Source organism: Pseudomonas sp. NPDC090755 (assembly GCF_044769005.1).
GTDB lineage: Bacteria > Pseudomonadota > Gammaproteobacteria > Pseudomonadales > Pseudomonadaceae > Aquipseudomonas.
In genome coordinates, this window is record NZ_JBIVXC010000009.1 from 70,055 (window position 1) to 126,963 (window position 56,909).

General features: G+C 60.9%; 51 protein-coding genes (1 of these 51 cut by a window edge). 31 read left to right on the forward strand and 20 right to left on the reverse strand.

Annotated elements, in window-relative coordinates:
* Window positions 1-620: 620 nt before the first annotated feature.
* Window positions 621-1,322, reverse strand: coding sequence for a tRNA (adenine(22)-N(1))-methyltransferase (locus tag ACIQUS_RS15005; RefSeq protein WP_403048115.1), 702 nt, complete (start codon window positions 1,320-1,322; stop codon window positions 621-623).
* A 129-nt stretch (window positions 1,323-1,451) separates the two neighbouring features.
* A complete protein-coding gene (locus tag ACIQUS_RS15010; protein WP_403048116.1) occupies window positions 1,452-2,192 on the reverse strand; it encodes a Mut7-C RNAse domain-containing protein in 741 nt (246 codons plus the stop codon).
* A 149-nt stretch (window positions 2,193-2,341) separates the two neighbouring features.
* On the opposite strand from ACIQUS_RS15010, the gene ACIQUS_RS15015 reads away from it, so the two are divergent.
* Window positions 2,342-2,785, forward strand: a complete 444-nt coding sequence (locus ACIQUS_RS15015; protein ID WP_403048117.1) for a hypothetical protein — start codon at window positions 2,342-2,344, stop codon at window positions 2,783-2,785.
* Between the two features lie 9 nt (window positions 2,786-2,794).
* Here the strand turns inward: ACIQUS_RS15015 and ACIQUS_RS15020 are convergent, their stop codons facing one another.
* From ACIQUS_RS15020 to ACIQUS_RS15030, 3 genes are all read right to left on the reverse strand, one after another.
* Entirely contained in the window at window positions 2,795-3,973 is a 1,179-nt protein-coding gene (locus ACIQUS_RS15020; RefSeq protein WP_403048118.1) for a GGDEF domain-containing protein, read from the reverse strand.
* 79 nt (window positions 3,974-4,052) lie between these two features.
* Complete coding sequence (locus ACIQUS_RS15025; protein ID WP_403048119.1) at window positions 4,053-5,351, reverse strand: MFS transporter; 1,299 nt, start codon at window positions 5,349-5,351, stop codon at window positions 4,053-4,055.
* A 65-nt stretch (window positions 5,352-5,416) separates the two neighbouring features.
* Complete coding sequence (locus tag ACIQUS_RS15030; RefSeq protein WP_403048120.1) at window positions 5,417-6,730, reverse strand: L-fuconate dehydratase; 1,314 nt, start codon at window positions 6,728-6,730, stop codon at window positions 5,417-5,419.
* A 130-nt stretch (window positions 6,731-6,860) separates the two neighbouring features.
* On the opposite strand from ACIQUS_RS15030, the gene ACIQUS_RS15035 reads away from it, so the two are divergent.
* From ACIQUS_RS15035 to ACIQUS_RS15070, 8 genes are all read left to right on the forward strand, one after another.
* On the forward strand, window positions 6,861-7,778 hold the full coding sequence (locus ACIQUS_RS15035; protein ID WP_403048121.1) for a LysR family transcriptional regulator: 918 nt from the start codon (window positions 6,861-6,863) through the stop codon (window positions 7,776-7,778).
* Window positions 7,779-7,812: 34 nt separating this feature from the next.
* The gene (locus tag ACIQUS_RS15040) at window positions 7,813-8,778 is read left to right on the forward strand and encodes a LysR family transcriptional regulator (protein WP_403048122.1); all 966 of its coding nucleotides are present in this window, start codon (window positions 7,813-7,815) and stop codon (window positions 8,776-8,778) included.
* Window positions 8,779-8,941: 163 nt separating this feature from the next.
* Window positions 8,942-10,567, forward strand: a complete 1,626-nt coding sequence (locus tag ACIQUS_RS15045; protein ID WP_403048123.1) for a UxaA family hydrolase — start codon at window positions 8,942-8,944, stop codon at window positions 10,565-10,567.
* Between the two features lie 36 nt (window positions 10,568-10,603).
* Window positions 10,604-12,184, forward strand: a complete 1,581-nt coding sequence (locus ACIQUS_RS15050; protein ID WP_403048124.1) for an aldehyde dehydrogenase (NADP(+)) — start codon at window positions 10,604-10,606, stop codon at window positions 12,182-12,184.
* Between the two features lie 16 nt (window positions 12,185-12,200).
* The gene (locus ACIQUS_RS15055; RefSeq protein ID WP_403048125.1) at window positions 12,201-13,259 is read left to right on the forward strand and encodes an Ldh family oxidoreductase; all 1,059 of its coding nucleotides are present in this window, start codon (window positions 12,201-12,203) and stop codon (window positions 13,257-13,259) included.
* Between the two features lie 26 nt (window positions 13,260-13,285).
* Entirely contained in the window at window positions 13,286-14,503 is a 1,218-nt protein-coding gene (locus ACIQUS_RS15060; protein ID WP_403048126.1) for a fumarylacetoacetate hydrolase family protein, read from the forward strand.
* 90 nt (window positions 14,504-14,593) lie between these two features.
* Window positions 14,594-15,910, forward strand: coding sequence for an MFS transporter (locus ACIQUS_RS15065; RefSeq protein ID WP_403048127.1), 1,317 nt, complete (start codon window positions 14,594-14,596; stop codon window positions 15,908-15,910).
* 187 nt (window positions 15,911-16,097) lie between these two features.
* Complete coding sequence (locus tag ACIQUS_RS15070) at window positions 16,098-16,385, forward strand: DUF3303 domain-containing protein (RefSeq protein WP_403048128.1); 288 nt, start codon at window positions 16,098-16,100, stop codon at window positions 16,383-16,385.
* A gap of 222 nt (window positions 16,386-16,607) precedes the next feature.
* On the opposite strand, the gene ACIQUS_RS15075 is transcribed toward ACIQUS_RS15070, so the two are convergent.
* Window positions 16,608-17,528: an acetoacetate decarboxylase (ADC) gene (locus ACIQUS_RS15075; RefSeq protein ID WP_403048255.1), complete on the reverse strand. Its 921-nt coding sequence runs from the start codon at window positions 17,526-17,528 to the stop codon at window positions 16,608-16,610.
* A 241-nt stretch (window positions 17,529-17,769) separates the two neighbouring features.
* Here ACIQUS_RS15075 and ACIQUS_RS15080 point away from each other — a divergent pair, with 241 nt between their 5' ends.
* The 5 genes from ACIQUS_RS15080 (at window position 17,770) to ACIQUS_RS15100 (ending at window position 23,170) form a co-directional block, all read left to right on the forward strand.
* A complete protein-coding gene (locus ACIQUS_RS15080; protein WP_403048129.1) occupies window positions 17,770-18,633 on the forward strand; it encodes a diguanylate cyclase domain-containing protein in 864 nt (287 codons plus the stop codon).
* 386 nt (window positions 18,634-19,019) lie between these two features.
* The gene (locus tag ACIQUS_RS15085) at window positions 19,020-20,447 is read left to right on the forward strand and encodes an APC family permease (RefSeq protein ID WP_403048130.1); all 1,428 of its coding nucleotides are present in this window, start codon (window positions 19,020-19,022) and stop codon (window positions 20,445-20,447) included.
* A gap of 41 nt (window positions 20,448-20,488) precedes the next feature.
* Window positions 20,489-21,223 (forward strand): SDR family NAD(P)-dependent oxidoreductase, encoded by a 735-nt coding sequence (locus ACIQUS_RS15090; RefSeq protein ID WP_403048131.1) that lies wholly within the window; start codon window positions 20,489-20,491, stop codon window positions 21,221-21,223.
* Window positions 21,224-21,311: 88 nt separating this feature from the next.
* Complete coding sequence (locus ACIQUS_RS15095; protein ID WP_403048132.1) at window positions 21,312-22,220, forward strand: NAD-dependent epimerase/dehydratase family protein; 909 nt, start codon at window positions 21,312-21,314, stop codon at window positions 22,218-22,220.
* Between the two features lie 56 nt (window positions 22,221-22,276).
* Entirely contained in the window at window positions 22,277-23,170 is an 894-nt protein-coding gene (locus ACIQUS_RS15100; protein WP_403048133.1) for a polysaccharide deacetylase, read from the forward strand.
* On the opposite strand, the gene ACIQUS_RS15105 is transcribed toward ACIQUS_RS15100, so the two are convergent.
* The 3 genes from ACIQUS_RS15105 to osmE form a co-directional block, all read right to left on the reverse strand.
* Entirely contained in the window at window positions 23,171-24,355 is a 1,185-nt protein-coding gene (locus ACIQUS_RS15105) for a cystathionine gamma-synthase (RefSeq protein ID WP_403048134.1), read from the reverse strand.
* Window positions 24,352-25,728 carry a pyridoxal-phosphate dependent enzyme gene (locus ACIQUS_RS15110; protein WP_403048135.1) on the reverse strand — a complete coding sequence of 459 codons (1,377 nt, stop codon included), beginning with the start codon at window positions 25,726-25,728 and terminating at the stop codon, window positions 24,352-24,354. The genes ACIQUS_RS15105 and ACIQUS_RS15110 overlap by 4 nt, the downstream gene beginning before the upstream one ends.
* A 180-nt stretch (window positions 25,729-25,908) precedes the next feature.
* Window positions 25,909-26,262 carry an osmotically-inducible lipoprotein OsmE gene (gene osmE, locus ACIQUS_RS15115; protein WP_403048136.1) on the reverse strand — a complete coding sequence of 118 codons (354 nt, stop codon included), beginning with the start codon at window positions 26,260-26,262 and terminating at the stop codon, window positions 25,909-25,911.
* Between the two features lie 257 nt (window positions 26,263-26,519).
* On the opposite strand from osmE, the gene ACIQUS_RS15120 reads away from it, so the two are divergent.
* Together ACIQUS_RS15120 and ACIQUS_RS15125 are read left to right on the forward strand one after the other, a co-directional pair.
* Window positions 26,520-26,900, forward strand: coding sequence for a hypothetical protein (locus ACIQUS_RS15120; protein ID WP_403048137.1), 381 nt, complete (start codon window positions 26,520-26,522; stop codon window positions 26,898-26,900).
* Between the two features lie 11 nt (window positions 26,901-26,911).
* On the forward strand, window positions 26,912-27,139 hold the full coding sequence (locus ACIQUS_RS15125) for a YMGG-like glycine zipper-containing protein (protein WP_403048138.1): 228 nt from the start codon (window positions 26,912-26,914) through the stop codon (window positions 27,137-27,139).
* 31 nt (window positions 27,140-27,170) lie between these two features.
* Here ACIQUS_RS15125 and ACIQUS_RS15130 read toward each other — a convergent pair whose 3' ends face one another.
* Together ACIQUS_RS15130 and ACIQUS_RS15135 are read right to left on the reverse strand one after the other, a co-directional pair.
* Window positions 27,171-27,599, reverse strand: a complete 429-nt coding sequence (locus ACIQUS_RS15130) for an MAPEG family protein (protein ID WP_403048139.1) — start codon at window positions 27,597-27,599, stop codon at window positions 27,171-27,173.
* Complete coding sequence (locus ACIQUS_RS15135; protein ID WP_403048140.1) at window positions 27,596-27,910, reverse strand: DUF2834 domain-containing protein; 315 nt, start codon at window positions 27,908-27,910, stop codon at window positions 27,596-27,598. The genes ACIQUS_RS15130 and ACIQUS_RS15135 overlap by 4 nt, the downstream gene beginning before the upstream one ends.
* 107 nt (window positions 27,911-28,017) lie before the next feature.
* Here ACIQUS_RS15135 and ACIQUS_RS15140 point away from each other — a divergent pair, with 107 nt between their 5' ends.
* Window positions 28,018-28,842 carry a helix-turn-helix domain-containing protein gene (locus ACIQUS_RS15140; RefSeq protein ID WP_403048141.1) on the forward strand — a complete coding sequence of 275 codons (825 nt, stop codon included), beginning with the start codon at window positions 28,018-28,020 and terminating at the stop codon, window positions 28,840-28,842.
* 107 nt (window positions 28,843-28,949) lie between these two features.
* Here ACIQUS_RS15140 and ACIQUS_RS15145 read toward each other — a convergent pair whose 3' ends face one another.
* Entirely contained in the window at window positions 28,950-29,909 is a 960-nt protein-coding gene (locus tag ACIQUS_RS15145; protein ID WP_403048142.1) for a DMT family transporter, read from the reverse strand.
* Window positions 29,910-30,094: 185 nt separating this feature from the next.
* On the opposite strand from ACIQUS_RS15145, the gene ACIQUS_RS15150 reads away from it, so the two are divergent.
* The 6 genes from ACIQUS_RS15150 (at window position 30,095) to ACIQUS_RS15175 (ending at window position 37,936) form a co-directional block, all read left to right on the forward strand.
* The gene (locus ACIQUS_RS15150; RefSeq protein ID WP_403048143.1) at window positions 30,095-30,973 is read left to right on the forward strand and encodes a LysR family transcriptional regulator; all 879 of its coding nucleotides are present in this window, start codon (window positions 30,095-30,097) and stop codon (window positions 30,971-30,973) included.
* A 358-nt stretch (window positions 30,974-31,331) separates the two neighbouring features.
* The gene (locus tag ACIQUS_RS15155) at window positions 31,332-32,303 is read left to right on the forward strand and encodes a quinone oxidoreductase family protein (protein ID WP_403048144.1); all 972 of its coding nucleotides are present in this window, start codon (window positions 31,332-31,334) and stop codon (window positions 32,301-32,303) included.
* A 174-nt stretch (window positions 32,304-32,477) separates the two neighbouring features.
* A complete protein-coding gene (locus ACIQUS_RS15160) occupies window positions 32,478-33,326 on the forward strand; it encodes a TauD/TfdA dioxygenase family protein (RefSeq protein ID WP_403048145.1) in 849 nt (282 codons plus the stop codon).
* A 66-nt stretch (window positions 33,327-33,392) separates the two neighbouring features.
* Window positions 33,393-34,427: a 3-keto-5-aminohexanoate cleavage protein gene (locus ACIQUS_RS15165; protein WP_403048146.1), complete on the forward strand. Its 1,035-nt coding sequence runs from the start codon at window positions 33,393-33,395 to the stop codon at window positions 34,425-34,427.
* A gap of 124 nt (window positions 34,428-34,551) precedes the next feature.
* Window positions 34,552-35,871, forward strand: coding sequence for an MFS transporter (locus ACIQUS_RS15170; RefSeq protein WP_403048147.1), 1,320 nt, complete (start codon window positions 34,552-34,554; stop codon window positions 35,869-35,871).
* A 97-nt stretch (window positions 35,872-35,968) separates the two neighbouring features.
* Complete coding sequence (locus tag ACIQUS_RS15175; RefSeq protein ID WP_403048148.1) at window positions 35,969-37,936, forward strand: acetoacetate--CoA ligase; 1,968 nt, start codon at window positions 35,969-35,971, stop codon at window positions 37,934-37,936.
* Between the two features lie 43 nt (window positions 37,937-37,979).
* Here the strand turns inward: ACIQUS_RS15175 and ACIQUS_RS15180 are convergent, their stop codons facing one another.
* Window positions 37,980-39,128, reverse strand: a complete 1,149-nt coding sequence (locus tag ACIQUS_RS15180) for an AraC family transcriptional regulator (RefSeq protein WP_403048149.1) — start codon at window positions 39,126-39,128, stop codon at window positions 37,980-37,982.
* A gap of 239 nt (window positions 39,129-39,367) precedes the next feature.
* Here ACIQUS_RS15180 and ACIQUS_RS15185 point away from each other — a divergent pair, with 239 nt between their 5' ends.
* Window positions 39,368-41,011 (forward strand): fatty acid--CoA ligase, encoded by a 1,644-nt coding sequence (locus ACIQUS_RS15185; protein ID WP_403048150.1) that lies wholly within the window; start codon window positions 39,368-39,370, stop codon window positions 41,009-41,011.
* Between the two features lie 432 nt (window positions 41,012-41,443).
* A complete protein-coding gene (locus ACIQUS_RS15190; protein ID WP_403048151.1) occupies window positions 41,444-42,640 on the forward strand; it encodes a patatin-like phospholipase family protein in 1,197 nt (398 codons plus the stop codon).
* Between the two features lie 637 nt (window positions 42,641-43,277).
* Here ACIQUS_RS15190 and ACIQUS_RS15195 read toward each other — a convergent pair.
* From ACIQUS_RS15195 to ACIQUS_RS15210, 4 genes are all read right to left on the reverse strand, one after another.
* Complete coding sequence (locus tag ACIQUS_RS15195; protein WP_403048152.1) at window positions 43,278-43,544, reverse strand: hypothetical protein; 267 nt, start codon at window positions 43,542-43,544, stop codon at window positions 43,278-43,280.
* 1,883 nt (window positions 43,545-45,427) lie between these two features.
* Window positions 45,428-46,321 (reverse strand): polysaccharide deacetylase family protein, encoded by an 894-nt coding sequence (locus tag ACIQUS_RS15200; protein WP_403048153.1) that lies wholly within the window; start codon window positions 46,319-46,321, stop codon window positions 45,428-45,430.
* Window positions 46,321-47,166: a GNAT family N-acetyltransferase gene (locus ACIQUS_RS15205; protein ID WP_403048154.1), complete on the reverse strand. Its 846-nt coding sequence runs from the start codon at window positions 47,164-47,166 to the stop codon at window positions 46,321-46,323. The genes ACIQUS_RS15200 and ACIQUS_RS15205 overlap by 1 nt, the downstream gene beginning before the upstream one ends.
* A gap of 29 nt (window positions 47,167-47,195) precedes the next feature.
* Window positions 47,196-47,486 carry a hypothetical protein gene (locus ACIQUS_RS15210; protein WP_403048155.1) on the reverse strand — a complete coding sequence of 97 codons (291 nt, stop codon included), beginning with the start codon at window positions 47,484-47,486 and terminating at the stop codon, window positions 47,196-47,198.
* Window positions 47,487-47,804: 318 nt separating this feature from the next.
* Between ACIQUS_RS15210 and ACIQUS_RS15215 the strand changes: the two genes are divergently transcribed.
* Window positions 47,805-48,938: a PepSY-associated TM helix domain-containing protein gene (locus ACIQUS_RS15215; RefSeq protein WP_403048156.1), complete on the forward strand. Its 1,134-nt coding sequence runs from the start codon at window positions 47,805-47,807 to the stop codon at window positions 48,936-48,938.
* Window positions 48,935-49,150, forward strand: coding sequence for a hypothetical protein (locus ACIQUS_RS15220; RefSeq protein WP_403048157.1), 216 nt, complete (start codon window positions 48,935-48,937; stop codon window positions 49,148-49,150). The genes ACIQUS_RS15215 and ACIQUS_RS15220 overlap by 4 nt, the downstream gene beginning before the upstream one ends.
* 65 nt (window positions 49,151-49,215) lie before the next feature.
* On the opposite strand, the gene ACIQUS_RS15225 is transcribed toward ACIQUS_RS15220, so the two are convergent.
* Window positions 49,216-49,698, reverse strand: a complete 483-nt coding sequence (locus ACIQUS_RS15225; RefSeq protein WP_403048158.1) for an RNA polymerase factor sigma-70 — start codon at window positions 49,696-49,698, stop codon at window positions 49,216-49,218.
* 240 nt (window positions 49,699-49,938) lie between these two features.
* Between ACIQUS_RS15225 and ACIQUS_RS15230 the strand changes: the two genes are divergently transcribed.
* The 3 genes from ACIQUS_RS15230 to ACIQUS_RS15240 all read left to right on the forward strand — a co-directional run bounded on the left by ACIQUS_RS15230 (window position 49,939) and on the right by ACIQUS_RS15240 (window position 54,297).
* Window positions 49,939-50,937: a FecR family protein gene (locus ACIQUS_RS15230; protein WP_403048159.1), complete on the forward strand. Its 999-nt coding sequence runs from the start codon at window positions 49,939-49,941 to the stop codon at window positions 50,935-50,937.
* A 354-nt stretch (window positions 50,938-51,291) separates the two neighbouring features.
* A complete protein-coding gene (locus tag ACIQUS_RS15235) occupies window positions 51,292-53,670 on the forward strand; it encodes a TonB-dependent siderophore receptor (RefSeq protein ID WP_403048160.1) in 2,379 nt (792 codons plus the stop codon).
* Between the two features lie 246 nt (window positions 53,671-53,916).
* The gene (locus ACIQUS_RS15240; protein WP_403048161.1) at window positions 53,917-54,297 is read left to right on the forward strand and encodes a DUF6632 domain-containing protein; all 381 of its coding nucleotides are present in this window, start codon (window positions 53,917-53,919) and stop codon (window positions 54,295-54,297) included.
* Here the strand turns inward: ACIQUS_RS15240 and ACIQUS_RS15245 are convergent.
* Window positions 54,291-55,199: a LysR family transcriptional regulator gene (locus ACIQUS_RS15245; RefSeq protein ID WP_403048162.1), complete on the reverse strand. Its 909-nt coding sequence runs from the start codon at window positions 55,197-55,199 to the stop codon at window positions 54,291-54,293. The genes ACIQUS_RS15240 and ACIQUS_RS15245 overlap by 7 nt on opposite strands.
* A 166-nt stretch (window positions 55,200-55,365) precedes the next feature.
* Here ACIQUS_RS15245 and ACIQUS_RS15250 point away from each other — a divergent pair, with 166 nt between their 5' ends.
* On the forward strand, window positions 55,366-56,364 hold the full coding sequence (locus ACIQUS_RS15250; protein ID WP_403048163.1) for a zinc-dependent alcohol dehydrogenase family protein: 999 nt from the start codon (window positions 55,366-55,368) through the stop codon (window positions 56,362-56,364).
* A gap of 63 nt (window positions 56,365-56,427) precedes the next feature.
* Here the strand turns inward: ACIQUS_RS15250 and ACIQUS_RS15255 are convergent, their stop codons facing one another.
* Window positions 56,428-56,909, reverse strand: the 3' portion of a protein-coding gene (locus ACIQUS_RS15255) for an HIT family protein (protein WP_403048164.1). 16 nt of this gene lie beyond the right edge of the window; 482 of the gene's 498 nt are visible here — the last part of the coding sequence; the start codon falls outside the window, past its right edge — the gene reads right to left on this strand; it ends in the stop codon at window positions 56,428-56,430.

Consider the following 56,909-nt stretch of genomic DNA (forward strand, 5'->3'; position numbering starts at 1 on the left):
CAGCGGCTACACCATCGGGCCAGTAACTCGGTGATCCACCGTAGCTGCCGGGCCAGTTTTACGACCGCTTTGCGGTCGATCGCAGGCTTCGCCAGCGCCCACAAGAGCCGACGATGATCGCCGTCATTCTGTGTAGCCGCTGCCGAGGCACGAGGCTGCGATCGACTGCGCAGCAGTCGCAACCCGGTCACCTCGTTGTAACTGACAGACTGAAATCGCCAGGTCTTACGGTCGCTTCGCGACCGATCGCAGCCTGGCGGCAGCGGCTACACCATCGGGCCAGTAACTCGGTGATTAGCTGCCGGGCCAGTTTTACGACCGCTTTGCGGTCGATCGCAAGCTTCGCCAGCGCCCACAAGAGCCGGCGATGGTCGCCGTCATTCTGTGTAGCCGCTGCCGAGGAACGAGGCTGCGATCGACTGCGCAGCAGTCGCAACCCGGTCACCTCGTTGTAACTGACAGACTGAAATCGCCAGGTTTTACGGTCGCTTCGCGACCGATCGCAGCCTGGCGGCAGCGGCTACACCATCGGGCAATCAAGACAGTAGCTCCCACAACGACCGTGACATGCCGAGCCTCCTTGTGGGAGCCGGCAGCGCCGGCGATGGCTTGGGCAGCGGCTACGGGGCCGCCAGTAACTCGGTGATCCATCGTACCTGCCGGGCCAGATCCTGCACTTTCTCTTCGGGCACCGCCTGCCGTGCCCGGGTGAAGTGGGTCTGGGTCCGCTGTTTCAGGCGCAGCCTGCGTTGCCATTTGACCAGGAAGGCTGGGCTGCGTGCCTGTATCAGCAGCGGGCCGAAGTACAGCTCCTTGTCGCTGTACGGCACCGGCCCGCTGCGCTCGGCGACGATGATTTCGTAGTCGAAGCGGTTTTCCCGCAGCACTTCTTCGCAGAGGATGCGGTAACCGTTGTCCATCAGCCATTGGCGCAAGGGCTGCTCGCCGCCATTGGGTTGCAGGATCAGGCGCTCCTGGCCGCTCAAGTGCGCCTTGCCGCTGTCGAGGATGTCGCGGATCGTCTCGCCGCCCATGCCGCACAGGCTGATCGCGCTAATCCCGTCGCCCGGCTCGATCGCCGCCAGGCCATTGGCCAGGCGCACGGTGATCTGCCCCTCCAGGCCCAGCTCGCGCACGGTACGTTCGGCCGAGCGAAACGGCGTCAGGGCCACCTCGCCAGCCACCGCCGCGCTGATCGCGCCACGGCGCATCAGCGCCACCGGCAGGTAGCCGTGATCCGAGCCGATATCGGCCAGGCGCGCACCGGCCGGGACATGCGCCGCCACGCGCTCCAGGCGCATGGACAATGTCTGTTCGTTCAACGGCAACCCCTTTTCACCACCAAGGTCCGGCACCTGTGGCCGGATCGGGGCGCGATTCTGTCGGGCATTGCCGGGCATTTCAACTTTATGCGACCGCAGTCACAGGACGAAAGGTACCGGTTGCCCCGGCTATCGCTCCAGCAGCGGTGCCAACAGGGCACACATGCCGCGCCAGTGCGAACCTTCCCAGTAGATCCGTTTGCAGCCGTCGCAGCGCAGGAAGCGCGAATAGAGCGCGCCCACCCGTGGCGGTACTTGCGGGCGGGCCAGTTCCGGGCTGATTTCGTGCAGCGCCAGGTTGCAATGAAGGCACAGGCTGAAGGGCCGCACGCTACGCGCAAGGTCGAGGCGCTCGAACACTTCGCGTAGCTGCAGTGAGGGTTTGAGGGCATGCACGTAACAGCCGTGGCTGATGATCCGGCGCTTGAGCAGTTCGCGGTCGCGGGTCAGTACGATGCGTCCATCGCGCGCTGCGATCCCGGCGATCTCGCCATCCTCGAAGCCATTGTCGTAGAGCGTGTCGAAGCCACTCATGCGCAGCAGGCTGGCCAGCCCGCCGAGGTGCGCGTCGGCGATGAAGCGCAGCACCCGTAAAGGTCGCAAGCGCACCTTCAGCAGCGGGCTGATGTCCAGCGCCTCGAACTTGGGGTACACCGCCAGGCGATCGCCGTCGAAGATCAACTGCTCGAAGCCCACCGACTCGTCGTTGAGCAGCACCAGCTCGACCTCGGTGTGCGGTATCCCGAGGGCCTCGATCATGTGCTTGACCGTCGCCCCCTGCGCGCACTCGCAGGTAAAGGACTGGCGCCGCCGTTCGGCCGGCAGGAAATCGTTGAGCTCCTCGTAGAAGCGGAAAGTGGCATGGGTCATGCCCAACAGTATGGCAGGGCGGCGGAATCGGCGAGTTCATCGAAGACGGCGTGGGGCAGCCATTCATCGGCCAGATCCCGCACCCGGAGCTGGCCACTAGACTTCATGGGGGGGACGAAATCAACGCACCTCAACTCAGGAGATCTGTGATGAACAGAACACCTTGGCTGGCGTTGGTAGTGGCGGTTGGGACAATTTCCGGTTGCGCAAGCACAGGCGAGATTGTCGATGTCCCCCTCAAGGCTACCCAGCAGAACGCAGAGCACATCGCCCGGGCCACCCTCAGCCCGGCAGGCAACCAGACCGGCATCCTGCTCACCGTCGGTGGCGTCCCGCACGACCTGGCCGTCCCCAGCCGGCTGGTCACTACCATCTACTCAGGTTCCTGCGAGCACATGAGCGCCCAACCGGCCTACCAGGCCCACCAGGCCAATAGTGTCGATTACCCCTCGATGGCCCCGCGCACCCGGCTCTGGGCCCAGGCGCCGGTGACGTTGGGCGAACTGAGCAAGGGTGACTATGCCTTGCTCGTCAGCACCAGCCCGGCCGACGGTAGCCGTCCGCTGTTCTGCGGCAAGATCAGCGCAGGCTGACCCGGGCACTCACGCGCTACGCAGCGGCTCGTCACTGGCCAGGGTGCGGTCGACCAGGCGAATGCTGTCGCGTCCGCCGCGCTTGGAATCGTAGAGCGCTGCATCGCCTTGCTCGATCAGGGCCGCCAGGCTCGCTGGCGGCTGGTCGAACAGGGTGGCGCCGATGCTCAGGGTCACTGCTTCAGGCGTGGTGAAGGCTTGCGCGGCCGCCTGCTGGAACTGCTCGCGCAGGGTGCCGCCCAGTGCGGTGATGCACGCGCTGGAGGTATTGCTCAGGAGGATGACAAACTCGTCACCCCCCAGTCGTGCTGCCAGCGCGCCTTCGGGCAGGTGCGAGCGGATCATTTCGCTCAGGGTAATCAGCAATCGGTCGCCGGCCAGGTGGCCATGCAGGTCGTTGACGCCCTTGAACCTGTCGATATCGATCAACAGCAGGGCGCCGGGCCGGGTAGGGGAGACGTCTTCCAGCAAGCGCGGTGCGCGCACTTCCAGGGCGCGGCGGTTGTACAGGGCCGTCAGCGGGTCGCGGGCGGCCAGGCGGGCGATGCGTTCCTCGCGGCGGTGACGCTCGGAGCCGGTCATCGACAGGGCGATCAGCATGATCGCCATGGTGCCCTCGACCAGGGAAATCTGGATGATCTGGCCCTGGAAGGCCGCCAGGTCAATCAGCGTGCCCGGCACCACGGCCACCAACGACTTGGCCAGGTAGAACAGCCCGTGGGCCAGCAGTACATAGCGCAGTTGCACCGCGCCGATGCTCAGCGACTTGCCATGGGGACGCAGCAGCAGGCTGGCCCTGAGGGTGAGCACAGCGACCAGCAGCGAGTTGGCCAGCAGCATGACCTTGGACCACCATTGGCCGTCGGGCAACAGCAGCAGGGCGAACCAGCTGGCGAACACCAGGTACCAGGCGCGGGACAGTCGCGTCTGGGTGAAGCGCGCAACGCCCATCAGGAACAGCCAGTGGGCCAGCACCAGCAGGCCGTTGGCGAACCAGATGCCGATCAGCAGCAGGCCGCTCATGCGCAGCAGGGCGAGTGTCGAGCCGACGCTGATGGTGGCAAAGCCTGCGCTCCAGTACAGCAGTGAAGATTCACGGATGCTGCGCCACTCGATCGCCAGGTACAGCCCGGCGGCGGCTGCCAGGGCGATCGAGAGGGTCAGCATCGTAGGAGGGTCGAGCGCCATGGCCAGTCTGTTTTGTGGAAAAGGGACTCGATTGTAAGCGTTCGCGGCGTGTTTTTCCGAGTCCCTCAGGCGCCTGCGGTCACTCCTGGCCCTGGCGCAAGCGGGTACTGATCAGTGCCGCCAGCACAAGCAGCGAGGCAATCACCCACAGGCCGTTGCGGGTGCTGCCGGTGGTCTGCTCGATCAGGCCCATCACCGACGGCCCGACGAAGCCGCCGAGCAGGCCGCAGGTGGTGACGAAGGCCAGTCCCGCCGCCAGGGCGTTGCCGCTCAGGCGGCTGGAGGGGAAGACGAAGATGACCGACTGCACCACGAACAGCATCAACGCGGTCATCGAGAAACCGATCAGGCCGACGAACGAGTTGGACATCGAAGCCACCAGCAGCCCGGCGGCCATGGTCAGCAGGCCGAAGAACAGCAGGGTGCGGCACCGGCCCGGCGTGGTGGCCAGGCGCGGCAGGGTCGCGGCGCCGAGTGCCGCGGCGATCCACGGCACCGAGGTCAGCAGGCCGATCTGCAAAGGCGACAACGCGCCATAGGTGCCGATGATGCCGGGCAGGAAGAAGATCACGGTGTAGATGGTGATCTGATGGACGAAGTACACCGCGATCGCCAGCCAGATCTGCCGGTCGCGGAACATCTGCCCCAGACGGCTTTGCTGCGGCGCGGCAGCGCGTTCGACGTTCAGGCGACGCTCGATGTCCTGGACCTGGGCAGGCGACAGCCAGGGCGCAGAGGCGGGTCCGTCCGGCAGCTTTTTCCACACCACGTAGGCCAGGGCCACGGCCGGCAGGCCTTCGATGACGAACAGCCACTGCCAGCCATGCCAGCCCAGTACGCCATCCATTTCCAGCAGGGCCCCGCCCAGCGGGCCGCTGAGGATGTTGGCCAGGCACACGCCGAGCAGGAAGTAGCCGGTGGCGCGGGCACGCTGTTCGCGGTCGAACCAGTAGGTCAGGTAGAGCATCACGCCAGGGAACAGGCCGGCCTCGGCCACCCCGAGCAGCAGGCGCATGATGTAGAACGAGGTCTCGCCCTGGACGAAGGCCATGCCCGCCGAGAGTAGACCCCAGGTGATCATGATGCGGGTGATCCAGAAGCGCGCGCCGACCCGGTGCATGATCAGGTTGCTCGGCACTTCGGCCAGCGCGTAGGTGAGGAAGAACAGCCCTGCGCCCAGGCCGTAGGCGGCCGCCGACAGGCCCAGGTCGATGCCCATGCTGGCCTTGGCCAGGGCGATGTTGGTGCGGTCCAGGAAGCTCATCACATAGACCACGATGAGCAACGGCATCAGCTTGCGCAGCAGCAGGCCGTTGAGGCGTTGTTCGCTGGCGACGGCAGGCGCGGCAGCCGCTGTCGCGGTGTTGAGGATTGTCATTGTTGTTTCCCCGTTCAATGGTTCTGGCAGGTGCCGCGCACAGGGCGGCACCCACGGGCAGGTCGTCAGCCGCGGCGGATATCCAGCCACACCGCGCCGTCGGGGTACTGGTAGCGCTCCAGGGTATCGGCGCGCATTTCGATGCTGTAGCCCGGGCGCTGTGGCGGCATGTAGCGACCGCGACGGATCACCACCGGGTCGAGGAAGTGTTCATGCAGGTGGTCGACGTACTCCAGCACGCGGTTGTGCAGCGACGCCGAGACGGCGATGTAGTCGAACAGGGCGATGTTCTGCACATACTCGCACAGGCCCACGCCGCCGCCATGGGGGCAGACCGGCACGTCGTACTTGGCGGCCATCAGCAGCACGATCAGCACCTCGTTCAGCCCGCCCAGGCGGGCGGCGTCAAGCTGGCAGAAATCCAGGGCGCCGGCCTGGAACATCTGCTTGAACATCACCCGGTTGTGGCAGTGCTCGCCGGTGGCCACGCCGATCGGCGCGATGCGCTGGCGGATGGCGGCGTGGCCGAGGATGTCGTCGGGACTGGTCGGCTCTTCGATCCACAGCGGCTCGAAGGCGGCCAGGCGGCGCATGTTTTCTACCGCTTGATCGACGCTCCAGACCTGGTTGGCGTCCATCATCAGGGTGTGTTCCCAGCCCATTTCCTCGCGCAGGATGCGCGCGCGGCGAATGTCGTCTTCCAGGTTGGCGCCGATCTTCTGCTTGATGTGGGTCCAGCCGTCGGCGATCGCTTCACGGGCCAACTGGCGCATTTTCTCTTCGCTGTAGCCCAGCCAGCCGGGTGCGGTGGTGTAGCCAGGGTAGCCTTCGCGCAGCATCTGCGCCTCGCGCTGGGCCTTGCCCGGGGCCTGGCGGCGCAGCAGGGCGATGGCTTCTTCGGGGGTGAGCACGTCGGTGATGTAGCTGAAGTCCAGGCAGCGCACCAGTTGCTCGGGCGTCATGTCGGCCAGCAGTTTCCACACCGGCTTGCCTTCGTGCTTGGCCCATAGGTCCCACACGGCATTGACGATGGCGGCGGTGGCCAGGTGGATCACGCCTTTTTCCGGGCCGAGCCAGCGCAGCTGGCTGTCACCGACGGTGAAGGTGTGCCAGAAGGCGCCCATGTCGGCGACGATCTCTTCCAGGGTCAGGCCGACGATCATCGGCGCCAGCGATTGCACCGCGGCCACGCAGATCTCGTTGCCGCGGCCGATGGTGAAGGTCAGGCCATGGCCTTCCAGGCCGGCAGCATCGGTGTGCAGCACCACGTAGGAGGCCGAATAGTCCGGGGCGCTGTTCATGGCGTCGGAGCCGTCCAGCGACAGCGAAGTGGGGAAGCGGATGTCGCGAACACTCAGGTGGGTAATGCGTATGCTCATGGCGGGCTCTTGTTGGGGTGACCTCTGGGAGCCCTGACTGTAGGTTGTCGAGCGATACAGGCATAATCGCCAAATCCTAAGCAGGTATATCGGAATTGATATGTCGTTGAGTCCGCACGATCCGCCGCAGGTGCCCCGCAATTTGGGCGCGCTGAAGATCTCCAGCCGCCAGATCACCCTGCTCAATGCCCTGGGCGAGTTCGGCAACCTGCGCCGCGCCGCAGCGGCCATGCACACCACGCAGCCGGCGGCGAGCCTGTTGCTGCAGCAACTGGAGGACCGTCTCGGTGTGCGCCTGTTCGAGCGCTTGCCCCGGGGCATGCAACCGACGCTCTATGGCGAGGTGATGATCCGCTACGCCCAGGGCGCGCTGCACGAGTTCGAGCACGCCCAGGCGCAGATCGCCGAACTTGCCCGGGGTGCCTCGGGGCTGGTGCGGGTCGGCAGCGTCATGGGGCCGGTGCCGGGCCTGCTGACCCGCGCCGTGCTGGCCTACAAGCGCGACCATCCCAAGGTGCGCATCTCCCTGGAGGTCGGCACCAGCGACACCTTGCTGCCTTCGCTGCTGCGCGGGGATTTCGACGTGGTGGTGGGGCGCCTGCCGGACCAGGGTGACAGCCAGGACCTGAACATCGAACTGCTCGACAGCAACGAGCCGATGCGCGTGGTGGCCCGTGCCGATCACCCGCTGGCGGCAGCCCCGGCGCTGGCGCTGGCCGACCTGGTCGAGCTGACCTGGATCTTGCACCCCATCGGCAGCCCCATGCGCCGCCGGGTCGAGAGCGCCCTTCAGGCAGGCGGCATGGTGCAGTCGCTGGACATCGTCGAGACCGCCTCGATCCTTGCCACCACGGCCATGCTCGAAGCCTCGGACATGATTGCGGTGGTACCCAACGATGTGGCCGAGCATTATGCGCGCTACGCCATGGTTGCCATCCTGCCGGTGGAGCTGCCGATCTCGATGGTCAACCTGGGCCTGCTGACCTTGCGTTCGCGGCCCCGCTCGGTGGCCCTGGACACCTTGCTTGATTACCTGCGGGCGCAATAGCCATGGACTTTCATCTTCAAGAGGCCGCCTGCTGATGCCGTCGGACATTACCCATTCCAGTTTCTGCAACTGGATCCGCTTCAAGCACCTGGTGCTGATCGACACCCTGGCGCGCACCCGCAACATGCACGCCACCGCCACGCGGATGAACCTCAGCCAACCGGCCCTGAGCAAGATGCTGCGTGACCTGGAGGAGCAGTTCGGCTTCGCCCTGTTCGAGCGACTGCCACGCAGCATGCCGCCCACCGAGCTGGGTGAGTACGTGGTGCGCTACGCCCAGGGGGCGCTGGCCGATTCGCAGCAGTTCGTCGACCAGGTCAACCGGCTGCGCAAGGGCGGCCATGGTTCCATCCGCGTCGGCGGGATCTTCGCCGCCACCGCCGTGGTGCTGCCCCAGGCCATCGCTGCGATCAAGGCGCGCAGCCCGTTGCTGTCGATCGAAGTAGTGGAACACTCCAGCGACCACCTGCTGGCGATGATGGAGCAGAACAAGCTCGACCTGATGATCGGCCGCTTTACCGAGGAACGCTTCAGCCAGCAGTTCGACTTCCAGGCGCTGGAGCCTGAACCCTTCAGCCTGGTGGTCAACCGCGAGCATCCGTTGAACCAGCTCGAGTGCACGCCGCTTGAGGCCCTGGGCGACTGGCCGTGGGTGCTGTACCCGCTGGGCACGCCGATTCGCGAGCGCCTGGAGCAGGCCTTCCGGGTCGCCGGCATCGCCACGCCCGCCGACAGCATCGATACCATCTCCATGCCGATGTTCCTGCAACTGCTGCAGTCGGGGCCGATGATCGCCATGTTGCCGCGCTCGATGGTCGCCGCCCAGCTCGCCAGCGGCCAGTTCAGGGAGCTGCAGACCCCCTTGCACCTGGCGCCACTGGAGTACGGCATCATCACCCGCAAGGACGAGCCGCCCACCGGTTCTGCCCGGGATTTCGTGGAGATCCTGCTCGATTTCGCCCGCCAGCGCCGTGCCGGGGAGGGCGGGGCAAGCGATTGATAAACGCGGGTTGTTAAGCGGTAGCGATAACTTCAGGTTATCGCGTGATCGGATCATCTCATTGGGAATGTTGCGCCTGGCTCCTTAGAGTTATCGCAGATTCGCCCGGCAAGCACGGGCGTGGCCATAACAAGACGTCAGCCGCACCGCCCTGAGAGGTCCCATGCAACTGATTGCCAGCACCCTTACCTGCGACCCTGCCGTGATCCGCCTCAACCCCCTGGACAACGTCGTGATCGCACGGCAGGCGCTGCCCGAAGGCCTGCACCTGGAAGTCGAAGCCGTCACCGTTCGCCAGCCGGTTCCCTCGGGGCACAAGGTCGCCACCCAGCGCGTCGAGCAGGGCCAGCCGCTACGCCGCTACGGGCAGATCATCGGCTTCGCCTCCCAGGCCATCGAAGCGGGCGAGCACGTGCATGTGCACAACGTACAGATGGGCGACTTTGCCCGTGACTATGCCTTTGGCGTCGATGCTGTAGGAGCGGGCTTGCCCCGCGATGGCGGGGTGTCGGTCATATCACCCTCGCGGGGCAAGCCCGCTCCTACCGGGTCTGCGTCGGGGCAGGCCAGCGAAGCGCTGTTCCAGGGCATCGTGCGCGCCGATGGCCGGGTCGCCACCCGCAACTATGTCGGCATCCTCACCTCGGTGAACTGCTCGGCGACCGTGGCCCGGGCCGTGGCCGACCACTTTCGCCGGGACATCCACCCCGAGGCACTGGCCGCCTACCCGAACATCGACGGCGTGGTGGCGCTGACCCACGGTGCCGGTTGCGCCGTCGACCCCAGTGGCGAAGCCCTGGGCCTGTTGCGCCGCACCCTGGCCGGCTATGCCGTGCACCCCAACTTCGCCGCCGTGTTGATCATCGGCCTTGGCTGCGAAACCAACCAGATCGAAAGCCTGCTGCACAGCCAGGGTCTTCAGGCGGGGGATCAACTGCGCGCCTTCACCATCCAGGGCGTGGGCGGTACCTCCAGGACCATCGCCAGCGGCATCGAACAGGTCAAGGCGCTGCTGCCCGGGGCCAACCAGGTCAAGCGCGAGCCGGTCAGTGCCCGCCACCTGGTGGTCGGCCTGCAATGCGGCGGCTCCGATGGCTACTCGGGCATTACCGCCAACCCGGCACTGGGCAATGCCGTCGACCGCCTGGTGGCGGCCGGTGGCACCGCGATCCTCTCGGAAACCCCGGAGATCTATGGCGCCGAGCACTTGCTGACCCGTCGCGCCGTCAGCCGCGAGGTGGGCGAGAAACTCATCGCCCGAATCCACTGGTGGGAAGACTACTGCCAGCGCATGAACGCCGAACTGAACAACAACCCCTCGGCCGGCAACAAGGCCGGTGGCCTGACCACCATCCTGGAAAAATCCCTGGGCGCGGTGGCCAAGGCCGGCTCCAGCAATCTGGTGGATGTCTACCAGTACGCCGAAGCCGTGCGCGCTCAGGGCCTGGTGTTCATGGACACCCCCGGCTACGACCCGGTCTCGGCCACCGGGCAAGTCGCAGGCGGCGCCAACCTGATTGCCTTCACCACGGGCCGTGGCTCGGCCTACGGCTGCGCCCCGGCGCCGTCGATAAAGCTTGCGACCAACAACCGGGTGTTCGAGCACCAGGAAGAGGACATGGACGTCAACTGCGGCGGCATCGCCGACGGCTCCACCAGCATTGAGGAACGTGGCGCCTACATCTTCGAACAAATGCTGCGCATCGCCTCGGGCGAGCGCAGCAAGAGCGAACAGCACGGCTATGGGCAGAACGAGTTCGTGCCCTGGCAGATCGGTGCCGTGACCTGATTGACAGCCCTGCAACCTTCTTGAGGCGAAACGCATATGCACCCTAGCGGATACAACTTCATTGCCGGCCAGCGCAGCGCCCTGGGCGACACCCTGGTCTACAGCGTTGACGCCCACACCGGCGAGCGCCTGCCCGGCGCCTTCCACCAGGCCACCCTGGCCGAGGTCGATAACGCCGTGGCCGCTGCCAGCGCCGCATTCGCGCTGTATCGCAACCTGCCAGCGGCACGCCGTGCCGCGTTTCTCGACGCCATCGCCGACGAGCTTGATGCCTTGGGCGACGACTTCATCGCCTTGACCTGCCAGGAAACCGCACTGCCCAGCGCCCGTATCCAGGGCGAGCGCGGTCGCACCAGCGCTCAGATGCGCCTGTTCGCCCAGGTGCTGCGCCGGGGTGACTTCTACGGGGCACGTATTGACCGGCCACTGCCGACGCGCACGCCGCTGCCGCGCCCGGACCTGCGCCAGTACCGCATCGGTGTCGGCCCGGTGGCGGTGTTCGGCGCCAGCAACTTCCCCCTGGCGTTCTCCACGGCTGGCGGTGATACCGCCGCCGCCCTGGCCGCCGGTTGCCCGGTGGTGTTCAAGGCCCACAGCGGCCACATGGCCACCGCCGAGCGGGTGGCCGAGGCGCTGATCCGCGCCGCCGAGCGTACCGGTATGCCGGCCGGGGTGTTCAACATGATCTTCGGTGGCGGCGTCGGCGAGGCGTTGGTCAAGCACCCGGGCATCCAGGCGGTGGGCTTTACCGGTTCGCTCAAGGGCGGTCGCGCGCTGTGCGACATGGCTGCGGCCCGGCCGCAACCGATCCCGGTGTTCGCCGAGATGTCGAGCATCAACCCGGTGATCGTGCTGCCCCAGGCCCTGGCCAGTCGTGGTGTGCACATGGCCAGGGAGCTGACTGCCTCGGTGGTGCAGGGCTGCGGCCAGTTCTGCACCAATCCCGGCCTGGTCCTGGGCATCCGCTCGCCAGCCTTTAGCGCCTTCATCGAACACCTGACCGGTTACATGGCCGAGCAGGCGCCGCAGACCATGCTCAATGCCGGCACCTTGAACAGCTACAGCCATGGCGTACAGGCGCTGCTGGCGCATCCGCGCATCAAGCACCTGGGCGGCCTGGCGCAGCAGGGCAACCAGGCCCAGCCGCAACTGTTCGAAGCCGATGTCAGCCTGCTGCTGGAACAGGACGAGCTGCTCCAGGAAGAAGTCTTCGGCCCGTGCACGGTAGTGGTACAGGTGAAGGACGAGGCCGAACTGCTGCGCGCCGTTGCGGCCCTGCGCGGCCAGCTCACCGCCACGCTGCTGGCCGACGAGCAGGACCTGGCGGCATTCGGGCAACTGTTCGGCGTGCTGGAAGTGAAGGTCGGCCGGGTGCTGCTCAACGGCTACCCGACCGGTGTCGAGGTGTGCGATGCCATGGTCCACGGCGGCCCGTACCCGGCCACCTCCGATGCTCGTGGCACCTCGGTCGGCACCCTGGCCATCGACCGCTTCCTGCGCCCGGTGTGCTACCAGAACGTGCCTGATGCCTTGCTGCCCGAAGCCCTGCAGAACGCCAACCCGCTGGGTATCCAACGCCTGGTCGATGGCACATTCAGCAACGCGGCCTTGAGCTGATCACGGAGCCACTGGCATGACAGACGTCAAACGCTACGACGCCCTCCGGCTCGCCGCCCACGTCGAGCAGTTGTTCGAAGCCGCCGGGGCCGATGCCGAGGTCGCCCGGGTGGTGACCCGGGTGCTGCTCGAAGGCGAGCTGCTGGGGCATCGCACCCACGGCCTGAACCTGGTCAGCCGCTACATCGGCGGCATGCTGGCCGGGCAGGTCAAGGCCAGCGCCGGGCTGCTCGAACAGGTCTCGAACAACGGCATCTCGGCCCTGTTCGACGGCCACTACGTGCTCGGCCCGTATTGCGTCAGCCGCGCCCTGGACTGCGCGGCCAAAGGGGCGACGGAGCAGGGCATCGGCATCGCCGTGGTGCGCCGCGCCGCGCATATCGGTTGCCTGGCCGCCTACCTCAAGCCCTTCACCGACCGTGGCCTGCTGGCCATGGTCTATTCCTCCGACCCGTCGGTGGGGCTGGTGTGTGCCCACGGCGGCATCGACCCGGTCTACACACCCAACCCGATTGCCGCCGGCATTCCGACCTGCGGCGAGCCGATCCTGCTGGATGTGAGCATGTCCACGGTCACCCTGGGCCTGCTCGGCCAGTGCCGTGATGCCGGCAGCACCCTGGCGCATCCGGTGCTGGTGAGCAACGACGGGCGGCTGAGCAATGATCCCCGTGACTTCTTCACCACCCCGCCGGGCAGCATCCTGCCCCTGGGCGGCCAGGCCTTCGGTCACAAGGGCTTCGCCCTGGCGATCCTGGTCGAGGCCCTGACCTCGGGCCTGGCCGGCCATGGGCGCAAGGATGCCCCAGACCAGTGGGGCGCCTCGGCCACCACGGTGGTCATCGACCCACGCTTCTTCGGCGGGCTGGAGGCCTTCACGGCTGAAAGCAGCTTCCTCGGCCAGCTGATCCTGGCCAGCCGCCCGCTCGACCCCGAGCGCCCGGTGCGCCTGCCCGGCCAGGCCGGCCTGCGGCTGCGCGAGCGAGCCCTGCGTGAGGGCGTGAGCCTGGCGCATAGCGTGGTCGAGTCACTGGACCAGATCGCCGGGCAGTTGCAGCAGCCCACTCTTTCGCAATGACCGACCCTTACCATAGGCGTGCAGACATGACAAAACACTCGAACAACAACGCACCGTTGCAACTGGACCAGAACGCCGCCGTGCTCAACACCGGCAGTTGGGTCGGACGGGTCTGGCTGCCAGGGCAGGGGCCGGCAGTGGTGCTGGTCAAGGCCGGTGCCGTGCACGATATCAGCGCCCATGTGGCGACTGTCTCGGCCCTGCTGGAAGTGGCTGACCCGGTGGCGTACCTGCGCTCGCTGCCGCTGGGCGAGGCCCTGATCGAACTGCCTGCCTTGCTGGACAACAGCGACCCGAACCGACGCGATCAATCCTTGCCCTGGCTGCTGGCGCCGATCGACCTGCAGGCGGTCAAGGCGGCGGGTGTGACCTTCGCCGCCAGCCTGCTGGAGCGGGTGGTCGAGGAACAGGCCAAGGGCGACCCGGCCAAGGCCGAGGCGATCCGCGACACCCTGGCCCAGCGCATCGGCGCCGACCTCTCGCAGATCGTCCCGGGTTCGGCCCAGGCCCAAGCCCTGCGCAAGGTCCTGATAGAGCAGGGCCTGTGGTCGCAGTACCTGGAAGTGGGCATCGGCCCGGACGCCGAAGTCTTCACCAAGGCTCAGCCGTTGTCGGCGGTCGGTCATGGCGCCGACATCGGCATTCACCCCAAGTCGAGCTGGAACAACCCGGAGCCTGAAGTGGTGCTGGCGGTGTCGAGCAACGGCACCATCCATGGCGCCATGCTCGGTAACGACGTCAACCTGCGCGACTTCGAAGGCCGCAGTGCCTTGCTGCTGTCCAAGGCCAAGGACAACAACGCCTCGACCGCGCTCGGGCCGCTGCTGCGCCTGTTCGACGAGACCTTCAGCCTGGACGATGTGCGTAACGCCGAGGTGGACCTGCGCGTCGAAGGGCAGGACGGTTTCATCCTCCAGGGCCGCAGCTCCATGCGCCAGATCAGCCGCGACCCGGCTGACCTGGTCCGCCAGACCCTCAACGAAAACCATCAGTACCCCGACGGCCTGGTGCTGTTTCTCGGTACCCTGTTCGCCCCCAAGCAGGACCGCGACCAACCGGGCAGTGGCTTCACTCACAAAGCGGGCGACCTGGTGGCGATCAGCAACGCGCAACTGGGCACCTTGAGCAACCGCGTCACGACCAGCGACCAGGCGCCGCAGTGGGACTTCGGCCTGCGCGCACTGATCGAGAGCCTCGGCCGGCGTGGCCTGCTCGACGCCGCCGTGACCGCGCGCCAGCCCTGATTGTCTGCATTACCCAAGGAAGAGCCGGTAACCGGTGAAGGATCGCCCGGGCATTGCAACCGCTGCAAAAATAATAATAAGGGCCATCAGATGAACACACTGAAGAAGTATCAAAGCATCACGGTTGTCTTCCTGCTGTTGATTGGCATCATCAACTACCTGGACCGTAGCGCGCTGTCGATCGCCAACACCTCGATCCAGAAGGACATGGCGATCAGCCCGTCGCAGATGGGTATCCTGCTGTCGGCGTTCTCCATCGCCTACGCGTTCGCCCAGTTGCCCATGGGGATGATCATCGACCGCCTGGGCAGCAAGATCGCCCTGGGTGCGTCGCTGATGGCCTGGTCGGTGGCCCAGGCGACCTTCGGCATGGTCAACAGCTTTGCCGGCTTCATGGGCTTGCGGGTGCTGCTGGGGATCGGCGAGGCGCCCATGTTCCCCTCGGCGGCCAAGGCCCTGTCCGAGTGGTTCGATGCCAATGAACGCGGCACGCCCACGGGCATCGTCTGGTCCTCGACGTGCCTGGGCCCATGCCTGGCGCCGCCCTTGCTGACCTTGTTCATGGTCAACTTCGGCTGGCGCGGGATGTTCATCATCACCGGGGTGCTCGGCATCGTCCTGGCCCTGTGCTGGCTGACGTTCTACAAGAGCAAGGCGCGTTACCTGGCCGAGCTTGCGGCCGAGGGCAAACCCTTGCCGGGCGAACACAAGGCCCAGGTGCAGGCGGCCAACCCGCCGGCAGCGAAGGGCTCGTACTTCGCCGGCTGGCTCGACCTGTTCAAGCACCGCAGCACCTGGGGCGCGGTACTGGGCTTCATGGGTGTGATCTACATGCTCTGGCTGCACCTGACCTGGCTGCCTGGCTACTTCGAGCGCGAGCACGGGTTGAACCTGTACAAGACCGCCTGGGTCGTATCGCTGGCCTACGGTTTTGGCGCGGTGGGCACCATTGTCGCCGGGCGCTTCTGCGACCTGCTGGTGCGCCGGGGCATGAGTATCCTGGCCAGCCGCAAGTTCAGCGTGATCACCGGCCTGGTGCTGGCGGCGCTGTTCACCTTGCCGCTGTCGTTCGTCACCGGCCTGACCGGCTGCATCATCCTGCTGTGCCTGGCGCTGTTCAGCATCAACATGGCCAGCGCCACCGCCTGGATGATCGTCAACACCATCGTCGACAGCCGCCGGGTGGCCTCGTTCGGCTCGATTCAGAACTTTGGCGGCTACATTGCCGGTTCCGTCGCACCGATCGTCACCGGCTTCAGCATCCAGTACTCGGGGTCGTTCAATACTGCGTTCATGATCAGCGCGATTGTTGCCCTGTGCTCGGCCGTGGCCTACTTCCTGCTGCTCAAGGCACCGATCGGCAACAGCCAGCCTGCGCCTGAGGCGATGACGGCGGTGACCGAGTAACCCAGGGGGCGGGCATTCGACCTGCCCCTGGCGCCTGAATCTCTGCTATGCCTAATAGGTTGAAGCCTTGGTGTCAGGCGTGGTTGGCGAGGCATGAACACACCTGTATGGCTGCCGCCCGCCTGTGGCCTCGGCGCCCTGCAGGTGGGCGTGGCGAAGGGTGCCGAGCCTGACCGGGAGGTGCCCCATGCTGTACATCATTCACTGGACCATCGCCACGGAAAACCGCAACGCCGCCATGGTCCGCTTCAATCAGACCGGCGGTGCTCCACCTGCTGGTCTGAAGATCCTTGGTCGCTGGCATGCCGTCGGCAGTAGCCAGGGCTTTGGCGTGGTCGAGGCCGATAACGTGAACCTGGTGTTCCAAATGGTGCTGGAATGGAGCGATCTGATGAACGTGCAGGTCTTTCCAGCGGTCACTGACGAACACCTGGCGCCGTTGCTCAAGGCGGCTGTTAACCGGATGAGTGTTTGAGTTATTCCGCTCCGTTGCGCAGCAGTCGCAATCGGGTCGATGCGTGGGGGCCGGTGTTGCGGCCGCTACGCGCCCGATCGCAGCCTGGCGGCAGCGGCTACAGTGGTCCGCTGTCGGGATTGGTGTAGCCGCTGCCGAGGTACGAGGCTGCGATCGACTGCCTGTAGGAGCGGGCTTGCCCCGCGATGCGTCGCAACGTTCAATCGCGGGGCAAGTCGGCCGCTACGGGCCCCGGGTAACCAGCGTTTTAGGCGCATAGAGCGCACTCTGGAACTCAGGCACGTACTCGTATTTCACCATTTTCCCAAGCTTCAACGCGCGGATGTAGCTCGACAGGCTGCCGTCGCCCAGGACCAGCGTCGCCGAGGCCTCGTCCATGCTGGAAGTGTGGCTGAGTTGGCGAGAGACGGCATAGCCATAGGTCAGCCGGTCGTTGTGGTCCAGGTTGGTGAAACTGTTGGTCACCAGGCCGACTTCACTGGAAAGGTCGGTAAGTTTCTTCCCCATGAAGCTCACATCGACCTTGCCCGTCCGGCTGTCCAGGATGTCATAGGACACCGACCCCTCAGCTTCCCGGCGGTTGATACCCGTCAGCCATTTCGGCAGGTTGTAGCCCACAACGCCACGGACCCTCGCCAGCTCGGTATTGACCGGCAGTTTGAGCACATAGCCCCAGAAGTCCTTCGACATCGACTGGCCGATCAGCGAGACGGGGCCGAGATTGGCGTTGCCGGGTGTGTTGGTGACGATCGACAGGGCCACTTCGTTGTAGCTGTCATTGTCGCAGTAGTCATAGGTGTAGGCGGTGAAGGCCACCAGCCCCCGGCCTGGCCAGACCTGCAGCGGCTGGACCTTGTCCAGCACCGGGGCAGGGATCAGCGCCCGGAGCCGATCCAGGTCCGCGGTGTAGACCGCCGTTATCCGGCTGTTCCTGTAGTAGAAATTCGGCGAATACGATTCGAAACCGATGTCGACCTTGTGCTTCTCCAGTCCCTCGAACCAACTCAGGTCAATACCTGGAGACTCGGCTGCAATCACCGACAGGGGTGGGTTGGAGCGATAACGGTCGTACAGGCCGCCCTTGAGCACTGGCACCTGATGACCGGCGATGTCGATCAGCGTGCTGTCGGCAGGGCCGGGCATGCCTGCGGCGTGTGCGAAGGGGGGCAGGAGCATTCCTGTCATTACGGCGGCGCTTGCGAAATTCACGTTGTACGCTCTCCAGAGGGTGGGCTGCGGTCAGGGATCTTTAGCTTGCCGAGGCCTACCCTAAGGTTAAAGTCAACTTTAATGTCAAGCGTCCGTCGGCGACCTTCAGGAGCCCTTGCCGTCCCCCACCATGCTCGGGCTATGATCAGGCCAAAAGAACCGGACGTTCTGGCCTATGCCCGTTGACCTGCAAACGCTGTACCCCAAACTGATCCACCTGATGCTGGACACGGTGTTCGTGGTCGACAGGGATAACCAGATTGTGTTCGTGAGCGATGCCTGTGAGGCGCTGCTCGGCTACCGTGCCGAGGAGCTGACCGGCACCCCGATCACCGACTACATCCACCCCGACGACCTGGCGGTCACGCGGGCCTCCATCGTCCGGGTGATGAATGGTCAATCCCACGTCGATTTTCGCAACCGCTATGTCCGCAAGGATGGCGGCGTCGTCTACATCCTCTGGGCGGCCTTCTGGTCCGAAGAGGTGGGGGCGCGCATCGGTGTCGCGCGTGACGTGACGGCCCTGCGGCAGGCCGAGGAGGAGTTGCGCTTCCTGGCCCACCATGACCCGCTGACAGGCCTGACCAACCGCTTACTGTTCAATGATCGGCTGGGCTCGGCGTTGCGAGCGGCGCACCGGCACACCCATACGCTGGCGCTGCTGTTTCTGGATATCAATGACTTCAAGGGCATCAATGATGTCCATGGCCATGCGGCGGGCGATCGGGTGCTCTGTGCGATTGCCCGACGGCTGGAAAGCTGCGTACGCGAGACGGATACGGTGGCGCGGATGGGCGGCGATGAATTCACGGTGCTATTGACCGATGTCCCGTCGCAGGAGGCCGTGGCCGAGAAGGTGGCGCAGATCCTCGCGGCCATGGCCGAACCCCTGGGCGCCGAGTTCGGCGCGATCAACATGCCGTCCTGCAGTATCGGCGTGGCCCTGTATCCCGCGGACGGGGAGGACGCCGATACGCTGCTCAGCCATGCCGATGACGATATGTACCGGATCAAAAGGCAGCGTTGTGCAGTGGGGTGATGCACGCTGCAGGGCATCTTTGACATAGCGGTATCAAAATCTTAATGGGGCAACCACTCGCCCCGACTCGGGTCGTGCCTGCTCGTCACCTCGTCCTGCCCGGGGCAACACTTACTTCGCCAATTCAGATTCAAGTATCGGAAACTCTGGATGGTAGATTTTTTTTTGCTGTTTCTATACTGGCCCCATTCTGAAGTTCAAATACTCAGGGGGCAATAACAACTAGAATGCTACACGTCGAATCGGAACAAGTATACGGGTGTATGGCTTGCTCTGGTTTTGAGCATCTGTAATTTGCTTAGTTGAATAATAAGAACGGCGCTCGATTCAGTCCGAATGCGTGGGCGCTACAACATCTTCTATAGCTATTAATCAGAGCCTGAAAAATGAACTTCTACGAAATCATCGGCTATGACCGTGACGGAACTGTTCGTGAGCTTGATACCGCGCTAAACAAGGGGACCCTGACCACAAGGGATGTGACGTTTTCAGCACTTGGTTTCAATGCCCCCGGCTGGATTGCAGCCTCCTCGATGTCGATTCTTTACTCAATATCGGGCCACCATGCGCCGCTGGCCATATTGATTGCTTACTTCTTTCCCATGCTGGTCATGGCGTTCTGCATGATTTCCCTCACTCGCCAGGCACCGTCGGCTGGTGGGGTCTTTACATTCACATCGCGTTTTCTCCATACCCGCGTCGGGACCATCCTCGGCTGGGCATACGCTGTTGCCTGCACGGCAGTAATGGCCATGTGTGCAATTATCGGAACCGAATACATTCAGGCGTTGTTCCCGGCCCTGGCGAGTCCGCTCAACGCCAAACTGATTGGCACAGCGATGGTGCTGACGTTCCTGGCCATCTCCTGCAAGGGGGTCAATGCCACGGCCAAGATAGCCAGTGTTTTCCTGATTTTCGAGATCAGTGTGGTCGCCGGGCTCGGGCTGATGGGCATCATCGACCCTCAGGTTCCTGACCTGTCGCTTGTCTCCATGTATACGCCATCAGGGCTGGAGGGCTGGTCGGTCATCGGGCCAGGCGTGCTGTTCGGCGTGTGGATGCTGGCCAACTTCGACTCTGCGATCAACTACATCGAGGAGTCGCGGACCCCCGTTCGAACGATTCAACGCTCCATGTTGCTGGTGCTGACGTCCGCCTTCGTGATCTACACCCTTGCGGCTATCGGCTGGCAGTATGCCGTGCCGGTGGAGAAACTGGCGGCCATTATCGAGGACGGCAACGGTGGGCCAATCGCAGCGGTGGCGAACGTCTACTTGCCACCGGCCCTGGCCTGGATTGCCTTGTTCGTCGTGATTACTTCGGCCTGCGCCGGCTTGCAGATTTCTTCGAGTGCGGCTGCCCGCACGCTGTATCGAATGAGTGAGGAAGGGCACCTGCCGCAAGCCCTCAGTGTCGTTAACAAGGCAAAGTCGCCATGGCTCTCCAGCGTGATCGTCTCGGCCGTTGCCATTGCACTGCTGTGGTGGAAACCGCTGGATAAAATCTCCTGGTACTACGATGTCGTGACCATCACGCTGGTGATGTCCTATATGGCCGCTATCGCCGCCTTTATTGTCATGACGTTCCGCCGCCAGCGTCCGGGTATCGCGCTGGTACTGTCGTTGCCTGCGGCACTCGCCATGCTTGTCCTGGGATACATCGGTTATACCGCCGGTGCCAATCCGGTATCGCCAGAAGATCAATACACCGCCTGGTACCTTGGCGCGCTCACGATACTGTCCGGTGTACTGATTCTGGTATGGCAATCGCGTGTTTCCAGAAAGCCGGTACTTTCCAAGTTTCAACAATCCTGATTTCCACGCGCGACGTTCATTCAACAATAACGGGAGAACCTATGAAGCGTGTTGTCGTTATCACCGGCGCAGGAAAGGGCATAGGGCTAGCCATTGCCAAGCGCTTTGCTGCAAGTGGCGATCATCTGGTCCTCAACTACTTCGACGACAAGGATCAACTGGACGCCGTCATACGCATTGCCCAGGACAACGGCGGCGACGGGATCACCGTTCAAGCCGATGTCAGTCAACCCGAAGCCGCGGCCGGCATCATCGAGCAAGCGCAGCGCCGCTACGGCAGGGTCGATGTACTGGTCAACAATGCCGGGAGACTGGTCTCGGCAACGGTCGAGCAAACCACCTGGGCGCAGTGGGAGCAGATGATCAGTACCAATCTCGGCGGGACCTGGGCCTGCATGCAGGCGGTCTTGCCGGGCATGCTGGCACGTGGTCAGGGGCGGATCATCAACATCAGTTCCGAGTTGGGACTCATTGGATTTGCGACTTATGCCGCGTACTGCGCCTCCAAGGGCGGGGTCATCGCGCTGACCAAAGCGGTGGCCAAGGAAGTTGCCCCACGCGGCGTACTGGTGAATTCAGTGGCACCGGGGCCGATCGAAACCGACATGTTGGTCAACGACACCATCGAATACAACGACGAGACGCGCGCGACTATCCCGTTGAAGCGCTTCGGAAAGCCCGACGAAATTGCAGCCATGGTCGAAGCGCTGGCAGGGCCGGCGGGAGATTACATGGTGGGGCAGGTGGTCAGTCCCAATGGCGGGGCGGCGATCTAGCTGGATGTCTGGCTACTTCAATCCCATGCAGCCATGAGTCAAGCCGTCCATTAAGTGGCTCTTATTCTACTAATAAAAAGGATACAACATGAGCGCAGTGATGATCACCGGTGGTTTAGGTTATGTTGGCAGGTACCTGACCAAGAAACTCAGCGAACAAGGCGTCAATGTCATCAGTTATAATCGTGACTACTCGGAAACCAGGACCGAGTTCATGACGCCGGTACAGGGTGAACTGTACGATATCCCCAGGATCGTCAAAACCATCAAGAAATATGACGTCACTCGCGTGATTCATACCGCGGCGATGTCACATCCCGATCTGTCCATAGACCTGCCCATCACCACCGTGGCCGCTAACATCGAGGGCACCATCCATTTGCTTGAGGCAATGCGACTGGCGGGTATCAAGAAATTTGTCAACTTTTCATCCGAAACGGTGTACGGGCATTTCGAGGGTGTTATCAATGAGCAGACACCGCCTTATCCGACAACGCCTTATGGCGTGACCAAACTGGCCACCGAGCATTTTGGCCGGGTTTACAATGAGCTGTATGGCATGGAAGTGATCTCGCTACGGATTGCCGAAGTGTATGGCCCTGAAAATAAAATGCCGCAAATCCTCCGGGATATCCTGAAAGCAGTTCATCGGGGTGAAACCTTCTCCTTGCCTTCTGGCGGCGATCATCGATTCCACTACATCCACGTGGAAGATGTTGTGCGCGCCGTCCTGATGGCGGCTGACACCCGCGACCTGAAGGGAGGGGTATTCAATATCGCCGGTGACCGCTCATGGACGCTGCATCAAGCCATCGACGTCATCCGCAAAATCATTCCCGATGCGCGTATCGAAGTGGGCGATGGCTACTGGCATCTGGATCGGCATGGGGAATGGGACCTGAGTGCTGCCGAGCGAGAGTTGGGCTATCGCGCCCAATGGTCGCTGGAAAAAGGCCTCAGCCATTACTCCGACTGGCTGAAGGATCACGAGTATTGATCGCGGGCGCAGTCGTTGGCAGTTCGATAACGTACAACATCAACTGGTGATCAAGCATGATTGAAAATCCCATTGCCTGGCCAAACGGCGCGCGCTGCGCCGTGGCCTTTACCTTCGATATGGATGCAGACAGCATTCTGCATGTGGCGCACCCCAAGGATTCGGCGGCACGCGTTGCAAGTATTTCGATGCTGCACTACGGGCCGAAAGTGGCGATTCCGAGGATTTTGCAAACCTATCGACAGTTCGATATCAAACAGACGTTCTTCATTCCGGCCTGGTGCATGGAGCAATACCCGCAGGCCATCGAGGCAATCGTCGAAGATGGACACGAAATCGCCCATCACGGCTACATACATGAACATCCAAACGAGCTGAGTCGGGAAGAAGAAGCGTACTGGCTCGACCGCGGGTGCGACACCATCAAGCGATTCACCGGCCAGGCGCCACGGGGGTGGCGCGCGCCGCTGTATAACATGTCGGAGCACTCGGCTGACTTGTTGATCGAGCGCGGCTTCAGTTATGACGCTTCGTTGATGGGGGATGATGTGCCTTATCTGTTGCGCACGCAGGCCGGAACCTTGGTGGAGCTTCCCTCCAGCTGGGCGCTGGATGACTGGCCCCAGTACATGCACAGCATCGATCTTGATTTCCAGATGCCGATCCAGTCGCCGCAACGTGCCGTCGAGGTGTTCAGGGCCGAGTTCGATGCCGCCTGGGAGTATGGCGGACTCTTCGTACCCGTCTGGCATCCATTCCTTTCCGGTCGCTTGTCACGCTGGAATGAAGTGTCGAAGTTGATCGAATACATGATGGCCAAAGGTGATGTCTGGTTTGCCCGGATGGATGAGATTGCCGCGCACGTCCAGCACAGTGTCGCCACGGGTGCCTATGAACCACGGATCGACAGGCTGCCGTATTACCAGGGCATGGTCAAAGCGCATCGATAGTCAGCCTTGAATGCGCGCCAACGCCTGGCCCAGGTCGGCGCGCAGGTCTTCGACATCCTCGACACCCACTGACAACCGCACCAGCGCATCACCTATCCCCAGCTGCGCCCGGGTGGGTGCGGGGATGCTGGCGTGGGTCATGATCGCCGGGTGTTCGATCAGGCTTTCCACCCCGCCCAGGCTCTCGGCCAGGGCGAAGATCTGCACCGCTTCGAGAAAGCGTTTGGCGCCGGCCAGGTCGCTGTTCAGGTCCAGGGAAATCATCCCGCCGAATCCGCGCATCTGCCGCTGCGCCAGTTCGTGCTGCGGGTGCGACGGCAAGCCCGGGTAATAGACGCGCGCCACCTGCGGCTGATGCGCAAGCCATTGCGCCAGCTCCAGCGCGTTGCTGCAGTGGCGCTCCATGCGCAGGGCCAGGGTCTTCACCCCGCGCAGGGTGAGGAATGCGTCGAACGGTCCGGCGATTGCGCCCACCGCGTTCTGCAAAAAGCCCAGGCGCTCGGCCAGTTCTGCATCCTGCCCTACCACCGCAATGCCGCCGATCACATCGGAGTGGCCGTTCAGGTATTTGGTGGTCGAGTGCAGCACGATATCGAAGCCCAGCTCCAACGGACGTTGTACCCAGGGGCTGGCAAAGGTGTTGTCGGCCACGCAGAGGATGCCCCGCTCGCGACAGGTGCGCGCCACGGCGGCCAGGTCAGTCAGGCGCAGCAAGGGATTGCTCGGCGTTTCGACCCAGACCATGCGCGTGTCTGGCTCAAGCGCCGCTTCGAAGGCTGCCAGGTCGGTCAGGTCGACGAAGCTGAAGCGATGCCCGGCGCTGCGCCGGCGCACCCGTTCGAACAGTCGGAAGGTACCGCCATACAGGTCATTGCCGGAGACGATGTGCGCGCCTGCGTCGAGCAGTTCGAGGACGGTGGAGATCGCCGCCAGCCCCGAGGCGAAGGCGAAGGCTCGGGTACCGCCCTCAAGGTCCGCCACGCAGCGTTCCAGGGCCCAGCGCGTGGGATTGTGCGAGCGCCCGTAGTCGAGGCCCTTGTGCACACCGGGGCTCTGCTGCGCATAGGTGGAGTTGGCGTAGATCGGCGGCATCAGCGCCCCGGTGGAGGGGTCCGGTGACTGTCCGGCATGGATCACCCGGGTGGCGAAGCCGCGCGGCGCGCCGGTTTCATCGTGCTGGCTCATGGCAGGGACCTGCGTAAGTGGTTGAGCATGTCGACCCGGGTAATCACGCCGTGAAAGCCCGAAGCGTCTTCGATGATCGCCACCAGCCCACGGTCGAGCTCGGCCTGCAGTTCAGCCAGGCTGGCGCTGGGCGACAGGGTTTCGAGCTTGTCGGTCATGACGCTGGCCACGCTCATATGAAAGTGCGAAGCGTCCTGGTGCACGCCCAGCAGGATATCGGACTCATCGATCACCCCGACCAGCCGCTGTCCATCCGCCAGCACCGGCAGTTGCGACACATCTGCCAGGCGCATGCGCTGGAAGGCGGTGAGCAGGGTGTCGTCCGGGCCCACGCTGATCACCCGGCCATCCTCGAAGCGCCGCGCGATCAGGTCGCGCAGATCGCCGTAGCGCTTGCGCGCCAGCAAGCCCTGATCGGTCATCCACTGGTCGTTGTAGACTTTCGACAGGTAGCGGGTGCCGGTGTCGCAAACGAAGCTGACCACCCGTTTGGGCTCGGTCTGCTCGCGGCAGTAGCGCAGCGCCGCCGCCAGCAAGGTGCCGGTCGAGGAGCCGCCGAGAATGCCTTCGGCGCGCAGCAGTTGGCGGGCATGGTCGAAGCTTTCCTCGTCGCTGATGGAGTAGGCCTGGCGCACGCTGGACAGGTCGGCAATGGACGGAATGAAGTCTTCGCCGATACCTTCGACCGCCCAGGAACCGGGCGTACCGAGGGTACCGCTGCGGCTGTATTCGGCGACCACCGAGCCGACCGGATCAGCCAGGACCATGCCCAGGTCCGGTTGCACGCGGCGAAAGAAGCGGGTCAGCCCGGTCAGCGTGCCGGCCGAGCCGACGCCGACGACGATGGCGTCCACATCATGCTGGGTCTGCGCCCAGATCTCCGGCGCGGTGCTGCTCTCATGGGCCAGCGGGTTGGCCGGGTTGTTGAACTGATCGGCGAAGAAGGCGTCGGGAATCTCCTGCGCCAGCCGTGCTGCCACATCCTGGTAGTAGTCGGGATGGCCCTTGCCGACGTCGGAGCGGGTGATGTGCACCTCGGCGCCCATTGCCTTGAGGTGCAGGACCTTCTCGGTGGACATCTTGTCCGGCACCACCAGCACCACCCGGTAGCCCTTGGCACGGCCGACCAGGGCCAGGCCCAGGCCGGTGTTGCCGGCGGTGGCTTCGACGATGGTGCCACCGGGTCGCAGGCGGCCGTCGCGCTCGGCGGTGTCGATCATCGCCAGGCCGATGCGGTCCTTGATCGAACCGCCGGGGTTTTGCGATTCGAGCTTGAGAAACAGTGTGCACGGACCGGTATCGAAGCGGCTGACACGCACCAGCGGCGTATTGCCGATCAGCTCGAGTACGGCGGGGCGGGTGTCGTTCGGCATGTCGTCACCTCGCGGCGGACATTCGCACTGGATGGACGGCAACCTGTGGCGAAGCGTTGCGGATCGTCGCAGGAAAAGCCTCGTTTCGACCATAGGCCGGGATTGCACCCGCCGCAACCGTCTGCAGCCAGTCGGTTACGTTGTCGACCAAGGGCGACGCGAGCGGGTTCGGTGCCACGGTCACTCGCCATAACCAGGGTCCATGTAGAACGGCACCTTGGCATTTTCTTGCTGTTCATCCCAAAAGGCGCAGGTACGAAAGTCCTTGTGGTCAACGATGTTACGGCTATCAAAGCTGACCATGTACGGCTGACGCTCGCCTTCGTGGGTGAGTACATATTCAAAGCAGGTGCCTGGCTGGGCCTTGCGCGTCCTGGTCATGGCAGGCTCTCCCGCGAGCTGAACGACCTGCTGCCTGCTCATGCCCTTTTCGACGTTCGCCACCAGTGGTTCGTCGCGATAGTTCAAGGGGTTGCCGATACAGCCACTGACCGCCGCCAGCGCTGCGAATGTAATGAAGCTTCGCATTTTCATGACCGATCTCCTGATGCGAATTCGTCGAGGAGAACGCCGATCTCAAGGTTATTACTTGAATTCTAGTCCCTTGGTTCGATGGGCGAGTGGCCCATTGCACCTCGTCGCGACGGTTCCACTCAGCGCCTTGAACATCGCAGCGTTCACTCGGAATCTAAACTTGTCGGTAGGCCCGGGGTTACCGGCTGACCGTGAAAGCGCGAGGCACAGAAACGAGCTGCACCTGTCGAGGTTCAACCTGGCGAGGAGGGTAGACGATGAGCGCATTGCGATTGGGCACGTTGGTACTGGCGGCATGGGTGTCCCTGGTGACGGCTTCGGGTATCGCCCACGCCGAAAGGGTTGCCTTGATCACCGGCGAGCAATGGATGCAGTCGTCGGAGCAGCTCAAGAAGGTCTATCTCATCGGTATCGCCAATGCCTACGAGGTGGAGGCCGCTTACCATGGGGCCAAGCCGCCTTCCGATGAGCACAGCCTGATTCCACGATTCGGCCGGGGCTTGAAGGGGCAAACGCTCGATACCGTGCGTGAAGGGCTCAACCAATGGTACGCCGCCCATCCCGACCGATTGCAACGCCCCGTCATCGAGACCCTCTGGTTCGAGATGGTCGTGCCCGGTCTGAAACAGAACCAGTAGCGGAGGTGAACATGAACAGGTCCCTATTGTTTGCCGCAGCCCTCACGGCGGCGAGTGTGATCGGCTGCACCTCCATGTCCGCTCAGCAGCAGGGCACGGTGAGCGGTGCCGCCATCGGTGCTGCGGCTGGCGCCGGCATTGCCGCGATCTCCGGCGGCAGTGGATGGACGGGCGCTGCGGTCGGTGCCGTCGCCGGCGGGGTTGTCGGCAACATCAGAGGCAGCAGGCAGCAGAAGTAGGCGATGGCTTCCATACTTTCGCAGTGCAGGGTCAGGACGTTACCACCCTCAATGTGAGGATGGCGCAAAAGCCCAGAAGGCACAGTATTCCGATCCCGTAGAACACCGTTCGCCACGGCTGTACGCCCGCAAGATAGGCCAGCGTATGGAGGACTCTGGCGAGGGTGAACAGGATGCTCAGCCAGGCGCTGAGGGTCGCCGGTGTCTCAAGGGCAATGGCCAGTGCGCAGAGGACGAAGAATACGGGGATATTTTCCAGATCGTTCGCCCAGGCCCTTGAGGCGCGGATGACTTCCGGCCGTTCCGCGTCCCGCGCGGGGCGATTGAAAACAGCGGCATCTTCCTGATTCGTAAAGGCCACGAAGCGCAAGCGGAAGTAGCCCTGATAACAGGAGAGCGCGAACATCTTGAGGAACAGGACGACCACGCAGAGCGCGTACACAGGTAAGGCATTGCTCATTCCTGGCGCTCCCCGGCAAAGCCCCTGACTACGAGATACAGCAGCGGGCCCAGCGAAACGAACACGGCCGTCAACAACAGGTAGGGAACCACGGCGATGCGGGAGCCTCCACGGGAGCGGTTGTCCTTCACCATCCAGATGCAGGCAAGCCCGGCCATCAGGTAAAGGTCGACGACTACTTGAGCGGTGTCAGGTCGGGAGATCAGCTCTAGCCCGAAGGCTGCGAGCGACTGATCTGCGATCAGCATCGTCCAGCCGGTATAGAGCGAAAAGAGCACCAGCACTGCCAGCGAGATGAAACGCACACCCATTGTTCTCTCCTTGGTAGGGTTCTGCGCCAGAGTAGTGATAGGGTTGTTCACGCTCAATGACCTGAGAGGTCATGGACGCTGTGTACAAGGACGGTCAGAGTCGAAACATGAATCATCACCTGTTCCATCGTAAGCATCCTGCACCGGGCATCTCGGCGGGCCATCATGTGCGCCACCTGCGCCAGCAAGCTGGGCTTAGCCAGCTCGATCTTTCGCTCTTGGCCGGGGTTTCGCAGCGCCATCTCAGCTGTGTGGAAACAGGCCGTTCCAAGGCAAGTCCCAGTACCCTGCATGCCCTCCTTTCGGCCCTTGGTGCACCGCTGGAGCACTGCAACGAAGCATTTCTCGCGGCCGGGTACGCGCCCCGCTACGCAGCATCAAAGCTCGATGCGCCTTCGTTGGAGATGGTTCACGGCGCAATCGAACACATCCTGCAGGCGAACAACCCGGCTCCTGCAATCGTCATCGCCAGCAACTGGGATGTCACAGCCGCCAATGTCAGTACGGGGTTGCTGTTTGCGATGGTGGGCGTTGCAGTAGACACGGCGTCGGGTCTCAATCTGCTCGAAACACTGCTTAGTCCGGGCGGCCTGGGCGATCACCTGGCCAATGCCGAAGAGATTCGCGCCGTTGCCTGGCAACGCGCCTCCAGGGAGGCAGCCAGCAACCCGGAGCTTGCAATGCGCCTGCGCGACCTGCCTGTCCCGGGCAATCTGCAGCAGGAGCCAGGTTCCATGCCTGTACTGCTGACCCGGGTGAATACCCCGGATGGCGAGTTGAGGTTCCTCTCCACCTTCACCACTTTCGGAATGCCCCTCGATATCACCGTAGAATCACTGCGAATCGAGCACCTGATTCCCGCCGACTCACTGACCCGGCAAAAAATGATGACAGCGTTTGAACAGTGGTCTGCAGCTCACGGCCAATCGTGAATGGCCGCTTCGGGTCGATAGCGGCCCTTCGTGGAGGGCTACTATCGGCCAAAAGTCGTCATTGCGACTCTTACACTGGCGATTGATGATCGATCACCAACAAACGCTCAAATAGCCACGGTAGTTTTAATGGTACGGCCATGGAACACGCCAATCGCTTTAACAACCCCCAGGACAATCAATGTGATGCCCATCGTTTCAAACGCCGTGGGCCACCGGTAGCAGAACAGCAGCCCCAAGCAAGTAGCGAAGACCATCTCCAACGACAGCAACTGGCTTGCCAATGCCATGGGTAGACGTTGGGACGCGAGGGTCCAGGCCCATGCTCCACCAATCGACGCAACGACCGCCAAGACAAAAGCTGGCAAATAGAGGTGGCTGATCGCGCCTTGTCCGAAACCGAGCGTGGGGGCATGGAATAGCTCCATGGCATCACCTACCGGGATGAACATGAGTGTTTGCACGCTGCCACCGGTCATCATCATGGCGGTCCAGGTCCAGGCATTCATGCCGGGCCTTTTCATCAGTGCTTTTTGATTGGCCAGCCCGAACCAGGCCCATAGGGCCACTGCCGCGATTGATGCGCCGACCCCGAGGGCCAGGGTGGTTAATGACTGGTCATCGAACCGGGCAATGCTGTGGCCGTTGACCAAGACCAATCCGACCGCGGCCAGTGCAAAGGGCACTTGTAGCAAACGCCAAGGCATCCCGCCGTGAACATTTGCGCTCACGGCCAGCACAACAGGCACAAGGCCTAAAAAGGCCGGTGCGATGACAGGGCCGGCGTAGGTAGAGGCGATGATGACGGCGATGAAATAGCCCACGTAGCCGATGAATCCAAGCCCGGCGGCCACCAGCCAATCGTTGAGGGTCAGGCGACGCCAGGCTTTGATATTGGCAATCAGGATCAGGGTCCCGATCAGCCCGGCGATGATGAATCGGCAGGCGGCCAAGTCAAATATCGAATACTCGCCAATGACCAGAGGGGCAAGAAAATTCATTGACCATGCCAGGGAGGCCGCTACGGCTGCGCTGATACCTGTGATGGATAAGGTTGAGTCTTTCATCGTCGACCTCCAGAAGGAATGAGTCACCGGGTTCGCACCCTTCTGGACCAGAAAGGAGAAAGAGGCGGGCTAACCCTTCGGAAGGATTCTCAGGGATGGAAAAACAAAAGGGAATTCATTGCTTTTGACCAGAACCTGTTCCATAACGGAACAAAAAAGAGGCACATATGGACAGGTACAGCGATATGGCGATCCTGCTCGCCGTGGTGGATGCCCACGGTTTTTCGCCTGCTGCGCGCAAGTTGAAGATGACCCACTCGGCCATCAGTAAACGGGTTCAGCGACTGGAGGATCGCCTTGGCATACAGTTGCTGTCGCGCACGACGCGAACCCTCTCGTTGACGCAAGCTGGCGAACGGTATGTGCAATTGGCTCGACCGATCCTCGAGGATATTCAGGCGCTGGAAACCGCCGTCGTGCTTGAGTCCGAGGCGCCGAGGGGGACGCTGAAAGTGTCGGCGCCCAATGCCCTCGGCCAGTACCATGTGGTGCCGGCGCTGATTGACTTTATGCGGCTTTATCCGGCTATAAAAATCGATTTGACCCTGACCGACGCCATTATCGATATCAGGCATGAGCGCATTGATGTGGCGATCAGAAGCGGGGTGTTATCCGACCCGAGCCTTGTCGCTCACAGACTGAGCGCCAACGAGCGTCTTGTGTGCGCCTCCCCGTCCTACCTTGAAACATACGGCGTTCCTGCCGAACCTGGCGAACTCGCTGACCATTCCTGCCTGAAACTCAATTTTGAAAGCCGGTTCAACGACTGGGAGTTTCGTACGTCCAGCAGCAAGGCGATTCCCATCGAAGGGGCTTTTACCTGCAATAGCCTCGACGCTATTCGCACGTTGTGCTTGGCCGGTGTAGGCATTGCTCGCTTGCCCAAATACATGGTGGATGAGGATGTGCAGGCCGGGCGGCTGATACCGCTGCTGCATGCGTTTTCAGGTCCGACCACCTCTGGCATTTATGCACTCAGAGCGGCTGGCGATTATGTTCCGGCCCGAACCCGGGTGTTCATCGCCTTTCTTTCAGAGCGCCTGTTTTTTCAAGACCTGCAATGAGATCAAGGCGATCAGCACTGAACACAATACGTTCAGAAGCCACGAGCGTGGAATCAAAGACAACAATATTTCCACTCCCAACGCACTCCGCGCAGGTTGCTGATTAGCGTTGCCAGAAGCGGGGGGCGCTATGGGTCGTTGGCAGCCCTACGTGAGAGGCAGCAATCGGCTGCCACTGCCTCTTCGGTGCTGCCCCGAGCAGTCTCAGCAACTCCATATTTTCCTTGGTTTAGCGAAACTGCTTGTCATGAACTGGATAGCCTCCGTCGCGAGATGTACAAAACCCACGTTCGAACATTTGTATATTCCAGTCCAAAGGGCCGTGGCCTGACAAGAAAATTCAGACTGGAGAAACGAGATGGCCAAAGCTGTTCGCTTTTACGAAACCGGTGGACCCGAAGTGCTTCGTTATGAAGACGTCGAGGTTGGCGAACCGGGGCCAGGGCAGGCTCGCGTTCGACATAGTTACATCGCAGTCAATTTTATCGACATCTACCACCGCACTGGCTATTACCCTGCACAACTGCCGGGCGGCCTGGGTACGGACGCTGTCGGTGTTGTGGAGGCGGTGGGGCCTGGCGTGACCGATATCAGCGTCGGAGATCGGGTCGGTTATTTGATGGGGCCGCAAGGCGCCTATTCCGACGTGCGTGTGATTCCCGCCGAGGTGCTGATTCCGCTGCCTGACGGGATCTCGGATCGCACAGCGTCGACGCTCATCATGAAGGGCATGACGGCTCAATACCTTTTCCGTCAGGTGTATCCATTAAAGGGTGGCGAGACGATTCTGTACCACGCCGCTGCCGGCGGGGTAGGCCTGATTGCGTGCCAGTGGGCGAGGGCGCTTGGGGTAACGATGATCGGCACTGTCAGCAATGACGAAAAGGCGGAAATAGCCAAGGCTAACGGTTGCACGCATACGATCGTTACCTCTCGCGAAAACATCTCGGAGCGTGTGCGTGAACTGACGGACGGACAGGGTGTACCGGTCGTCTATGACTCTGTTGGCAAAGATACATTGCAGGCGTCGCTGGACAGCCTGCAAGTGCGCGGCACCCTCGTCAGCAACGGGACGAGTTCCGGTCCCGTCAATATCGATGCGCTGACACTCGCCCTTAAAGGGTCAATATGGTTCACGCGTCCGGCGATGGTGCATTACATCAAGCCTCGCTCGCACATGCTCTCCATGGCCAAGGAACTGTTCGATCTGGTACTTGCCGGGAAGATTTCGAGCGAGCCCAAACAGATCTTCGCGCTCACCGAGGCCGCCGAAGCACATCGCATGCTGGAGTCGCGAAAGACGGTCGGAGCGACAGTGCTGGTTCCGTGATGTCGTAAGGGAGTCGGCCGCGAAATGCAGCCTCGTACTCAGATCATGCCCGCGTAATGGATAAGAAAGCGGTTTTCTTTTGCGTTACCGCGCAAGGACGCAACTTCCGTATTCGGGCGGTACGACTGAGCAATTTGCGCCGAACTCCAAAGAAGAGTGAGGAGACTTTGCGTAATGCACATAAAACAACAAACCTGTGCGTTGGGCGCCGAACTGGTGGGCGTGAAACTAGCGGATGCAATTCACGATGACGATTTGTTCACCGAGATCCGCGCGGCAATGCTCAAGTATCGTGTCCTGTTTCTGAGGAATCAGGACATCAGCAGCGCAGAACACGTGGCGTTTGCGCGGCGATTCGGTGATCTAGAGGATCACCCGGTCGCGGGCAGTGATCCGGAGTATCCGGGTCTAGTGCGTATTTACAAAACGCCGGATCAACGACCTGACCGGTACGAAAATGCATGGCACTCCGATGCCACCTGGCGGGAAGCACCACCATTCGGTGCTGTGTTGAGGTGTGTTGAATGCCCTCCAATCGGGGGCGATACGATGTGGGCAAACATGGCGCTGGCTTATGAAAATCTGCCGGCCCACATAAAGGAAAAGATTGCCAGCTTAAGAGCTCGCCACAGTATCGAGGCCACCTTTGGTGCATCAATGCCGATGGAAAAGCGTCTGGCACTCAAAGCCCACTATCCGGACGCAGAGCATCCCGTCGTACGAACGCATCCGGAAACAGGCGAGAAGGTGTTGTACGTGAATGTGTTTACCACGCACTTCACCAATTTTCACACTGCCGAACATGTCCGCTATGGGCAGGACGCGAACCCCGGTGGCGGGGAATTGCTGCGCTATCTGATCAGTCAGGCATACATCCCGGAATATCAGGTGCGTTGGCGCTGGGAGCCCAACAGTGTCGCAATCTGGGACAACAGTGCAACGCAGCATTACGCAGTAATGGATTATCCAGCGTGCCATCGAAAGATGGATCGCGCCGGAATCATAGGCAATAAGCCCTATTAGATAGACATTTCTTTCTGTCGACTGACAAAAAACGCTTAAGCCAACAATACGTCCTCGGAGATACCTATGAATTTCATTGACGGTTCGCTGTACCCCGAAAATCAAGAAAAACTGGTCATCACTGTTGCTCCCTATGGTCCTCAGTTCGAGGTCAGTGATTTTCCGGAAGACATTCCGGTCACCATGGACGAGCAAGTACAGAAGGCAGTCGATTGCTATGAAGCAGGTGCCACTGTGCTGCACCTGCATGTGCGCGAATTGGATGGAAAGGGCTCGAAGCGTCTGTCCAAGTTTAACGAGCTGATCGCCGGTGTACGCGAAGCGGTACCGGATATGATTATTCAGGTGGGCGGCTCGATTTCATTTGCGCCGGAGTCGGAAGGCGAGGTCGCCAAATGGCTGTCCGACGACACACGCCACATGCTGGCCGAGCTGACACCGAAGCCGGATCAGGTGACCCTGGCCATCAATTCGAACCAGTTCAACATCATTGAGGCGCTGTTCGAGTCCGATCTTGCCGGTACCTCGTTCGCCGATCCGGCGAAACAGATCGCCTACCGCGAAATGACCATTCCGGCAGGCCCCGGATGGGTCGAAGAACATGTCAAACGCCTGAGCGCGAACGGCATTCAGGTACAGTTCCAGATGGGCAACATCAATTCGCTGGAAACCGTCGAACGCATGATGCGCCGTGGTGTTTGCAACGTGCCTTTGATTCTGACCTGGATTCCCATTGGTGGTGGGGCAGACGCGATGACGCCCTACAACATGACCAACTTCATGCGCGCAGTGCCGGACGGTGCAGTGCTGACATTCGAGGGCCAGATGAACAACGTGCTGCCGCTCAACATGATGGCGATTGCGATGGGGCTGCATGTGCGCTGTGGTATCGAAGACACGATCTGGACACCTGATCGTTCGCGCAAAATGAGCAGCGTGGAGCAGATTGAGCAACTGGTGCGCATCGCCAATGAGTGCGCACGACCGGTTGCCAATGGCAAGGAGGCGCGCGAAATCTACAAGATCGGTAGGTTCTACAAGGACGCGGACGAAACGCTGGCCGCGAATGGTTTCGCACCGAATCGCAAGCCGCATCAATAACGGATCTACTTCACCCAAGACCTGTGCTATCGATGGTCAGCCAGACTGGCCAAGGCAGGGGATGTTGAACGTTCCCTGCCGCTGAACCTGATAACAACAAGACGCATCGACTCAAGGATCTGCCATGGCTTTCCATCACGCCACCGTCGGTGATGGCGCAGACGTCGCTGTCAGCGCCCCCCGTACGTTTGCCTGGGTTGTGTTCGCATTGACCTTTGGCCTTCTGATTTCCGATTACATGTCACGCCAGGTGCTTAACGCGGTTTTCCCGTTGCTCAAGGCTGAGTGGGCTCTGAGTGACGCACAGTTAGGGATGCTCAGCAGTATCGTCTCGGTTATGGTCGGTGTGCTGACCATTCCATTGTCGTTACTTGCAGACCGTTGGGGACGCGTCAAAAGCCTGGTACTGATGGCCATGTTCTGGAGCCTGGCAACACTGGGGTGCGCAATTGCGGAAAACTTCAATCAGATGTTTGTCGCGCGCTTTCTGGTTGGCGCCGGTGAGGCAGCCTATGGCAGTGTCGGTATTGCCGTAGTGTTATCCGTCTTCCCCAAACATATGCGCGCTTCCCTGTCGGGTGCTTTCATGGCCGGCAGTATGTTCGGCTCGGTGCTGGGTATGGCATTGGGTGGCGCCATCGCCGCGCACTTGGGTTGGCGTGCCGCGTTTACCAGCATGGCACTGTTCGGAATGTGCCTGGCGGTGATTTACCTGATTGTTGTGCGTGAGCGGCGCATCGCCGCGCAACGCCAAGACAGTTCGCAGGGCCAGGCCGCAGTTGAGACCATTAAACGCCCTCTGGCCACACTGTTTGCCAGTCGCTCGGTGATCTGTGCTTACATTGGCAATGGCCTCCAGCTTTTTGTCGTTGGCTCAGTACTCGCTTGGTTTCCGAGCTATTTGAATCGTTACTACCACATGAACACCGACAAGGCCGGCATGCTTTCGGCGTTGATCGTCCTGATTGGCGGTGGCGGCATGATTCTGTGTGGCATGTTGAGTGATCGCCTGTGCCGCAATGCTCCAGACCGTAAAATTGCCCTGGCCATCGCCTATTGCCTGATCAGCGGGTTGTTACTGGGAGTGGCTTTCCATTCGCCGCCCGGTGTAGGGCAACTCACCTTGATCAGCATGGGGATGCTGGTTGCCAGTGGCACCTGCGGACCGGCCGGTGCCATGGTGGCTAATCTGACCCATCCTTCGGTGCACGCCACGGCGTTCGCGGTGCTGGCCTTGGCCAACAATATTTTGGGACTTGCACCTGGGCCACTGGTTACCGGCATGCTGGCCGATGCGGTCAACCTGGACCACGCCTTCCAGATCATCCCACTAATGGCCATCGCATCCGCCTTGGTGTTTTGGTACGGCAAACGTCACTACCACCGCGATATCGGAAAGTTGAGATCTCCCGGCTCCACCCCGGTGCTGGGTGCGGTGCGATGAGGTTCGACGTGAATGTTGCTGCACCTGGGCCTTAACCTGACACCTTTTATTTCGGCCGCTTCGTTCCGGCCTCCAGCCTGCACCGAGAGAGACTGATATGATCGACACACCCATTTTTCTGCCCAGCGCCGAGCGTATCGCCAGCACGCGACTGATGGCCTTCATACAATTTGTGCAGTCACGTACCGGGCGTGAATTCACTGACTACGACGCACTATGGCGTTGGTCGGTCGCTGAGATTGAGCAGTTTTGGCCACTGGTTTGGGAGTTCTGCGGCGGAGTCGGTGAACTGGGGAATGTGGTGCTGGAAAACAGTGGGCGGATGCCTGGCGCACATTGGTTCCCGAATGCGCAATTGAACTACGCGCAGTCGTTGCTGGCTCGTCGTGACGACGGTGATGCATTGGTATTCTGGGGCGAGGACAAAGTCCGACGCCGCCTGTCCCGAGGTGAGCTCTATGCCCAGGTTTCTCGCTTTCGCCAGGGCCTGGAAGCCTTGGGAATTGGCAAGGGCGATCGTGTTGTCGCTGTCATGCCGAACATGCCCGAAACCCTGATAGCAATGTTAGCCACCACCTCGCTGGGTGCAGTCTGGTCTTCGGCCTCGCCAGATTTCGGCGTGCAGGGGGTGCTTGACCGTTTCGGGCAAATCGAGCCCAAGTTGCTGCTGTGTGTCGATGGCTATTGGTACAACGGCAAACGCGTTGATTGCCTGGCGAAAAACGCTGAGGTGGCGGCGCAGTTGCCCAACCTCCTGTGTACCGTGGTCGTGTCGTATGTAGAGGATGTGCCAGAGGTGGCCAACATTGTCGGCGGCGTCCACTTCGCCGACTTTATCGAGCCTTACGCGGCCACCGAAATCGCTTTCACTCAAGTGCCCTTTGATCATCCGCTGTTCATCCTTTTTTCCTCAGGAACGACCGGCGTACCCAAATGCATCGTTCATGGGCACGGTGGGTCCTTGCTGCAACATCTGAAGGAACACCAATTACACACCGATGTGCATCCCGATGATCGCTTGTTCTACTTCAGCACTTGCAGCTGGATGATGTGGAACTGGCTGGTGTCCGCCCTGGCATCAGGGGCAACCGTGCTGCTCTACGACGGATCACCGTTTATGGCAGGTCGTGACGGACGTCCTGGCAGTATTCTTTTCGATTACGCCGACGATGAAGGCATGACTCATTTCGGCACGTCGGCCAAGTTTATCGATGCGTTGCTCAAACAGGCGCTTTCGCCACGCCACAGCCATTCGTTGACGGCCTTGCGGGTTTTTCTGTCGACCGGAAGCCCGCTGGCTCCAGAGGGGTTCGATTACGTCTATCGCGAGATCAAGAACGACCTACACCTGGCCTCGGTCGCCGGCGGGACCGACATTCTGTCGGGTTTCGTTGTCGGCGTCCCGATACAGCCTGTGTATCGAGGTGAAATCCAGCGTGCAGGCTTGGGCATGGCAGTGGAGGTTTTCGATGAGCAGGGTGAGTCCATCCGCGAAGTTAAAGGTGAGCTGGTGTGCACGCGGCCGTTCCCTTGCATGCCTGTCGGCTTCTGGAATGACACTGACGGCTCGCGCTACCACGCGGCCTATTTCGCCCGCTTTGCGAACATCTGGTGCCATGGCGATTTTGCCGAGATCAATCGTCGTGGCGGCTTCGCTATCTTTGGACGCTCCGACGCCACCTTGAATCCCGGAGGCGTGCGCATCGGCACTGCGGAGATTTATCGCCAGGTTGAACGATTACCGGAAATTGTCGAATCGTTGGTGATCGGGCAGGAATGGGCGGGCGACACTCGCGTTGTACTGTTCGTGAAGCTGCGTGATGGCCTGCAGTTGGACGATGATCTGGTGGCGCGGGTTAAGCAGCAGGTCCGCAACAACACCACGCCACGCCACGTTCCTGCGAAGGTCCTGCAAGTCGTGGATATACCCCGGACCAAGAGCGGCAAGATTGTCGAGCTGGCGGTTCGTAACGTCGTGCATGGTGAGTCGGTGAAGAACGTCGAGGCACTGGCCAATCCCGAGGCCTTGGAGTACTTCCGGGATCGCCGCGAACTGGCTGTCTGAGGGCTGGAGCCCGAGCTGCTGATCCGTGGGTCAGCAGCAACTTCTATAACTCGTCGTTATTCAAGTGCTGGCGTCGCCAAGTCGCCGGCGCAATGCCGAACTGCGCCGTAAACCAGCGGGTGAACGAGCTGGGCGATGAGTAGCCCAGCAGCCCTGCGACCTGGGCCAAAGAGTAGCGTGGATTTTCCATATAGCGCAGCAATAGGTCTTGCCGTACCTGCTCATGCAGTTCGGAAAAGCTGGCGCCGCTTTCTTCCAGTCTTCGTTGCAAGGTGCGCACATTCATTCCGAGGGATTGGGCCACCTGCCTGATCGTGGCGCGGTCCATGGGTAGCAAAAGGTATATTGCCTGACGTACTTCGTTGAGCGTCGAACCTTTGCTTGCGCCAGAATGTGCTTCGAGAAATTCCCTTGCATAACTCGCCATCACCGGGTCTGCGGTTGGATTGGTGGCATTCAGATCCGATGCAAGACAGACAATGCCGTTGAACTGTTCGTTGAACTCAACATTACAGCCGAAAACTCGACGGTTAACATTTAAATCTTTCGGTGCGGCGTGAGTGAAACTGACACTCAACGGGCGCCAGCTCTTACCCAGAAGTGCGCCACATAGCCGATGCAGCACGCCAATAGCTAGCTCGATGCTCTGCCGCTTTGGCGTAGACGGGTCGACTATGATTTCCTCGCGAATGATCACTATCTTGTCCGTCTCAGTGATGTCCATTGCCAGTGACTCATTGAGCAGATGTCGATATTGCCCAATGGTGTTCAAGGCATCCCGCAAGGTTGGCTGGTGGGTAAGCAGCAGGCTGATTGCACCAAAGTTGGAAAGCTGTCGTGTCTCGGCCATGCGCAAGCCGAAGGTTTCGCAACTACTGGCTTTTGCGGTCGCCTCCAGCAGCATGGCCACTACTGTCATGGGGATACGTAGCTCCGGACTCTTCAGCATCGGCGTGCTCAGTGCGAACTCAGAGAGCAACGGCTGGGGGTTGACACCCAGTTGCGTACACAGTTCGAGGTAGTTCGTCAGGGCCGCGGTACGAGCCATCAGGGCCATTAAGGTTGCCTCATTATTGTTATTTTCACTTGCCTCTACTGCACAGTGCATGGGCGATAGATGTTGTCGTGAAATGGCAAGCGACTGTTCAACATTGATCCCTTTATAGAGGGTTGGGTAGGAAATGAAAACCATCTGGCCGGAATTCCACCCAAGTGATTTGACAAACCTGCCCTGTCACGACTGAGGGCGGAGTATTCATTGAAATCTGTCATCAAAAGGGTAGCAACTGACACTGAATGTACAGCGTAGCGAGCAGGCAAAACCTACTGTGCCTCACCACGGTTCGAAGTGTATGCGGCTTCCGTACTGGCTGTTCATCGGCGAGAGGAAGCTGGGCCAATGCCTGAGAGACAGGAGTGAGAAGAAACACCATGCTGACAACAAAAATAATCAAGCCAGCGCCAGACGCTTATACCTACCCACTGTTGATCAAGCGCTTGCTGCTGTCAGGAGCCCGGTACGAGCCAAATGCGGAGATTGTCTATGCCGACAAATTGCGCTACAGCTATCGGACGCTTATTGAGCGGATACAGCGATTGGCCAATGCCTTGACGGCGGCGGGCGTCAAGGCAGGTGATACCGTAGCGCTGCTCGATTGGGACAGCCATCGCTACCTGGAATGTTTTTTTGCTGTACCAATGATTGGCGCGGTTTTGCACACCGTGAACATCCGTCTTTGCGCAGACCAGGTTCGCTACACCATGAACCACGCCGAAGACGACCTGGTGCTGGTTCATGACGACTTCCTGCCGCTGATCGAGCAGATTCACGGGGGGTTATCGACCGTCAAAGGTTACATTCAACTGACTGACGACGATGCAACCGCTACCGACTTGCCGGTATTGGGAGAGTATGAGCATTTGCTGGTCACGGCCAATGAGAACTACGACTTCCCTGATTTTGATGAAAACTCGGTGGCGACGCTTTTTTACACGACAGGTACCACCGGCAATCCCAAAGGGGTGTATTTCTCACACCGTCAATTGGTGCTGCATACCTTGAATGCCGTCGGCACTTTGAGCGCCTTTCAAGGCCAGCCGCTCCTGCGTTCCGATGACGTCTACATGCCCATTACTCCCATGTTCCATGTGCATGCCTGGGGTGTGCCTTATGTTGCCACTTTGATGGGGGTCAAGCAGGTTTACCCCGGTCGCTACGAGCCCAATCGCCTGACAAGACTCTTCCGTGAAGAGAAGGTTACGTTTTCTCACTGTGTACCGACGATTTTGCAAATGATCCTTGGATGCGAAGAGGCTACCCAGACCGACTTCGCTGGCTGGAAAATGTTACTGGGTGGAAGCGCCATGACCATGGGAATCGCGCAGCAGGCGACCAACCGTGGTATCCACGTGCACAGCGCGTATGGGATGTCTGAAACCTGCCCATTACTCTGTACCACTTACCTTCATGCCCAGGATCTAGAGCAGCCGGCGCAAACCCAGCTTGCCAGTCGCATCAAGACGGGGACGCCAATACCGATGGTCGATCTGGAAATTATCGATGCGGGTGGCAAGACTGTTCCTCATGATGGTGAATCGGTGGGCGAAATTGTGGTGCGTACGCCATGGTTGACCCAAGGTTATTTCAAGGATCAGGAAATGGGTGCAGAGCTGTGGCGCAATGGATGGCTGCATACCGGTGACATGGCCTCGATCGATGCCCGGGGCGTGGTGGAAATCAAGGATCGAATCAAAGATGTAATCAAAACGGGAGGGGAGTGGATCAGTTCGCTGGAGCTGGAAAGCCTGATCAGCGAGCACGCGTCGGTCAGTGCTGTTGCTGTCGTTGGCATCGCCGATGAGCAATGGGGCGAGCGGCCCATGGCTATGGTGGTTTGTGTACCTGGCAAAAACCTCGATCAAGCGCAGCTCGAAACCCATTTACAGCAGTTTGTAGCGTCTGGCCGTATCAACAAATGGGCGATACCCAGACAGTTCAAATTCGTTGCAGATATCCCAAAAACCAGCGTTGGAAAGATCAACAAGAAACTGATCCGAGAATGTGAGTCCAACTGAATTCCTCGGGACTCAGATCATCCCGGAAGCGGATGTATCGCCCTCCTGGGATTCTTCGAGGTGGACTGCGAATATGCATTGAGTCGTCCGGAAATGTAATTGTGCGCCCACCAATGACTGCATTTGGCCGAAGGCATCGCTTGGTGACCATCCGCTATGGGTCGCAAACGGCCACTCACGAAAGCTGGCGGCCAATCGCGTCTTTTGAGCTGTGCCCCGTCCTGAATATCACGCCAATGTTTTCGTATAAAACCTGGCGTGTACGGCCAATGAGTTTTTTAATCATATAAAGGAGCGCAGAATGAGTAGTCTGGCGTTCGAATGACGTGCCGCAGGCGGCTAGCGTGTTGTCATTTCGGGCACCACGGGTAAAGACTTCCTCGGGGACGATGAGCGCGCTTGCCGTTGACGGCAAAGGCCTGGAGAGGCGTTTTGAAACCATTCCCGCTCAGACCTGGCGCCTCTTTGGACATGTTCCTCCAAGCGTGTCTGCCTCGCCGTGACGCTGTTCCGCCAACCTTGACGGAAAAAGCTGTCATCCCGGGGATTCCCAATGCTCGCTACAGGCTGGACCATGACCTGACGCCTTTCATTGAGGATGCGGTTCAGTCCAACAAACGTGAGAGCGAGGTTCTCGCCAAGGCCGGGAAGCCGAACCATATCCTCCCGCTGGCAAATATGCTTGCGGTTTCCGGTGGCGGCGATGCGGGTGCATTTGCAGCGGGACTGATTGCTGGATGGACAACGCATGAGACTCGTCCCATGTTCAAGGTCGTCACAGGCATTAGCGCGGGTGCCTTGGTCGCCCCGTTCGCTTATCTGGGGGCCGAGTACGACGGCGTGATTCGGTATGTCTCCAACGCAATCGGTCCGAAAGACATTTTTCATTCGCGAAGCGTATTAACCCGTCTTGCCAGCGACGGTATAGCGGACAGCAAACCACTGTCGCGGCTCATCGCAAAATACGTCACAGCACAGATTCTTGCGGCGATCGCGACGGAGTACGCCAAAGGACGAATTCTGCTGATCGGCACAACTGACCTTGATTCGGGGCGGCCGGTCACCTGGAACATGGGCGCGATTGCTTCCAGCCAGGCACCGGGAGCACTCGACCTCTTTCGCAACATCATGCTCGCTTCAATGAGTATTCCAGGTGCTGTTTCACCCGTCATGATCGATGTGGACGTTGACGGCAAACAGTTTCAGGAAATGCATGTGGACGGGGGCGTCATCACTCAAGTGTTTCTTTACCCCCCCAGCACGGTGATGGCGCTGAGCAAAGCCACCGGAGTGCCTTTGCGACTCGACCGTCGTTTTTATGTCATTCGTAACGGGACACTGGAGCCGCAGTGGTCCGGGACCAAGCGCCGAACATTGAACATCGGCGGTCGAGCCATCAGTGCCCTGATTCAGACTCAGGGAATCAGCGACCTGGAGCGTATCTACCGCATGGCGCAACAGGATGGAGCGGATTTCAATCTTGCGTACATTGGCTCAGACTTTGATTGTGCGCACGATCGGAAATTCGATGGCGAATACATGAAGCGTTTATTCGATTACGCCTTTAAGCTCAGCGCAAAGGGCTATCCGTGGCATAAATCACCGCACTTGGAAAACACCAGGCGATGAAAAAATTGCTTAAAGATTGAGGCGGTCGGGTGCATTGGTCAGTTGAGTCCACCGTCAATAGTCGTCCTTCTCGGCAGGCAACAATCGGCCAATAGCTGTCGGTAAGAATTGGCTGTTTTCGACCGAAATAGATCGCTTGCGAAGGATCAATGCGCGCGAAGTAAGTATTGATTTCAATTATATTTAATCTTCATCTTTATGAGGAGGGTGTGGGGGCTTACCCTTGGCCCTCTGGAGAACAAGCACGATTGGCCGAATGCATAGCGACCATAACATCTAGAACCCGCTGGTTACTGTGACCAAAAACATCCTTAACATCCGGAAGGATATCCTCTAATTCAGTGAGCACTTCTAAGTGCAAGCCCGGTGCATATATCGCTTCAGCCCATAATTGACGAGCTATAATGGTGGGTTCATGCTTCTGTTCAAGATGACGAAGTGCCACGGATCTAGCCCTCCGAGGCAAAATTTCGAACATTCGATCATTTTCAATAGCATGGTTTATTCCGCTTAGGATAAGCCCCGAAACATATCAAGCTGCAAACTGCGGAAATACATCAGTATCAGAGATCATTGAATAGTCATGGGTGCCTGAGGTGTTTAATTCACCCTCTTTGCTTAGAAATGCCTGAATTACTTAAATTTCAACAAACTTATAAAATTTATCAATATCGTGCTCGTCCATTAGAAAAGCCAGGCGAGCATATCGCAAAAATTTATTTAGTGCAGTTTCAGGGTCGTACAAGACCTGATCCAAGTAATAGCCAGCCAGCTGCGTCATAGGCACCTTGGTGTAGCGGGCAGCATGTTCAAGTTTTTTCTCAAGACCCAGAGCCAAAGCATGGGAGGTCAAAGACTTAGGCCAGGTTCTAGGGTCTAAGCGTCGAAATGCTTCAACACGCAAATTTGCCCTATCAAGCATTTTTTTGCGTAGATATTAATGTTTGTATGTGTCCGCCCTTCATGGCTTTTAGCTTTTTATTATCAATGCTTTTCTGTACCCTCAGATCCACATCAAAATACCGCAGGCAACACTGATTATCCCCAGTCAGGCCGAGAAGGTATTTACATCTAAAAGCCAAGATAAAGTTTTCGGGGGTGTTGTTAATGTATCCTCCGCCATTGCAATGGCGACTGTGCTACTATCATGCTTTGCCATCAAACAACGGACCGAGCAGCACTTGTGCCCATCGCGCCGCAATAATATCCGTTCCATCTTGCACGCAGAACCAAAGGGTACACTGCCCTTGATCATCAGCTATGGTCATTAAATCACCACCACGTCCTACCCTCGGCAGGTTCGGCCCAAGTCGACCAGGATCGGTGACCACCGTTGGGGTAAACGCAGTATGCTCCGCAATTCGAGGTCCTTTCGCTGGAACTAGTTGTATCTGCGCGGAGTGTTCGGACTGGAATACACCTCCGCGACCTTCGGAGCCGACGCCCTTTACTCCGTGCTTCCCCATCCCATAGACGCCGGTTTCGCCGGTCTCGGAGAAGGGCGGAGTTGCGGCGTCACTTGCGATCCCAATAACCCCCGCTCCGTACTCGAACCTCTGCGAGTCACGCGGATCGAACCCGCTGCCGCCTCTGCCGACCACCCCAGGACCCACGACGCCACGGCTACCACCGAACCCGCTACCGCTGCTGCCGAAGCCTTCGACGCCGGCACCCTTAGTACCAGCTCCGGTGATTCCGGTTCCGCCGACACCATACACGCCGACATCACCTCGGCCGCCGGGAGCGATCTGCAACAATCCATCCGTCCCCCCTGCGAACCCGATGACGCCGGGAGCAGGCGTCCGATCACCTTGTCCGTCGAGGGGAAAAGATTCGCCGCCGCGGCCCATGACACCGGCCCCTGGCGCACGAGGTCCGTGAACTGTTCCTCTCGCAGATCGCATCTCGGCCTCCGCTCCTTGGCCGAAGACTCCAACGCTACCAATAATATCTTCTTGGTTCTTCAGTCGAGCACGACCGCCACCTATCCCGATAATGCCGGTTCCGTGCAGCTGGCGTTGCGAATTGTCTTCATCAGGCATTCTGCCGCCTTGCCCAATTACGCCCGCCTTGGGTATGTGCGAACGTAAGCCACCAATGCCTTCCACACCGGGTCCTCCGATTCCGTGTCCCACGAGCCCGGTTTCTCCCCTGCCTTCCACCCCAGGGTGATTGGTGGATTCTCCTATGACTCCCGATCCATTGAAGCTGGTTCCCCGAACCCCGAACTCGTTTCCGGATATGTCAGCACCACGATCTATTCTTGTGGCGTTGGTCTGAAATCCAACTATCGCCGGGCCTAGCGCGGTGTATTGATTATCGGACGACATAGCTCCACCTCCTAGTATTTGCTATGAGTTAAGCCCAACTGTTATTTAGGTGCCAGGCGACATACAATGCCAAGTTTTCTAACGACATAAAAACGCATAAATTTCGTTATCACTCTGTAATTCATTATTTCTTTCATGAAAGTAGTCACTGTGAGCGCGACATTATTCAAGGAGGAACATGGCATGGAAGGAAAGCACAGGCTGTTCGATAAATTCTGGCAGTAGACCAAGCATAGCCACTCATTCGTTCTTGTTCCGCCCACTGCCTGCTCCTGGCCTAGAGTTGCCTGTCGCCAGCGGCGGATTCAAGTCGCTTCTGGCCAATCTGGAGTGGCGAAAAAAGCCTGGAGCGGAAGTTCTGGTGTTCCTTGCCAAGACAGGGCAATACAGCCTGAGCAAACCTGACGTCGAATGGGGTACGCCAGCGTGACTCAGGCCGTTTCCAACTACGTGCCGCTCACGCGGGGAATTGGGTTATCCAGTGCCTGGCAATGTCTTCGCGCCGGCAGATCCACACCGCGTCGTGGCCTTGCACGTAATCGAGAAAGCGCGCCAGCGCCATTGCACGACCAGGATGGCCACTGATCCTCCCATGCAGGCCGACGCTCATCATCTTCGGGTGTTGCGCACCCTCCTGCCACAGCAGGTCGAACGCCTCCTTGAGCAACTGGAAGAAGTGTTCACCGTAGGCGAAACCATTGGGCAGCAGATAACGGGCGTCGTTGTTGACCAGTGTGTAAGGGATCACCAGGTGGGCGGGCGCGCCTGGGAGCCAATAGGGCAGATCATCGTTGTAGGCGTCCGAGCTATAGAGAAACCCACCTTCCTCACGCAATAGACGGCGGGTGTTCTGGCTGACCCTTCCTGTGTACCAACCTACGGGGCGTTTACCGCAGATCTGCTCGATAATCTCGAGGGTGAGGCGGATATGGCGCCGCTCCTGGTCTTCAGGCATGTCGCGATAATCCAGCCAACGGTAGCCGTGCCCGGCAATCTCATGTCCGGCAGCGCAGAGCGCATGGCCGATCGCCGGGGTGAGTTCCAGTGCAAGGCCGACAGCGAAGGCGGTCAGCGGCAAGCCTCGGGTGCTGAACAGCTCCAGAATGCGCCACACACCTGCGCGCGAGCCGTACTCGTACATGCCCTCGACGCTCAAGTCCGATTCCCCCACACGCGGCGGGCGACCCGGTAGCTCGTGAAGCCAGGCCTCCGACTGGGCATCGCCATTGAGCATGCATGATTCCGCGCCTTCTTCGATGTTGAGCACGAACTGGACCGCGACGCGCGCCTCACCAGGCCAATGCGGGTGGGGCGGGCAGCCGCCATAACCGATGAGGTCGCGAGCGGACATCAGCCAAGCTCGAAGGTCGTGACGCCGAACACGCGTTCGTGCGCGATCGCCGGAGGAGGGCCGAGGTACATACGTGCGCAGCCGAACACCTCGATCATGCCCTGTTGGCGCACGAGCGCCATCGCGGCGGGGTTATTCTCCGGGGCATCGAGAAACAGCGGGCCACCCTGTGCAAATGCCGCCAGGCGCGCATAGAGGGCATTGGCTGCCAGGGCGTCATCGGCGAACAAGGGGCCGATCTTGTAACCTTCCCGGCAGCGCCTTACCACACCATAGCCGCTTAGCCTGCTCTGGCGCTGGCAACCCACGGCGAGTGCGTCGGCTTGGGCTATCCACCCGCTCAGGAAGGTTTCGCGCGCGGCGGGAAAGCAGGTGCGGTCGTATTCGACAACCTGATCGAACGGGAAGCTGGTCAACGGGACGATGTCCTGATCGTCTACCTGTGGGGGCGTTGGGCGTTCGGTGATCTGGGCACGAAAACGCATGTTGCGATGGGAGAAGAGGAAGCCACCCTTGGCATAGTAGTCCTGCATCGCGAAGACACCGTCCATGCCGATGCTCGAGCCAGGGCGCAGGCGGGCGAGGAGTCGCTCGCGGCGAGCATGCCAGAGGGTATTGCCCAGGCCTTGCCCACGGTACTCAGGCCGGACGATGAAAAACCCCATGAAACCGAATTCGCCATGGTAGGAGGTGATAGCACCGCCGCCGATCAACTCGCCACCCCGGGACGCCGCGATGAAGGCGGCAGGGTCCATAGCCCAGAACAGCTCGGCATCGTGAAGGCCGGGATTCCATCCCTCACGGGCAGCCCAGTCGACGAGCTCGTCCAGCTCGGGACGGGTCATGTTGCGTATGACCAGCTTATTATTGCCCACTATTTGATCTGCACAATGACCGGACCTTCCGTCACGATTGGCGGTTCTGCGTGGATATGCGATGCATTTTTCTGAATCCACTCGCGTGCGACTTTCAAGCTGGCATCGCTACCGGACTTGTCCTCGCAAACCGTTACCGCTGTACCACCATCACCGGTATTGAGCAGTGTGTAGCTGACCAGGCCAGGCACTGTCCGCAGGGCAGCTTCGACGTCGCTACTACGTTCCTGCAAAAGCTCGAACAGCTGCTTTGCGCCAGTACCCAGGTAGGTTCTTATCACCGCGTACATGGTCGTCTCCTTTGGGAGCACGGTCTTGATACCCATCGAGGTCCATTGAAGGCCGCTATCACCCAGGTTGCAATTGGCCCCCGTTCATTAAGCTTAGCCACAGGCCGGCGCCACACGTCATGCAACGACCACCGGCTGCTTCTGGTCGGTTCCTGACGGTCGCGAAGGGCTGTTGCCGACCCATAGCTGCCGGTGGTGGAAGACAGCTTTCGTCCCATGACCACTTTTTGCACCCAGATCCATCTGGCGCCCTGTGCGGATGGGCAGGTACCCTGCGCACTCTGTTGACGCGTACGGACTGCCGAAGGATCACTGCGCATGACCCGCCAAGCCCTCAAGTACTGGTACCTGGTGCACAAGTGGACCAGTCTGGTCTGTACCGTGTTCCTGCTGCTGTTGTGCCTGACCGGCCTGCCGCTGATCTTCCACGAGGAAATCGAGGAGATCTTCGATCCGCACCCGGCGCCCAAGGCGCTGCCTGCCAATGCGCAGGCCTTGGACTACGACAAGGTCATCGCCGGGGCACTCGCTGCGCGTCCGGACGAGGTGGTGCGCTTCGTCGGCCTGGAACCGGATGACGCCTACGGCGCGGTGTTCACCGGCAAGACCCTGGTACCGCCGCCGCTGGAGGGTCATGTGCACCTGTTCGACAAGCGCAGCGGCGAGCTGTTTGCGCCCGAGCCACCCGAGACTGGCTTCATGGACGTGATGCTGCGCCTGCACACCGATCTGTTCATCGGCCTGCCAGGCTACTTGTTGCTGGGGGCGATGGGGCTGCTGCTGGTGGCTTCGCTGGTGTCGGGCGTGGTGGTATACACCCCGTTCATGCGCAAGCTGGCGTTTGCCACGGTGCGCACCGGGCACAGCCGCCGGCTGCAATGGCTTGACCTGCACAATGTGCTGGGCATGGTCACGCTGGTGTGGGTGATGGTGGTGGGCGTCACCGGGGTGGTCAACACGCTGGCGCTGCCCATCGTCGGTCTGTGGCAGAACGGCCAGTTGGCCGAGATGACCGCCCCGTACAAGAGCGCGCCGCCGCTGAAAACCCTCGGCTCGCTGCACGCGGCGCTAGAGACGGCGAGGGCCGCGGCACCTGAGCTGGAGCCGGTGTTCGTTGCCTTCCCCGGCACCTTGTTCAGCAGCCAGCACCACTATGCGGTGTTCATGCGTGGCAAGACGCCGGTGACCTCGAAGCTGCTCAAGCCAGCGCTGATCGACGCCCAGACCGGGCAACTGACCGACATGCGGGACATGCCGCTGTACGTGCGTACGCTATTGATCTCACAGCCTCTGCATTTCGGTGACTACGGACGCTTGCCCTTGAAGATCGTATGGGCGGTGCTCGATGTGATCGCCATCGTGGTCCTGGGGAGCGGCGTTTACCTGTGGTGGGGGCGCCGCCGCCTGGTGCCGGGGGCGGAACTGGCGGTAAAGCAGGGGGCAAGGGCATGAGGCGCGGGCTATGGATGGTCTTTCGCTGGCCGCTGCTGATCGGCCTGCTCGTGGCGCTGGGGTTGTTGTCGGCGCTGCTGGGCGATGGGCTGTACGACATCGTGTCATGGCTTGCGCTGGGGGGGCCGCTGATGATCGTTGGCGGCGTCTGGGTGTGGCGGCAAAAACGCCTTGGGCAGCAAGCCCCCAAGGCACAGCGCGTCCCCTTGTAGCATCCGGCCGGACAGGGTCCTCATAGCGGCCCTCGTGCTCGCAGGCCAGTTGGCCAGGGTGATGATTACAGCGCCTTCTCCCGACAATGCTGCAGTGCGTCGCGAATCATTGCGTTCACCAGCGCGGGTGACACGCCGAGGACCTTGGCGATTTCCCGTTGTTTCATGCCATGGATCCGGCACATTTCGAAGGCGCTACGGGTGCGCTCGGGCAGATCGGCAAGGGCTCCGGAAACGCGTTCCAGCACTTGCTGGTCCGATACCAGCGCCTCCGGGGTTTCACCGAAGATGGCCGGCGACTCGCTGCTGTCGGCGTCGTGGCACATCAACCGCTCCTCGAACTGGCGCCGGCGGTAATGGTCGATCGACAGGTTGCGCACCACCCGCGTCAGATAGGACGCCTGGGAGTGGATCTGCTCCGCTTCGGCAGCATCGTCCACTTTCATGAATGCGTCGTGAACAATGTCCTCGGCGTGGCTGCGGCAGCCGATGATCTTCGCGGCAAGCCCGATCAGGCGCGAACGCTGCTCAAAGAACACGTCGAGCAACGTGGGCCCACCTTGGGCTGCACCGTGTTTCTGCATGAGGCACCTGATCCGTTCGTGAAGTCTGGTAGCGAGGTTGGAGAATCTAGTATTACTAAGAATTGTTTGCAACAACTCTCCAGTTTCCAGCGCGGTCCCGATCTTGCAGTCGGCAGGTGAAGCGACATATCCATGACCCGGTTGACTCTAAAAAGCGCAGAACTGGGGCAGCAGGCCACCACAAGGCAGTGACATGGAGTAAGCTTGGCGAAATTTCTTCACCGCCACCCGTACATGCCAACCCCTTCCCAAGCCCCGAAGACCCCCATCGAAATGGCCGCCGACTGGTGCGTGCGCTTGCATCTTGATGAGTGCACCGATGCCGACCGCAGCGAGTTCCTGCGCTGGTACGATGCCGACCCGGTGCACGCCGAGGAGTACCTGAAGATGTGTCGGGTGTGGCAGGTCAGCGAGCAGTTGCCACCGCGTCCCGCCACGCCGGTGGCGTTGCCTGCCCGCCGACGCCGGCCAACCGCGTGGCTGGCGCGGGCCGCAGTGTTGCTGCTGGCTGTGGGAGGCGCCTGGGCCGCAGGCTGGTCGTGGGGTGTGCTGCCGGGCAGCGTGCGTTACTACCTGGCCGAGGAAAGCCGGCGCCAGGTGCAGTTGCCGGACTACAGCGAGGTGGAGCTGAACCGCCGCACCGGCCTGTTGTACCTGGGCTACCGCGACCAGCGTCAGGTACTGTTGCACGATGGAGAGGCCTACTTTGATGTGCGCCGCGACCTCGCCAAGCCTTTCATGATCAACACCGACAACGCCCGCGTGCGGGTCACTGGCACTCATTTCAACGTTTGGACCGCCGAGGCACAGACCACCGTCACCGTTACCGAGGGCACCGTCCTGGTGTCTCGCACCGACGGCGGCGAGGGGAGCAACCAGGGCGCTGAGCTGACCGCCGGCATGCAGGCGGTGGTGCGACAGGGGCGCATGCTGCAGTTGGGTCGCACCGACCCGTCCCGGGCGCAGGCCTGGCGCAACGGCAAGCTGGTACTTGACGACATCAGCCTTCGCGACGCCCTGCCGCAGATCAACCGCTACCTCGATGTGCCGCTGCAGCTGGACACCAGCAGCGCGGCCGGCGAGCTGCGTTTCGGCGGCATCTACGACACCAGCGACCTTGGCCAGCTGGTCAATGCGTTGCCACGGGTGCTGCCGGTGAAGCTGCGCCGGGCTGACGGCGTGATCATGATTTCGTCGCGCTGATCCCCACGGTTGCAGCGCGTCCCGGGCTCCAGGCCCCTGCTGTGCATGGCGTCATAGGCGCTGACAGCAAGCTCCGATAATTTGCTGAACAAAAAAAAACCTCATTCGTCATTCAGGCATGCCCCGCCTGGAACCCGCGACGATGAGCACTCCCCGAACATCCAGCCTGCATGAATTGACCCAGTTGCTGCCCCCTCTGGTCAGTCGCTTCGTCGTCCCAACACGCGCGTATTTGCGCGATACCGTCAGCGGGATGCTTGCGCAGTCTCGCCTGCAACGCTGCGTGGTCTGCCCGCTGGCCAGGCGCCAGAACCCAATCAACATGCCAACATAACCATAATCATCAGGAGCATCATGAGCGCCTTTTTGTTGAAACAACCGGCAGACCGGCTGCGCCGCTGCATCGCCGCTGCCACCCTGGGCCTGGCCATCGCCGCCGCAGTGCCGGCCCAGGCCGAGCCCGTGCGCATCGACATCCCGGCCAAACCCCTGGCCTCGGCGCTGTCAGACCTGGGCAACCAGGCCAACCTGCAGATCATCTACAACCAGGACACCGTGTCGGGCTTGCGCAGCCGCGGCGTGTCGGGACAGATGGAACCGGAGGAAGCCCTGCGCCAGCTGCTGCAGGGCACCTCGATCGCCTACCGTATCGAAGGCAACCACGTGACCTTGCAGGGCAGCCGTGACGACGCGGCGATGGTGCTGCCGAGCACCAGCGTCCTTGGCCAGGCCTACAGTTCGGTGACGCCGGACGACGGCTATGTGGCCAAGCGCGCCTCGGCCGGCACCAAGACCGACACGCCGATCCTCGAGACGCCCTATTCGGTGTCGGTGGTGACCCGTGAACAGATTCAGGCCCAGCAGCCCAAGACGGTGGCCCAGGCGCTGCGCTACACCCCAGGTATAAACGCCGAGCTTGCCGGCCCGCAGTTCGTCACCGACCAGCTAACCATCCGCGGCTTCCAGCAGGGCACCGGGCGTATGCTGCGCGACGGCACCCGCACCTTTCTGCCGGATTTCCTCGGTTGGGACGCCCCCGAACCCTACGGCCTGGAGCGCATCGAAGTACTGCGCGGGGCCAGCTCGGTGCTGTATGGCGCCTCCGACCCTGGTGGCCAGATCAACCTGGTGAGCAAGCGCCCGACCACCGAAGCGCTGCGCCAGGTGCAACTGCAGGCTGGCAATCACGACTACCAGCAGGCCGCCTTCGACCTGGGTGACGCGCTGGACGACGAGGGCGTGTGGAGCTATCGTCTGACCGGCTTGTTCCGCGAGGCTGACGCGCAGGCCGACCACATCACCAACCGCCGCGAGTACCTGGCGCCGGCTATCAGCTTCCGGCCTAACGCCGACACCGAGTTGACCGTGCTGGCCGAATACCAGAAGCAGACCGGCAACTTCGCCAACCCGCTGCCGGCCCAGGGCACTGTGTTCCATGATCCGCGCGGCCGCCTGGACCGTGACACCTACGTCGGCGACAGCGCCTATGACTACATGACCAACGAGAAGACCTCGCTGGGCTATGTGTTCGAACACCATTTGGACGAGGTCTGGACCCTGCGCCAGAACGTGCGCTACAGCGACTACCGCCAGTCCAGCGCAGAAATCGCCCTGCTCATGCCGGTGGGCAGCGACTACATGCGCTACGCTGACGAGCGCAAGGGCGACGGCCGCCTGTTCACCATGGATAACCAGGTGCAGGCCAACTTCGCCACCGGCGCCGTGGAGCACACCCTACTGACCGGCGTGGACTACAACAACGGCAAGTTCGACCAGGACCAGGCGCTGAACCTGATCAACGGCACTTTCGATGTGTTCAACCCGGTCTACGGCCAGCCGCTGAGCTTCACCCCGTTCAGCAGCGCCAGCTACGAGCAGAAGCTGGCGCAGACCGGCGTGTACCTGCAGGATCAGCTGAAGGTGGACAATTGGGTGTTCCTGCTAGGGGGCCGCTACGACTGGGCCAGCAACCAGAAGGACGACCGCGATCCGCAGACCCAGAAGGACGAGAAGTTCAGCGGGCGCGCCGGCATCGTCTATCTGTTCGACAACGGCATTGCCCCGTACGCCAGCTACAGCGAGTCGTTCCTGCCGGTCATGGGTATCACGGCTGACAACTCACAGCTCGACCCCGAGACCGGCAAGCAGTACGAAGTCGGTGTGAAGTACGAACCACCGGGTTCCAACAGCCTGTACACCGTGGCGGTATTCGACCTGACCAAGCAGAACGCCACCGAGAACATTGGTGGTTTCTCCCGCCAGGAAGGCGAGGTGCGCTCCCAGGGCGTGGAGTTGGAGGGCAAGACCGAGATTACCAAGGGCTTCAATGTGATCGGCAGTTACACCTGGAACGATGTCGAGGTAACCAAGTCGGAGGCCGGCAACAAGGGCAACACGCCGTTCCGCGTCCCCGAGCACATGGCCTCGATCTGGGGTGACTACACCTTGCAGGGCGGCCTGATGGAAGGACTGCGCCTGGGCGCCGGAGCCCGCTACGTGGGCAGCACCTACGGCGACACGGCCAACAGCTTCAAGGTCGACAGCTACACCGTGGTCGACGCGCTGGTGGCCTACAACCTGGGCAAGATGGACACGTCGCTGGATGGGCTGGAGGTCTCGCTGAACGCCACCAACCTGTTCGACGAAGACTACGTGGCCGGGTGCTTCAGCAACGTGGGTTGCCAGTATGGGCAGCAGCGTACGGTGTACGGGACCGTTACCTACAACTGGTAAACCCGTTGTCGCCTGTGTCGCGCTAGACCGTGCAGCGGCCCCACGGGTCATGCGTGAGCGTAGATACCGTCGGGGCCGCTTTGCGGCCCTTCGCGGCACAAGGCCGCTCCTACGTCCAGGGTTCTTCCAGGCTTTACCCTATCAACGTTGAATGCCAGGTCAGCAAGGCGCTTCCAGCTATCTTTTCAAGCAGCGGCCCTCACTCCGGGGGTCAATTTAGCGTTAGCCCCAAAGAGGGAGTCCGCCATGACCGTAGTCGATCGCCTCAGGTATTTGCGCGTCGTTCTGGTGTTGGCTGGCCTCGCGTGCCTTGCTCTCTACCCACTGATGTTGTCCTGGCCGTCCGGCTGGGCCTGGCACGTCGGTCACTCGGACTACCCGATGATGATCGTTGGCATCTACGCCACACTTGGCGTGTTCTTGATCCTGGCCGCACGTGATCCATTAGCCAATCTGAGCCTGATCTGGTTCACCGTGTGGTCCAGCGCCGTACACGGAGGAATCATGGCCGTCCAGGCGGTCACCCAGCCGGGGCAAATGGGGCACTTGGCAGGTGACGTGCCAGCGCTCTTCATCGTGGCGGTTGCCTTGGCCATCTTGACGCCCCGCTCACGCCAACCTTACTGAAGCGGTGTAGATAACTGCGCCAACGCTGCAACGAGGTGATCGTAGACGAGACGAATACGCGCAGGTACCGGGCCACGCTGTGGGCGGTAAACGTAGAGATCCCAAGGTTCGGGTTCCAGCGCAGCCAATACGGGTACCAGGCGTCCGTCAGCAATGTAGGGGCCGGCCAGAAAGGATGGCATCTGGCTGAAGGTCAGACCGGCCAGGACTGCACGACACTCGGCTTCGCTATCGTTGACGATGAAACGCGGTCGTGCCGGCGTACATTGCACGCCGCCCGCAAATAACCAGGGCCATGGACGACCCGTGCTGGTATCGAGAAATGCCGAAGTCGGCAATGCATCGAGCTGCTCCACGCGCTCCGGTACCCCAACGCGTTCGAGCAATGCGGGGGACGCTACTACGTGAAACCGCTGGCTAGTGGCGCGGCGAGCAATGTATCGGTTGTCGCGCATGAAACCAAAACGCACACCGATGTCGATCTTCTCGTCCACCACGTCCGAGTGCTGGTCACTCAGGTGCAGATCGAAGCTTATCTGCGGGTAATCAGCGGCAATACGGGTCAATACATCAACCAGACGCAGACGCCCCAACGCGACCGGAGCCGTCAGGCGAACCACCCCGCTCAACGCGTGATCCGCTTGCGCATCCTGACGGCGGAACAATGCATCGAGCTGCTCGACACTGTCCCTGGCCTGGCCCGCCAGTGCTTCGCCGTAGGCGGTAATGCGCATGTTGCGAGTATTGCGATGAAACAGCAGCTCACCTTGCAAGCGCTCCAGGTCCTGCACCGCGCGCGTCACCGCCTGCGGTGAAATACCCAGGCGAAGGGCGGCTTCCTTGAAACTGCTGGCTTCGGCGGCGGCCACGAAGATACGTAACATTTCAAGGCGATTAAGCACGGTTGCAATCTCGGCAAGGTCATTTCGATTATTCCAATATTATCCATTTTGAAATCTAAATATTTCCATTTTTTGCCAGTAACGCCCTGAGCATACTGCGCCCGATGGAGCAGGCGTTCTGAGTACACCCTGACAACCCCCTTCTTTCATTTTTCCGGAGCATTTCATGACCACCTCGACCAGCATGCGTGCGCTCATCCTCGATAACTACGACGGCGCGCCTTTTCGTGACGCCCGCATCGACCTCGCTTCGCCAGGCCCCGGCCAGGTGCAGGTGAAGATTCATGCCAGCGGCGTCAATCCGATCGATTACAAGATCCGCAAAGGCCAGGCCCCCTACGCAATGCCCGCACTGCCTGCGGTGCTGGGTACAGACATGGCCGGTGAGGTCGTTGGTGTGGGTGCCGATGTCAGTGGGTTCGCCGTGGGTGATCAGGTTTACGGCTTGACCGGCGGTGTGCGAGGGCTGCAAGGCTCGCTGGCCGAGTACGCCAACGTCGACGCCATGCTGCTGGCAACGAAGCCAAAAAACCTGACGATGCGCGAAGCCGCAGCGCTGCCTCTGGTGGCACTCACTGCATGGGAAGGGCTGGTGGATCGCGCAAACGTCCAGCCAGGCCAGAAAGTGCTGGTACAAGGAGGCGCTGGTGGCGTCGGCCATATGGTTGTGCAGATCGCCAAGGCACTGGGCGCCGAGGTATTCGCGACGGCCAGTGCGGGCAAGCAGGCATTGGTGCGTGAACTGGGGGCAACGGCCATCGACTACACCAGGACCAGCGTTGAGCAGTACGTTCAGGACTACACCGACGGGCAGGGTTACGACATTGTTTATGACACCGTAGGGGGTGCCTCGCTGGAAGCATCGCTTGGTGCAACACGCCACTACGGTCGCATTGTCAGCTGCGCAGCGTTTGGGCCGCAAAACCTGGCGGTGTCCTCACTACGCTCGGCTGACATCAGCGGTGTCTTCGTGTTGCACCCCATGCTCAGCGGTGAACGCCGCCAGCACCATGGTGACATCTTGCGCCGCATTGCCGCCCTGGTCGAGGCGGGCCAGGTGCGCCCAGTGCTCGACCCACGCCGTTTCAACCTGGATAGTGCGATGGCTGCACACGACGCGGTCGAGGGGGGCGCAGACATCAAGGTTGTGATCGACATCCTCTAGGCGGTGGCCCCAGAGCTGACGGTGGCATGCTGTCTGTTCCCGCAAGCATGCCGCTTATCCAGGCTAACCAGGCTGCTGAGCATCGAAAGCGCTACGCAAGGCCGCAATAACGTGATCAACAGAGGGGCCTTGTACCGGAGGCGGCACAGGGCGCTCGCAAAATTCTCGCCACACAAACAGCATCAGTTCTGCGCCATCTGTTTGCGGCAGCGTACTGTCGATCGAGCCGAAGGATTGCAGCAGCCTGTACCTTTCGTCTTCCCAGAACAAGGCTTCTACCCAGGCATACACCGGGATGAAATGGAAGTGAATGGAGTAACCGGCATCATGCCCAAAGCGGCCGATGTACAAGCGTTTTGGCTGTAGATGATCTTCGATGGTTTTCTGGATACGCGCCTGCAACACACCCAACTCCGCTTGCGCTTGGGTCGGTAGCGCTGCCAGGGAGTTGGTCATCTGCTTTGCGGTGAGCATCAAGTAGCCCGGCAATGCACTGTCCATGCGGTGATTGAGAATCCAGTACCTGGACTCATGGATGATCAAGC

Excerpts from the sequence above, each read along its gene's own strand:
- ACIQUS_RS15010 (WP_403048116.1), bottom strand. The coding sequence starts at position 2,192 with ATGACCCATGCCACTTTCCGCTTCTACGAGGAGCTCAACGATTTCCTG.
- ACIQUS_RS15015 (WP_403048117.1), top strand. The coding sequence starts at position 2,342 with ATGAACAGAACACCTTGGCTGGCGTTGGTAGTGGCGGTTGGGACAATT.
- ACIQUS_RS15020 (WP_403048118.1), bottom strand. The coding sequence starts at position 3,973 with ATGGCGCTCGACCCTCCTACGATGCTGACCCTCTCGATCGCCCTGGCA.
- ACIQUS_RS15025 (WP_403048119.1), bottom strand. The coding sequence starts at position 5,351 with ATGACAATCCTCAACACCGCGACAGCGGCTGCCGCGCCTGCCGTCGCC.
- ACIQUS_RS15030 (WP_403048120.1), bottom strand. The coding sequence starts at position 6,730 with ATGAGCATACGCATTACCCACCTGAGTGTTCGCGACATCCGCTTCCCC.
- ACIQUS_RS15040 (WP_403048122.1), top strand. The coding sequence starts at position 7,813 with ATGCCGTCGGACATTACCCATTCCAGTTTCTGCAACTGGATCCGCTTC.
- ACIQUS_RS15045 (WP_403048123.1), top strand. The coding sequence starts at position 8,942 with ATGCAACTGATTGCCAGCACCCTTACCTGCGACCCTGCCGTGATCCGC.
- ACIQUS_RS15050 (WP_403048124.1), top strand. The coding sequence starts at position 10,604 with ATGCACCCTAGCGGATACAACTTCATTGCCGGCCAGCGCAGCGCCCTG.
- ACIQUS_RS15055 (WP_403048125.1), top strand. The coding sequence starts at position 12,201 with ATGACAGACGTCAAACGCTACGACGCCCTCCGGCTCGCCGCCCACGTC.
- ACIQUS_RS15060 (WP_403048126.1), top strand. The coding sequence starts at position 13,286 with ATGACAAAACACTCGAACAACAACGCACCGTTGCAACTGGACCAGAAC.
- ACIQUS_RS15065 (WP_403048127.1), top strand. The coding sequence starts at position 14,594 with ATGAACACACTGAAGAAGTATCAAAGCATCACGGTTGTCTTCCTGCTG.
- ACIQUS_RS15070 (WP_403048128.1), top strand. The coding sequence starts at position 16,098 with ATGCTGTACATCATTCACTGGACCATCGCCACGGAAAACCGCAACGCC.
- ACIQUS_RS15075 (WP_403048255.1), bottom strand. The coding sequence starts at position 17,528 with ATGCCCGGCCCTGCCGACAGCACGCTGATCGACATCGCCGGTCATCAG.
- ACIQUS_RS15080 (WP_403048129.1), top strand. The coding sequence starts at position 17,770 with ATGCCCGTTGACCTGCAAACGCTGTACCCCAAACTGATCCACCTGATG.
- ACIQUS_RS15085 (WP_403048130.1), top strand. The coding sequence starts at position 19,020 with ATGAACTTCTACGAAATCATCGGCTATGACCGTGACGGAACTGTTCGT.
- ACIQUS_RS15090 (WP_403048131.1), top strand. The coding sequence starts at position 20,489 with ATGAAGCGTGTTGTCGTTATCACCGGCGCAGGAAAGGGCATAGGGCTA.
- ACIQUS_RS15095 (WP_403048132.1), top strand. The coding sequence starts at position 21,312 with ATGAGCGCAGTGATGATCACCGGTGGTTTAGGTTATGTTGGCAGGTAC.
- ACIQUS_RS15100 (WP_403048133.1), top strand. The coding sequence starts at position 22,277 with ATGATTGAAAATCCCATTGCCTGGCCAAACGGCGCGCGCTGCGCCGTG.
- ACIQUS_RS15105 (WP_403048134.1), bottom strand. The coding sequence starts at position 24,355 with ATGAGCCAGCACGATGAAACCGGCGCGCCGCGCGGCTTCGCCACCCGG.
- ACIQUS_RS15110 (WP_403048135.1), bottom strand. The coding sequence starts at position 25,728 with ATGCCGAACGACACCCGCCCCGCCGTACTCGAGCTGATCGGCAATACG.
- osmE (WP_403048136.1), bottom strand. The coding sequence starts at position 26,262 with ATGAAAATGCGAAGCTTCATTACATTCGCAGCGCTGGCGGCGGTCAGT.
- ACIQUS_RS15120 (WP_403048137.1), top strand. The coding sequence starts at position 26,520 with ATGAGCGCATTGCGATTGGGCACGTTGGTACTGGCGGCATGGGTGTCC.
- ACIQUS_RS15125 (WP_403048138.1), top strand. The coding sequence starts at position 26,912 with ATGAACAGGTCCCTATTGTTTGCCGCAGCCCTCACGGCGGCGAGTGTG.
- ACIQUS_RS15130 (WP_403048139.1), bottom strand. The coding sequence starts at position 27,599 with ATGAGCAATGCCTTACCTGTGTACGCGCTCTGCGTGGTCGTCCTGTTC.
- ACIQUS_RS15135 (WP_403048140.1), bottom strand. The coding sequence starts at position 27,910 with ATGGGTGTGCGTTTCATCTCGCTGGCAGTGCTGGTGCTCTTTTCGCTC.
- ACIQUS_RS15140 (WP_403048141.1), top strand. The coding sequence starts at position 28,018 with ATGAATCATCACCTGTTCCATCGTAAGCATCCTGCACCGGGCATCTCG.
- ACIQUS_RS15145 (WP_403048142.1), bottom strand. The coding sequence starts at position 29,909 with ATGAAAGACTCAACCTTATCCATCACAGGTATCAGCGCAGCCGTAGCG.
- ACIQUS_RS15150 (WP_403048143.1), top strand. The coding sequence starts at position 30,095 with ATGGCGATCCTGCTCGCCGTGGTGGATGCCCACGGTTTTTCGCCTGCT.
- ACIQUS_RS15155 (WP_403048144.1), top strand. The coding sequence starts at position 31,332 with ATGGCCAAAGCTGTTCGCTTTTACGAAACCGGTGGACCCGAAGTGCTT.
- ACIQUS_RS15160 (WP_403048145.1), top strand. The coding sequence starts at position 32,478 with ATGCACATAAAACAACAAACCTGTGCGTTGGGCGCCGAACTGGTGGGC.
- ACIQUS_RS15165 (WP_403048146.1), top strand. The coding sequence starts at position 33,393 with ATGAATTTCATTGACGGTTCGCTGTACCCCGAAAATCAAGAAAAACTG.
- ACIQUS_RS15170 (WP_403048147.1), top strand. The coding sequence starts at position 34,552 with ATGGCTTTCCATCACGCCACCGTCGGTGATGGCGCAGACGTCGCTGTC.
- ACIQUS_RS15175 (WP_403048148.1), top strand. The coding sequence starts at position 35,969 with ATGATCGACACACCCATTTTTCTGCCCAGCGCCGAGCGTATCGCCAGC.
- ACIQUS_RS15180 (WP_403048149.1), bottom strand. The coding sequence starts at position 39,128 with ATGGTTTTCATTTCCTACCCAACCCTCTATAAAGGGATCAATGTTGAA.
- ACIQUS_RS15185 (WP_403048150.1), top strand. The coding sequence starts at position 39,368 with ATGCTGACAACAAAAATAATCAAGCCAGCGCCAGACGCTTATACCTAC.
- ACIQUS_RS15200 (WP_403048153.1), bottom strand. The coding sequence starts at position 46,321 with ATGTCCGCTCGCGACCTCATCGGTTATGGCGGCTGCCCGCCCCACCCG.
- ACIQUS_RS15205 (WP_403048154.1), bottom strand. The coding sequence starts at position 47,166 with ATGACCCGTCCCGAGCTGGACGAGCTCGTCGACTGGGCTGCCCGTGAG.
- ACIQUS_RS15210 (WP_403048155.1), bottom strand. The coding sequence starts at position 47,486 with ATGTACGCGGTGATAAGAACCTACCTGGGTACTGGCGCAAAGCAGCTG.
- ACIQUS_RS15215 (WP_403048156.1), top strand. The coding sequence starts at position 47,805 with ATGACCCGCCAAGCCCTCAAGTACTGGTACCTGGTGCACAAGTGGACC.
- ACIQUS_RS15220 (WP_403048157.1), top strand. The coding sequence starts at position 48,935 with ATGAGGCGCGGGCTATGGATGGTCTTTCGCTGGCCGCTGCTGATCGGC.
- ACIQUS_RS15235 (WP_403048160.1), top strand. The coding sequence starts at position 51,292 with ATGAGCGCCTTTTTGTTGAAACAACCGGCAGACCGGCTGCGCCGCTGC.
- ACIQUS_RS15240 (WP_403048161.1), top strand. The coding sequence starts at position 53,917 with ATGACCGTAGTCGATCGCCTCAGGTATTTGCGCGTCGTTCTGGTGTTG.
- ACIQUS_RS15250 (WP_403048163.1), top strand. The coding sequence starts at position 55,366 with ATGACCACCTCGACCAGCATGCGTGCGCTCATCCTCGATAACTACGAC.